The organism is Ruegeria sp. CDSC068 (assembly GCF_059610545.1).
In genome coordinates this window covers 1-43,316 of the sequence record NZ_JBXWNV010000017.1, presented here as the reverse complement: position 1 = coordinate 43,316, position 43,316 = coordinate 1, and the positions used below count along the sequence as shown (strand labels likewise).

Annotated in this window: 39 protein-coding genes and 2 pseudogenes; 12 read left to right on the top strand and 29 right to left on the bottom strand. The window is 51.7% G+C overall.

Annotated elements, in window-relative coordinates; genetic code table 11:
- The 3 genes and pseudogenes from AC2FID_RS21910 to AC2FID_RS21900 all read right to left on the bottom strand — a co-directional run.
- A pseudogene (locus AC2FID_RS21910) lies at window positions 1–182 on the bottom strand (IS6 family transposase); the annotation flags it as partial.
- 131 nt (window positions 183–313) lie between these two features.
- Window positions 314–1,768: a SpoIIE family protein phosphatase gene (locus AC2FID_RS21905; RefSeq protein WP_496838696.1), complete on the bottom strand. Its 1,455-nt coding sequence runs from the start codon at window positions 1,766–1,768 to the stop codon at window positions 314–316.
- A gap of 25 nt (window positions 1,769–1,793) precedes the next feature.
- Entirely contained in the window at window positions 1,794–2,171 is a 378-nt protein-coding gene (locus tag AC2FID_RS21900) for a hypothetical protein (RefSeq protein WP_496699989.1), read from the bottom strand.
- An 87-nt stretch (window positions 2,172–2,258) separates the two neighbouring features.
- Here AC2FID_RS21900 and AC2FID_RS21895 point away from each other — a divergent pair, with 87 nt between their 5' ends.
- From AC2FID_RS21895 to AC2FID_RS21885, 3 genes are read left to right on the top strand one after another with little or no spacing between them, the layout of a single operon-like run.
- A complete protein-coding gene (locus AC2FID_RS21895; RefSeq protein ID WP_496761501.1) occupies window positions 2,259–2,846 on the top strand; it encodes a SiaB family protein kinase in 588 nt (195 codons plus the stop codon).
- A 10-nt stretch (window positions 2,847–2,856) separates the two neighbouring features.
- The gene (locus tag AC2FID_RS21890) at window positions 2,857–3,246 is read left to right on the top strand and encodes a DUF1987 domain-containing protein (RefSeq protein WP_282151851.1); all 390 of its coding nucleotides are present in this window, start codon (window positions 2,857–2,859) and stop codon (window positions 3,244–3,246) included.
- Window positions 3,243–4,301, top strand: coding sequence for an adenylate/guanylate cyclase domain-containing protein (locus tag AC2FID_RS21885; RefSeq protein WP_496754868.1), 1,059 nt, complete (start codon window positions 3,243–3,245; stop codon window positions 4,299–4,301). Before AC2FID_RS21890 ends, AC2FID_RS21885 begins: the two co-directional genes overlap by 4 nt.
- Window positions 4,302–4,409: 108 nt before the next feature.
- On the opposite strand, the gene AC2FID_RS21880 is transcribed toward AC2FID_RS21885, so the two are convergent.
- The gene (locus tag AC2FID_RS21880) at window positions 4,410–5,117 is read right to left on the bottom strand and encodes an IS6 family transposase (RefSeq protein ID WP_496838694.1); all 708 of its coding nucleotides are present in this window, start codon (window positions 5,115–5,117) and stop codon (window positions 4,410–4,412) included.
- A gap of 776 nt (window positions 5,118–5,893) precedes the next feature.
- On the opposite strand from AC2FID_RS21880, the gene AC2FID_RS21875 reads away from it, so the two are divergent.
- The gene (locus AC2FID_RS21875; RefSeq protein WP_496760770.1) at window positions 5,894–6,253 is read left to right on the top strand and encodes a hypothetical protein; all 360 of its coding nucleotides are present in this window, start codon (window positions 5,894–5,896) and stop codon (window positions 6,251–6,253) included.
- 173 nt (window positions 6,254–6,426) lie between these two features.
- On the opposite strand, the gene AC2FID_RS21870 is transcribed toward AC2FID_RS21875, so the two are convergent.
- The 3 genes from AC2FID_RS21870 to cls all read right to left on the bottom strand — a co-directional run bounded on the left by AC2FID_RS21870 (window position 6,427) and on the right by cls (window position 9,908).
- A complete protein-coding gene (locus AC2FID_RS21870) occupies window positions 6,427–7,506 on the bottom strand; it encodes a DUF2652 domain-containing protein (protein WP_496760771.1) in 1,080 nt (359 codons plus the stop codon).
- Window positions 7,507–7,846: 340 nt separating this feature from the next.
- Entirely contained in the window at window positions 7,847–8,554 is a 708-nt protein-coding gene (locus AC2FID_RS21865; RefSeq protein ID WP_496838692.1) for an IS6 family transposase, read from the bottom strand.
- Window positions 8,555–8,585: 31 nt separating this feature from the next.
- A complete protein-coding gene (cls, locus tag AC2FID_RS21860) occupies window positions 8,586–9,908 on the bottom strand; it encodes a cardiolipin synthase (protein ID WP_496838688.1) in 1,323 nt (440 codons plus the stop codon).
- A 542-nt stretch (window positions 9,909–10,450) separates the two neighbouring features.
- On the opposite strand from cls, the gene AC2FID_RS21855 reads away from it, so the two are divergent.
- A complete protein-coding gene (locus AC2FID_RS21855) occupies window positions 10,451–11,338 on the top strand; it encodes a mechanosensitive ion channel family protein (protein ID WP_496780440.1) in 888 nt (295 codons plus the stop codon).
- Window positions 11,339–11,373: 35 nt separating this feature from the next.
- On the opposite strand, the gene AC2FID_RS21850 is transcribed toward AC2FID_RS21855, so the two are convergent.
- From AC2FID_RS21850 to AC2FID_RS21810, 9 genes are all read right to left on the bottom strand, one after another.
- Window positions 11,374–12,591, bottom strand: coding sequence for an AI-2E family transporter (locus tag AC2FID_RS21850; protein ID WP_496838687.1), 1,218 nt, complete (start codon window positions 12,589–12,591; stop codon window positions 11,374–11,376).
- 22 nt (window positions 12,592–12,613) lie between these two features.
- The gene (locus AC2FID_RS21845) at window positions 12,614–12,853 is read right to left on the bottom strand and encodes a hypothetical protein (protein ID WP_271946087.1); all 240 of its coding nucleotides are present in this window, start codon (window positions 12,851–12,853) and stop codon (window positions 12,614–12,616) included.
- A 110-nt stretch (window positions 12,854–12,963) separates the two neighbouring features.
- Window positions 12,964–13,821: a DUF1269 domain-containing protein gene (locus AC2FID_RS21840; protein ID WP_271946085.1), complete on the bottom strand. Its 858-nt coding sequence runs from the start codon at window positions 13,819–13,821 to the stop codon at window positions 12,964–12,966.
- A 72-nt stretch (window positions 13,822–13,893) separates the two neighbouring features.
- Window positions 13,894–14,679, bottom strand: a complete 786-nt coding sequence (locus AC2FID_RS21835; protein ID WP_496838686.1) for a transporter family protein — start codon at window positions 14,677–14,679, stop codon at window positions 13,894–13,896.
- Entirely contained in the window at window positions 14,676–16,394 is a 1,719-nt protein-coding gene (locus AC2FID_RS21830) for an alkaline phosphatase family protein (RefSeq protein ID WP_481668664.1), read from the bottom strand. The genes AC2FID_RS21835 and AC2FID_RS21830 overlap by 4 nt, the downstream gene beginning before the upstream one ends.
- Window positions 16,395–16,465: 71 nt before the next feature.
- On the bottom strand, window positions 16,466–17,062 hold the full coding sequence (locus tag AC2FID_RS21825; protein ID WP_496780435.1) for an HdeD family acid-resistance protein: 597 nt from the start codon (window positions 17,060–17,062) through the stop codon (window positions 16,466–16,468).
- 65 nt (window positions 17,063–17,127) lie between these two features.
- Window positions 17,128–17,481 (bottom strand): PRC-barrel domain-containing protein, encoded by a 354-nt coding sequence (locus tag AC2FID_RS21820; RefSeq protein ID WP_496699999.1) that lies wholly within the window; start codon window positions 17,479–17,481, stop codon window positions 17,128–17,130.
- A gap of 138 nt (window positions 17,482–17,619) precedes the next feature.
- Window positions 17,620–18,129, bottom strand: coding sequence for a DUF1269 domain-containing protein (locus tag AC2FID_RS21815; protein WP_271946075.1), 510 nt, complete (start codon window positions 18,127–18,129; stop codon window positions 17,620–17,622).
- A gap of 155 nt (window positions 18,130–18,284) precedes the next feature.
- A complete protein-coding gene (locus tag AC2FID_RS21810) occupies window positions 18,285–19,862 on the bottom strand; it encodes an arylsulfatase (protein ID WP_496838698.1) in 1,578 nt (525 codons plus the stop codon).
- Window positions 19,863–20,135: 273 nt separating this feature from the next.
- Between AC2FID_RS21810 and AC2FID_RS21805 the strand changes: the two genes are divergently transcribed.
- The gene (locus AC2FID_RS21805; protein ID WP_496838683.1) at window positions 20,136–21,131 is read left to right on the top strand and encodes an AraC family transcriptional regulator; all 996 of its coding nucleotides are present in this window, start codon (window positions 20,136–20,138) and stop codon (window positions 21,129–21,131) included.
- A gap of 37 nt (window positions 21,132–21,168) precedes the next feature.
- On the opposite strand, the gene AC2FID_RS21800 is transcribed toward AC2FID_RS21805, so the two are convergent.
- Window positions 21,169–21,876: an IS6 family transposase gene (locus tag AC2FID_RS21800; protein WP_496780433.1), complete on the bottom strand. Its 708-nt coding sequence runs from the start codon at window positions 21,874–21,876 to the stop codon at window positions 21,169–21,171.
- On the opposite strand from AC2FID_RS21800, the gene AC2FID_RS21795 reads away from it, so the two are divergent.
- Together AC2FID_RS21795 and AC2FID_RS21790 are read left to right on the top strand one after the other, a co-directional pair.
- Complete coding sequence (locus AC2FID_RS21795; RefSeq protein ID WP_496838681.1) at window positions 21,875–22,378, top strand: hypothetical protein; 504 nt, start codon at window positions 21,875–21,877, stop codon at window positions 22,376–22,378. The genes AC2FID_RS21800 and AC2FID_RS21795 overlap by 2 nt on opposite strands.
- Window positions 22,318–22,462 (top strand): annotated as a pseudogene (locus AC2FID_RS21790) (hypothetical protein); the annotation flags it as partial. The gene AC2FID_RS21795 and the pseudogene AC2FID_RS21790, both read left to right, overlap by 61 nt.
- 532 nt (window positions 22,463–22,994) lie before the next feature.
- Here the strand turns inward: AC2FID_RS21790 and AC2FID_RS21785 are convergent.
- From AC2FID_RS21785 to AC2FID_RS21760, 6 genes are all read right to left on the bottom strand, one after another.
- A complete protein-coding gene (locus AC2FID_RS21785; protein WP_282154323.1) occupies window positions 22,995–23,276 on the bottom strand; it encodes a hypothetical protein in 282 nt (93 codons plus the stop codon).
- A gap of 119 nt (window positions 23,277–23,395) precedes the next feature.
- On the bottom strand, window positions 23,396–23,608 hold the full coding sequence (locus tag AC2FID_RS21780) for a hypothetical protein (protein WP_496838679.1): 213 nt from the start codon (window positions 23,606–23,608) through the stop codon (window positions 23,396–23,398).
- 49 nt (window positions 23,609–23,657) lie between these two features.
- On the bottom strand, window positions 23,658–24,779 hold the full coding sequence (locus AC2FID_RS21775) for an alanine/ornithine racemase family PLP-dependent enzyme (protein WP_496838678.1): 1,122 nt from the start codon (window positions 24,777–24,779) through the stop codon (window positions 23,658–23,660).
- Window positions 24,776–25,975, bottom strand: coding sequence for an N-acetyltransferase DgcN family protein (locus AC2FID_RS21770; RefSeq protein ID WP_496838677.1), 1,200 nt, complete (start codon window positions 25,973–25,975; stop codon window positions 24,776–24,778). The genes AC2FID_RS21775 and AC2FID_RS21770 overlap by 4 nt, the downstream gene beginning before the upstream one ends.
- 912 nt (window positions 25,976–26,887) lie before the next feature.
- A complete protein-coding gene (locus AC2FID_RS21765) occupies window positions 26,888–27,241 on the bottom strand; it encodes a hypothetical protein (protein WP_299669742.1) in 354 nt (117 codons plus the stop codon).
- Between the two features lie 706 nt (window positions 27,242–27,947).
- Complete coding sequence (locus AC2FID_RS21760) at window positions 27,948–28,262, bottom strand: hypothetical protein (protein ID WP_170383373.1); 315 nt, start codon at window positions 28,260–28,262, stop codon at window positions 27,948–27,950.
- Window positions 28,263–28,669: 407 nt separating this feature from the next.
- Here AC2FID_RS21760 and AC2FID_RS21755 point away from each other — a divergent pair, with 407 nt between their 5' ends.
- Window positions 28,670–29,641, top strand: a complete 972-nt coding sequence (locus AC2FID_RS21755) for an adenylate/guanylate cyclase domain-containing protein (protein ID WP_496838675.1) — start codon at window positions 28,670–28,672, stop codon at window positions 29,639–29,641.
- Between the two features lie 1,009 nt (window positions 29,642–30,650).
- On the opposite strand, the gene AC2FID_RS21750 is transcribed toward AC2FID_RS21755, so the two are convergent.
- Window positions 30,651–31,358, bottom strand: coding sequence for an IS6 family transposase (locus AC2FID_RS21750; RefSeq protein ID WP_496838674.1), 708 nt, complete (start codon window positions 31,356–31,358; stop codon window positions 30,651–30,653).
- A 429-nt stretch (window positions 31,359–31,787) separates the two neighbouring features.
- On the opposite strand from AC2FID_RS21750, the gene AC2FID_RS21745 reads away from it, so the two are divergent.
- The 3 genes from AC2FID_RS21745 (at window position 31,788) to AC2FID_RS21735 (ending at window position 37,081) form a co-directional block, all read left to right on the top strand.
- Window positions 31,788–33,125 (top strand): metal-dependent hydrolase family protein, encoded by a 1,338-nt coding sequence (locus AC2FID_RS21745; RefSeq protein ID WP_282168736.1) that lies wholly within the window; start codon window positions 31,788–31,790, stop codon window positions 33,123–33,125.
- Window positions 33,126–33,451: 326 nt separating this feature from the next.
- Window positions 33,452–35,188 carry an adenylate/guanylate cyclase domain-containing protein gene (locus AC2FID_RS21740; protein WP_282168737.1) on the top strand — a complete coding sequence of 579 codons (1,737 nt, stop codon included), beginning with the start codon at window positions 33,452–33,454 and terminating at the stop codon, window positions 35,186–35,188.
- A gap of 246 nt (window positions 35,189–35,434) precedes the next feature.
- Window positions 35,435–37,081, top strand: coding sequence for an adenylate/guanylate cyclase domain-containing protein (locus AC2FID_RS21735; protein ID WP_496838672.1), 1,647 nt, complete (start codon window positions 35,435–35,437; stop codon window positions 37,079–37,081).
- A 295-nt stretch (window positions 37,082–37,376) separates the two neighbouring features.
- Here the strand turns inward: AC2FID_RS21735 and AC2FID_RS21730 are convergent, their stop codons facing one another.
- From AC2FID_RS21730 to AC2FID_RS21710, 5 genes are all read right to left on the bottom strand, one after another.
- Window positions 37,377–38,534 carry a HupE/UreJ family protein gene (locus AC2FID_RS21730; protein WP_271952342.1) on the bottom strand — a complete coding sequence of 386 codons (1,158 nt, stop codon included), beginning with the start codon at window positions 38,532–38,534 and terminating at the stop codon, window positions 37,377–37,379.
- Between the two features lie 19 nt (window positions 38,535–38,553).
- Entirely contained in the window at window positions 38,554–39,792 is a 1,239-nt protein-coding gene (locus AC2FID_RS21725; protein ID WP_496838697.1) for a dipeptidase, read from the bottom strand.
- 59 nt (window positions 39,793–39,851) lie between these two features.
- Window positions 39,852–40,250, bottom strand: coding sequence for a GYD domain-containing protein (locus tag AC2FID_RS21720; RefSeq protein ID WP_282121511.1), 399 nt, complete (start codon window positions 40,248–40,250; stop codon window positions 39,852–39,854).
- 58 nt (window positions 40,251–40,308) lie between these two features.
- Window positions 40,309–41,661 carry a metal-dependent hydrolase family protein gene (locus AC2FID_RS21715; RefSeq protein ID WP_271952338.1) on the bottom strand — a complete coding sequence of 451 codons (1,353 nt, stop codon included), beginning with the start codon at window positions 41,659–41,661 and terminating at the stop codon, window positions 40,309–40,311.
- A gap of 68 nt (window positions 41,662–41,729) precedes the next feature.
- Window positions 41,730–43,085 (bottom strand): metal-dependent hydrolase family protein, encoded by a 1,356-nt coding sequence (locus tag AC2FID_RS21710; protein ID WP_496758713.1) that lies wholly within the window; start codon window positions 43,083–43,085, stop codon window positions 41,730–41,732.
- Between the last annotated feature and the right edge of the window lie 231 nt (window positions 43,086–43,316).

Below are 43,316 nucleotides of genomic sequence, written 5' to 3'. Positions count from 1 at the left end.
AACATCGGGCCGAACCTATTCCACCAGTATCGGACAGTTTCGTGGCTCACGTCGATGCCTCGCTCGTGCAGTAAATCTTCGACATTCCGAAGCGAGAGTGCAAACCGAATATACGGCATCACCGCAAGGCGGATAATCTCAGGGCTGGTTTTGAAGTATTTGAATGAGGCAGGTCTGGTCATGAACAAAAGCTACGCAACCGCCCTACCGCTCTCAAGCAAAGTTCTTCTGACAAGACCGTACTGGAGTAGATTTCAACGTTTTGGGATTAGCAGAGTGCGTCGCACCTCTTAAACACACCTCAATCTGCATTTCAGGCAGTGCGAAAAGCAATCATTGTCAAGTCATCCAAGCGTTCTTCCTTCGTACTATAGTCTTGAAAAGCGCTGTGAATAGCCGACAATAGCTCTTCCGAACACGACCACTCTTCCTGTTCAAATACAGATACAACTCTCTGAAAACCAAAAGCTAAACGTTTTTCTCCACCTAATTGGTCAATCAAGCCGTCAGTTGAAACAAAAAAATCTGTGATTTGATCCAATTGAACTTCGTGTTCGAAAAATTTTGGGCCAATTGGAGTATCCACATACCCAATGCTCAGCTTGTCACCTCGGATTCGGTCAATGCCGGTATTGGATTTGACCAAAAGAGACATATGCGCACCTGCAAACGTCGCTATCCCTTTTGCTGAATCGATCTGGCATATCGCAGCGTCCATGCCGTCGTTGGAAGCCCCGTTTGCAGTATCCTGATTTAGAAGTGCACGCGTCAAATCGCTCAACTTGGACAGTGCCAGCGACGGGCTAAGCATTTCATTTTCGAAGTAGAGCCGCTCAAGAGAAGCGATTGCTAACATAGTCATGAAACCCCCAGGAACGCCATGACCTGTACAATCAATTACGGCGAGCGTCGAAATTGGGCCATCCGACTTAATCCAGTAGATATCTCCTCCAACCAAATCGCGAGGTTCCCATTTAACAGCAAAATCGGCAAATGCGGCATCACACTGACTTGTCGTGGGTAACAAACCCTGTTGAATTCGCGTGGCATAATTTACGCTTGCGACGATCTGATGGTGCGCCTCTCGGATTTCGTTGACTCGTTCAACCTCTCGATCCAGCATTGAATTATAGCTTTGAACTACTTTGCCAATCTCATCTTCCGACTCGTATGGGACAATCTGAGGGTCATCGTATCGCTCAAATCTTTCGATGGCTTTCAACATTTGGCCGAGAGGTCTGTTGATGAGCCATAAAAATGCAGCAGCGCCTGCTAAGATCAGTGCAAATCCGCCGAGAATTCCAAGAAGGACCACAACGCCTACTTCTGTCCTTAGCTCATTGTTCAAGATCTCCTGATCAATTCGGGCCAACATCGTGGTCGGCCCTGCTGCCGTGGGAACAGTAACGACGATGTCTAAGCCAGGTTTTTTTATTTTGTCGCATCCTATAGCAGGCCAGGAAACCAGAGTTTCTGAGCTTTGTTCTAAACTCTGTTCAGCGCAGATAACGTAAGGAAAACCCGAATAGACCGCCAGCAGGCTCGTTGCTTGCGCAAGATTTCCTGCTTCAACCAATTCAGCCAACGGGCGCGCGATACGATTGGAAATCGTTGCAACTTCCGCGGCAACCTGATCTGTTTGAGCTTGCCTTTTGAATTCATAGTAAAAGAGAAGCACAATGGCGTTTAGCACACCTCCGAGCAGGAGGGTCGCCAGAATATGCTTCAGGAATATTCGGCGCTTCAAGAATGTCCAGAGTTTATGCACTAAATGCCTCTATAGTGTCCGGCATTTAGTTCCCGATGTTCTTCATCGCGGCCTGAAGAGCGTCACGATTATTGACGATCATCTGTACAACTTTGTAGTCCCCGGAAACTTCCCGAACTAGAAAGTCTGCGGTCACGGTGTCGCCACCTTCGGTTATCATTTCAGAGCAGACGAAATAGTCACTTCCCGCAAGAATAACCATTGGATGAACATTTGCAGGATAAACGGTTTCAAACGCGTTGGTGGTCGTGTCCAGATAAGTGTAAGAACCGTCGACCATCACTCCATCAACATGTGAAATCATGGCGGATTGGAGCTTTGCCTTGACTTCAGTTGGAATGTCGGCCGCTGCTGCCGGGTTGGACGATATTACTACGGCGACCATACACAATAGCCTAATCATGCTAACCTCCCCACTAATAACACTGCACAATTGATACACTAAAAATGCATAAATGTGTATCTTATGATATTAAGGCCTGAATTGAACTTGGTTCCACCCAAGCATGACCAAGGGGAACAAATGCTTGCAAGCGAAGTCTACGAACTGCGCGCGAACCTGCGCCGACAAGGCGTTGTCTTTGCATACAGTGGTTATGTAACTGAAGGTATCCTCAGCGGTGTTGGCGATGCGTTAAAGCAGAAATTAGTGTCTGAAGACGCTGACACCAAAACTCTCCGAAGTGTTTTCGCTGTTTTTGTCGAGCAAATGCAGAACATCATCAGATATTCTGTTGAACGACTACCGACCGACGGTGAGACTGAGGTGCTGGACATAAGTTACGGCATTGTGACCATCGGAAACGAGGCCGGCGGGTATGTCGTTCATGCGGGCAATCTGATCCTTTTAAGTGACGTAGACAACATGCGAAGACGGCTTTCAGAACTACGCGCCATGAATCGTGAGGAACTTAGGGCCGCATACAAAGACCAACTCCGGTCAGAAACTGACGCTGTCGGCAATAGTGCAGGTATCGGGTTAATTGAAATTGCGCGTCGAGCGTCAAAGCCAATCGAATTTGATTTTATGCGGATTGACGATCAGCACGCATTCTTCGCACTCAAAGCGACGGTTTAAGAGGGTACGGATGCAAAATATTGATATCCCGGCAACAAACCGCACTCCGGCCGTCGCGTTCGATTTTGACGTTGGCCACCTCAAACTGATTGGGGAGTCCTACCCTGAGGATGTTACGACCTTCTACAACCCGTTGTTTGATGCTTTGAAAAGTTGGTTGTCGGATGGCTCAATATCCAAATGTCGATTTGAATTTGAACTCATCTATTTCAATTCGTCCAGCGCCAAGGCCATCATGATGATCATGGAGCTTTTGGATTCCGCTGCTGAGGCGGGAAAAAGCGTTGACGTCTATTGGTTTCACGACCCCGAAGACGAGACCATGGAAGAACTTGGGGAGGAGTTTGGGGAGGACCTGAAACATGCCAAATTCACACTGGAAAAGTTGTTGGATCGATGACTATCGACGATCTCTTTGTTCGCGAGAATGAGGCTTTGGAAGTCGCGGAAGCAGCTTTAAACAGTGGACAATTTCCGAATGATGAAACGCGCAAGTCAATTGAAAACCTTGTCGGAGAATACAGAAAGCTGCTCAGAACCACGCGGCGCATGATGCGATTGAGTGATCGCAACGAGCGGGAATTGAATGCATTAGCCGAAAAACAGCGCATCGCCGCCGAAGAGGTTACCCAGAAAAACCAAGAGCTTGAGGCATTGTCAGGAAAGCTTGCCAAATACTTATCGCCTCAAGTCTACAACTCGATCTTTTCCGGTCGCCAAGAAGTTAAACTCGCGAGTAAGCGAAAAAAGCTGACAGTGTTTTTCTCGGACGTCGCCGGCTTCACAGAGCTTACGGATCAGATGGAGTCGGAAGATTTAACAGAACTCCTGAACAGCTACCTGACTGAAATGGCGGAAGTCGCTCTGAAACACGGTGCGACGATAGATAAGTTTATCGGCGACGCAATCCTTGTCTTCTTTGGAGACCCGGAGACTAAAGGTGTGCGGGAAGATGCTTTGGCATGCGTGAGAATGGCAATTGCAATGCGAGACAAGTTGGCAGAGTTGCAGGCAAAATGGAGGCGTCAAGGAATTAGACAACAGTTACAATGCCGTATTGGTATCAATACCGGCTTTTGTACTGTCGGAAACTTTGGGAGTGACGACCGTATGGACTACACCATTATTGGTGGGGCTGTGAACGTAGCTTCTAGGTTGGAGCATCAAGCCGACGAGGGTGCGATTTATATCTCGTACGAAACTTGGGCGCACGTAAACCACGAAGTAGAAACAGAAAAAGTCGGCGCCATCCAGGTAAAGGGTGTGGCTCAACCTGTCATGACCTACCGTGTCTTAGGTCAAAAGAATTCGAGACCGCGCGTAGAAAAAGTTGTATACGAAAACCCGAATTTTCGAATGGTGTTAGACCCGAGCTCAATGACATCAGAAGAACGCGCCGCGAGCTTAGAAATACTCAAGTTGGCGCTTGCTACACTCCGCAAAAACGAACACTGAAGTCGGGCAGCCAGTGTTTGAAAGTGTTTGAAGTGTTTTGGCAACATCTCTGGAAGGTGCTGTCAGACGAATTCTAACCAGTCTCAGTTTGCCGCGGAAACTGCGAACCTATCCGGAACAGAGTTGACGCCACTCGCTAAGAGCGGCGGCGCGGGTCAGCTTGAAGGTGTCCCGGCTGGTGAGCGATCTTTCCTGGTTGAAGTGGTTGTAGACAGAGGAATGGACGGAGGCGAATTTCTGTAAACTTCGCATGCGCCTGAAACGCTGCATCGCGCGTTCTCTTCGTCGGAAAGGCAGGTGCGAGTTCTCGACGCGGTTGTTGAGCCACCTGCCCGTCCTTTGTTTTTCGAGTGCACCCAGTTCGTGGAGCGCGGCTCTGTATGAGGCGAAGCGATCCGTCACGACGGTTTCCGCTTTGCCGTGTCGCTTCATTAACTTCTTGAGGAATTTCAGTGCTGCAGCCTTGTTTCGGCGTTTGGTGACAACGGCTTCCAGCACCTCGCCTTCATGATCAACAGCCCGCCAAAGATAGTGCCGCTTGCCATTCACCTTCACGAAAACCTCGTCCACGTGCCACTTCCATTTGGAGAATGCGCGCAGCTGCTGAACACGCTTCCGTCTGATCTCAGCAGCAAACATCGGGCCAAACCTGTTCCACCAATATCGGATAGTTTCGTGGCTCACGTCGATGCCTCTCTCCTGCAGCAGATCTTCGACATTCCGAAGCGAGAGCGGGAAACGGATGTACAGCATCACCGCAAGGCGGATGATCTCGGGACTGGTTTTAAAGTATTTGAATGAGGCAGGTCTGGTCATGGGCAAAAGCTACGCAACTGCCCTGCCCCGCTCAAGCAAAGTTCTTCTGACAAGACCCTCATAACAATCAAGAAACAACGCGACCAGAGGGAGTAGGCAATTTACGAAATCGTCGAACTTAGATGAAGTATTTACCATAGGCCGTTTAACAACCAATTGGCCTTGTGTTCGTCTACAATGTGCGTTTTTCCGTTGTGACTGTAGACCTATTTTGTCGAATTTGGAGCAAAATCTCTGAAAATTGCGAAAACTTTACGGGTCTGAGACCATGAATGTTAGTTTTCAACCGTTGTTTTTTAACGAGTTGAATATGTTAAGACTAGGTGAATGGAAGCTATTGCCTGCAAAAAGTAGGCTCTCCCAGTATTTCTCCCTTGGGAATAGCTCCCAATCATCTTTCAAAGCGTTTTTGGAAATAGCCGGCCCAATATGCGTTCTTGCAGTTTTGCTTGCCTATAGCCTTCATAAGGCTTCTGCCGCGAGCTACGCATCGATCCTCATGTGAAACAATTTAGCTTCGGCCGAGATGCCAGGTTCTTTGCTTAAAGATGTTGCAACAACTACTGGTCTTAAAGCGGGCATTCGCTTCAATTGCCACAAAGTCTGACCGCTAAAAACACAATTCATGACCAGACTGCTCCAGAGGCCTTCAAATTCAGACCGACGTGAACACAGGCTAGGGCATGATTGTTCGTTGGTTCATTAAATGAAGTCTCCAAAGAAAATGTAACAAATGCAACAACAGTATGAGTTCAGTGAAATTGAAGGAACACCGCGTGAAGATCTATTCTGTATTCGTTTGGATGCTGGCCCTGACCTTGATGGTTGGCGTCATCGATGTGGCTTCCGCCAAAGAAAAAGGCGGGAAGTCAAAAGACAAGAAAGTTCAGTTGGATGGCAAGCCGGATAAGGGTCAGAAAGCTGTGCCGCCAGGGCAAATAAAGCGCTATTCAAGAGGAGCCAAACTTCCCGCCGACTTGGATTACTCGGACATCGGCGACCTTTCCAACTGGAAATTGAAACCTCCAGGAAAAGGAAATCGTTACATACGCGTCAACGATGAAATTTTGGAAGTTTCTGATGATCTTTCGACTGTAGTCGACGCCGTTGGCATCGTTGGTGACCTTGCTAAGTAAAACGGCTGAATCATAACACTTGGACTCAACGCGGTCAGCTGATTGATTTGGTCAGATGTCGGCTTTTGGACGGATAGCAGACCCAACGTTGCAAAGCGCCAACGTCCGCCTTGCGGACAAAGCAGACCTTACATTATTCAGTGTCGGGCGTCCGTCATTTGGTTAGGACGGTGCTATTTGGATTGGCTGAGTTGCTCATTCATGTCCGCAAAAGACACGGCCCAGAATTCCGCCAAAAACGCTGAACATTCTTGTTCGGAGATTTCCGAACGCGTTCCATCGGCATCGGTTGCTATACCCATTGTGTAGCGAAGCTCGGTGCCCGTCTTAGTTTCTGTCAGATGGTAGGTCTCAGGGAAGCTGACGTTTGGGCGCGCAGGGTCCAGAATGCGCGTTGAAAAATAATCAAAGGGTTCCCAATCTGTAACACGATAAAAAAAATGGGCCATTTCGTGTGCGCAATGATAGCCCGACCCTGGACCAAGGCGTCCAAGGGGGTTCTCCATCTTGATATCGCCGACGCGATTCATCCACTTCAGTTTATGTTCGGGAGCAACGAGAGCCTCCCAAACGACCCCAATGGGAGCGTCGAAATGATATCGCAAGGTCCATACGCCATCCTGCTCTTCCAAGAAATCGCGTTGGCGATCAGCGCGCATTTTTTTCCAAGATTTGGCCAAATCGTAGACCTTCATGCGGACTTCACCAAAATGTTCGATATCCTGCGAAAAAGGCTGCATTATTTCACTGACGTCCATGGCGGCGGCGGCGGCTTCGCTGAACAGGGCATAGCTGTGAATACTGGTGTTCTCAGATACGTCTGTTTTGGTCATCCGGTGAACAAGGATGACATCGGCTCCCGAAATGTCCTTAGTCGGGCCAAGCTGCATTTCGTCAAATTGGCCGTGGTGGGCGATGATTTTGAGGTCCAAATTGTCGACATTGGCGCAAGCTCGGCATGGGCATGTCGTGTTTGCGATTATGTCCTGCCGCCTGAGGGTAAATGCGTTGTACAGGTTTTCGCAGATGGTCAGAAACGTCTCACCCGACGGGAAATCCTGACGCGTCGAGTATGCAAGGACAGCGTCGCCCTCGGTTTTCCAAAAATGCAACGGATCGCCGACTTGCTCAATCAGTGCTGCCAACAGCGATTGCAGGATAGGATTGGCATGGTCCATTTCCGAGGATGTCAGGAATTGCGTGTACCCCGAAATATCGGCGATCAGCAGATACCCAGTGTGTGTTGCTGTCATAGTCCCCTCCCCAAAGAGCGGTCGGTACGTTTCTTGCACCAGTACCGGAAAAGTACACGCAAGCGTCTGTCATGGCCATACGGCATAGAAGGTCTCAATTTCAGATTGCTGTAGTCGACCGCTTCAGGCTCAAAGTAGACATTCAGAGGAGTCCGCCCAATGTCTGCTGTGCGGGACGAAGCCGTCATCCGATTTCGACCCTTCGCCGACGCAGCATAGGTTTGCATCTGCAGCGACCCCAGCTCCGTTTCGCAGCCCATGTCGCCAAACCGGTCATTCGCCGGCGGGGTGCTGTCAGACCAATTCGAACCAGTCTCTGTTTACCCCTAAATGCCAGAACTTATGCTGAACAAAGTTGGCGCCACTCGGAGAGAGCAGCGGCGCGGTTGAGCTTGAAATTGTCTCTGCTGTAGAGGGCGCGTTCCTGATTGAAATGGTTGTGGACGGAAGAATGAACTGCGGCGAACTTCTGCAAACACCGCATTTGCCTGAAGCGGAGCATCGCACGTTCTCGTCGTCGAAATGGCAGATGGGAATTCTCGGCCCGATTGTTCAGCCAGCGGCCGGTCTCTTGCCGACTACCGTTCCCGACAACTCTCATCGCCGCGCCATAAGACCGCAGTTTGTCTGTCACGATGGATTCAGGTTGACCGTAGCGTTTCATTGATTTTTTGAGGAATTTCAACGCAGCTTTGCGGTCACGGCGCTTGGTCACATAACTTTCCAGCACCTCGCCTTCGTGATCCACAGCCCGCCATAGGTAGTGCGTCTCGCCATTGATCTTCACGAATACCTCGTCCAGATGCCACTGCCAGTTCGAATAACATCGCATCCGATTGACCCTGTTTCTGCGGATCTCTGCCGCGAATATCGGGCCAAATCTGTTCCACCAATAACGCACAGTTTCGTGGCTGATCTCGATGCCGCGCTCGTGCAAAAGATCTTCAACATTGCGAAGCGAAAGCGGAAACCGAACATACATCATGACGGCCAGACGGATGATCTCGGGGCTCGTCTTGAAGTAGCGAAAAGGGCTGCGTTTTGTCATCCTGCGACGCTAAGTGCTCGCACTGCCCGCCTCAATAAGTTTCTTCTGACAGTGCCATCGCGGCTGTAGCCCCGGCGGCGCGTGTATCGAAGAAAACGGCCATTGCTTCAAAATTCAGCCGGAATGAGCGGTTATCCATGTTCGTTGTCCCTATCGCGGCCAAAGTATCATCAACAACCAATACTTTTTGATGCATGAAACCGGAACTATATCTCAAGACCTGTACTCCGGCCTCGCGGATTTCATCAAAAAAGGCAAAAGCGGCAAGCCAAGGAATCTTATGGTCAATGACGTCCGGAACCAGGATGCGGACATCCACTCCTTGCAAAGCAGCGTGTTTTAAAGCTGTGAGCACATCGGTATCGGGTACGAAGTACGGCGAAGCGATCCAAATCCGACGTTTGGCATTCGCGATTGCCGTGAAAAAGAACAAGGCACCGGTTTCCATTTCGTCCCCGGGACCGGTTGGGACGATTAATCCGGACATGTTCTCTTCCATGTGACCAGCCTCCCAGTTCATCTCCGAAATCAGGACTTCTTCAGTTGCCCAATGCCAATCCTCTACAAACACCAGTTGCAACTGCGAGGCGATCGGGCCACGGATTTCGACATGTGTGTCGCGCCAATCACCGAATTTTGGGTCGCGCCCCATATATTCGTCTCCAACATTCAATCCGCCGGTAAAGCCGACCGTTCCGTCGACGATCACCGTCTTGCGGTGATTGCGTAAATTGAGTTGAAATCGGTTTTTAGCTCCGCGCATCTGCGCGGGTTCAACTACTTGCACACCGGCTGAACGGAGATCATTAAGATAAGAGTTTGGAAGTTTAACGCTCCCAACTGGATCGCACATGAACCGAACTGCAATTGCACGTTTTGCTGCGGTGATCAGATGGTCCCGCAGTTTCCGACCCAGATCATCATCATGAACAATATAAAACTGCACCAGAATGTAATCTTGGGCTGCGTCAATAGCGGCAAAGATTGCATCGAACGTTTCTTGCCCGTTTAATAGGATTCGCATGTTGTTGCCCCGGACCACGGGGAGTTCAGATATCCTTTCCAACGCTTCGGACGGAAACTCTGTAGGCACGTCGGGCGCATTGACCTCGCGAAACGTCTTGATTCCGTCAATTACCTCCTCGCTATCGCGGCGCGCAGTTAAGTATCGGTCGAACTTGTGATGTCCCAAAAAAAGGTAAAGCGGAACGCCAAGATACGGGGCAGTAATCAGAAAAACGACCCAACCCACTGCACCCTGAGAGGTTCGCGCCGATGAGATCGCCCTCCATGCAAACCAAATGGCAGTGGCTTCGAGGGCTATCAGGAGCAAGACCAGAATTGTGGACACCATGTGGGCCTCTTTGGTTCACAGTTGCGGAAAGGGCGTTCCAACACCCGGTGGAGATCCACCAGATTAACCAATACTCGCAGGAAAGGATCGCCTAGGGCAAGCGCGTTGAAACGCAGTTCTTGGTGAGTTCGGGTGGCAATTCGATAGAGAATTCTCATTCGTGTGCCGCTTTGACAAATTGGGAGCAATTTATCCCGATACTCCAGAAAAAGCTGGAAGATTCTCCCAGAGTTTCCGATGCTGTCCTCCTGCAAACTTCGGGGGTCGTTTGAGAAGTTTACGACCTACATGATCCAAAAGAGAGGCCAGTTCAGCAATTGGAAGAAACTCAATCTCTGTCGATGAGCGCAGTTATCGAAATGCAGGAACGTTTCAGCCACTGGCAGGCCGACCTAAATCAAAGCAGCGTAATTCTCTCTTTGTTCTTTCTCTTGGCCGTTGTCATCGGCAGGGGGCCACTTGCACGATGGCTTATGGCAATGTTTCGGGCACTTCTCAGACGTTTGTCCATTGAACTTTCGGAAAAGGTAGCTGACGAACTGATGAGGACCACATCAGTTTTGATTGTGACCTTTGCTGTTTTTGTGGTTCTGGAAACATTGAATGTTCCAAACATGCCTGGTGACATTTTTAGGCGCGTTATGGCCTCAATCGCTGTGATCGCAGTATTCTCAGGGTGGTACAACCTGAGCGGGTCTTTTGTATCCCTTCTTCAGAGCGACCGGTTTGGAGAAGTCAAGATGGAGGCCGGATGGATGGAGCGCGTTGCCCGTTTTGGCATCTTGCTGTTTGCCATTACGTCACTGCTAGAAGTTTGGAGGGTCGACATCAGCGGTGCGCTGACCGGTGTTGGAGTACTGGGCGCAGGATTGGCTATCGCGACGCAGGACCTGATCCGCAATCTTGTGGCAGGCATGAATAACATGAGTGAAAAGCGCTTCGCTATTGGGGACTCGATTCAAATCGACGGTTCGTTTGTCGGGACAGTCGAATCCATTGACCTGCGTTCCACCCTAATCCGTGGGTTCGATCAGATCCCACGGCATGTTCCGAACTCCGAGTTATCCAACGCAGTTGTCCTAAACTATTCACACCGCCGACATCGAAGGGTCATGCTTAGCATACCGTTGCTTCTAGACAGTACCGAGGCTCAGGTCCTTCAGGTGCGTGATACGTTGCGGGAACATTTGTCGGCTTGTGGAGATTTCGAATTGTCTGAGGAGGCACCGAAACATGTCTATGTCGAAGGGTTGTCAGAAAGCGCCGTAACCATCATTTTTTACGCGTGGACGACTACCCCTGAATACGACAATTTCCTCCGTGTGAATGAAAGTCTTTCGCTCAAAATCCTTGAGACGGTGCGCGCGGCAGGAACAGAACTGGCCTATCCAACACAATCGATCAATCTGCGCGGGTCAGCCATTCCGTGACCTCCTGATGATACCGATCAGTATTTCCAAAGCGTCTAGCTCCGGTTATCTAAGTTTTGCTCAAATTCCTGACGGATTGCTTCTGTTTCGGTATCTAGTTCGGATTTGGATACCGTCAGCTTAGATTTTCGACGTGCAGCTTCAGAGGCTTCGCCCTGTGCTACTTCCCTTACTGGATTGTCTTTTTGACTACCGCCGGACAAGTTACCATCGCCCGACATCAATATTGCGAGTGACTTCGTCGATGGGATGTTGGCTAACACGATCATAGTACAGACGGTAATCGGCACGCTTAGTAGAGCCCCGGGGATACCCCAGATTGCGGTCCAGAACGTCAGTGCGAGGATGACCATCAAAGGCGACAAGTTTAGTGATTTTCCGGTTAGCGACGGTTCCAGAATATTCCCGATGATGAACTGAACCGCCCCACAGCCCACCAAAATAATTAGAAAAGGCGTGTTAGTATCAAACTGCACAAGAGCAACGAGCGAGGGCAACGCTACCCCGATGATTGAACCAATCGTTGGAATGAAGTTCAGTACGAATGCCAGGATGGCCCAGGTTTCGGCAAAATCCAATCCCACGGGCTTCATGATCGCGTAGCTACCGACACCCGTTAGGAAACTAACGAGTGTTTTGATTCCTACATATCGCTGCACGCTTTCTGAAATGCGTGTCAGCACGCGGTGTAAGTTTTGTGCGGATTCCGCATCTGGAGCTGCCAGTGCGACTTTCAACCTCATGGGTCCCTGTTCCAGCATCATGAAAGGAATATAAAGAAGGATCAGAAAGAAGGCGCTCAAAAAGCTTCCGGCTGAACCGATTGCTCCGCCAGCGAAGCCGGTGAAGTCCATCTCTAAGATCGCTTGTTGCGCTGCCTGATAGTTCTTGTCTCCAACAAGAGTGACCACTCGGGCCAAGATTTCAGAGAACCTTGCTTCATATCTAGGCAACGCATCGGCAACCGCGCCCGCTTGACCGGTCAGAATTGACAGTAATCCGAGCAATCCCAACACTAAAAGAGCAGCGCTAATGACATGGGCCAACCATCTAGGGATCCGTGTCCCGAGAATTTCAACCTGACATAACCTGTCGACTGCGGAAGTCAGAAGAATGAAAACCAAGGAAGCAATCGACAATGGAACTAGAACATCAGCCGCCAGGACCAGTCCTGCGATAGTAAAAAAGGCGATCACGACAACCCGGTGCCAAAACGCCAGACTAAAAACGTGTGTTTGCTGTTGATCTGGCACCGGCTGGGCTACTTCCTGTCTATTACCCTACGGATTTCCGAACCTTGTCATATACGGCTTTCATTTTCAAACCAAGTTCCCGCGCAGCTTCGCCGACTTCATCCGCCGACTGATTAAATTGTGATGTAGACAGGAACCTATCCCACTCCGAAACAAGTGAATCCCATTCGTCTTCCGCCTCCATTGTTCCAAGGTTCAACTGAAGTTTAATTTCATCTCTCTTTTGTTGTAGCTCGGCCATCATGGCCTTCAGATCTGGCATTTCTTTCACCTTTTGTAACACGTAATTGCCGCGAGACGGTTCTCGGGTTTATCTGCACTGCCAATTTTAAACGGTGCTGGTTGGATGTTTAAACATCTTACTAAAAAGAATTAGGTCAACGCTTCTTTGGCCAGTGACATTGACGCATCTAGCTTGGCCTTTCGTTCTTTGTAGTCTGCCTGAATTTCAGCTTTACGCTTTTCAAACTTGTTCCTTGTATTTTCTTTGGCCACCGCAATTTGCTCTTCAATCGCCTCGAGCCTTGCAGCTGTTTGGCTGTTCAGTTCGGTGATACGTTGCGAGATTTTTTCTTTGGCTATACTTGCCTTTGCCTTGGTTGCGTCGATTTTGTCGTGGATTGCTTGTTTGGTTTCTTCGTTAGATTGCTTCCACTCGTCTTTTAGCTCTGCAATTTCCCGATTAAGTTCCGCCATTTCAGCAGCGTATTGTTCATCGATTGCATCGGCGCGTGGCTTGCGGAAAACCACTCCTCCAGCCTCGCTCATTTTGACATCCAATGGCGATGTCCAAACTTCGTCAACCGAGGCCACCAAGCAAGATTTACCAGGAATAAGTTCGATGCTGATTTCGTCAAGCATCGTAGAATCTATTCCCGCAACCCAAAGATCTCTGTAGACACCAAACAATCCACCTGTCATCGATCCGACAGCCATTCCTGAGGCGGCCACTGATGCTGCAGCCGCAGATCCGGCGACTGCAGCTCCGGATGCGACTGCCACCGGGCCGGCCAAAACACCAACCATTCCGCCGAGAACGAGGCCCAGTGCCGTTCCCAACGGCCCTTCATCTTCCACCTTCTTAACTTCAACTTTGCCTTCGAGATCTTTCCCGATGACTGCAGCGGCATACACCGCGAGATCTCCTTGGGAATGTAGCGCGCGCAGTGCGGTTTCACCCTTGAATGCAGCAGCATCATCCTCGAAAACGACGGCAATAAATTTTTCCATGTTGGTACTCCTGATGGTTGATTTTAGGCGGGAATTTCTTAGTGGACAGGAACTTTTCTAAACACTAAATGCTCATTGAAACTGCATGTTAAGTGCCGCGTAAATTTGCCATTTTGGCAGGCTGATTCCTTTGTCGAAAACCGAGTACTGCGGTTCGACAAAAAAGTTGTAAACGGTATTGCCGCGTTTGGTGACCTTGCCTAGGCGAATGCCCAATGGGACAGAATAGCTGTCATTAACAAAATTGTAGGTCCAGATCGGGGCGCCGCCCGTGTAATACCCATTGCCCAGTTGGTAAAAAACAAAGGGTTGAAAGGCACCCAAATTGGCACGTGGGCGCCCATTTGTATCCCCAACGCCTCCACGCCATGTCAGAAGATATCCATATTGAAAGACGGGCGAAGTTGCATTGAAGTAAACGTTGGCTAACCCAAGCTGCCATTGATCGGCTCCCAAGCGGTCGTCGGAGGCTGTTGGCACGACCACTTGCGGACCAAGCGCAAAACTAATTCCGGGGTTACCCGTATTAAACTGATAGGCCGCAAAAACATCAAAATCTCCGACGCCACTCAAAGTTTGGCCATCTGTTCCCACCGGTAACGAGTTGAATGGCAACGAGGCTCGGATCAGCCAATTTGAGCTGCCTAAAGTGACCGGCTTTGCATAGCGCAGAACAAATTGATTTCCGGTCGCATTAGCTGGTCCTGTAAAGTCACCGATATAGTAGTTTTGGATATTGAACGCTGTGATATCAGCCAGAGGATTGTTGGCTTGCGCTGCATCAGATTGCGCATAGGCCGGAGTGCTGGCGACGCACAGAATGGAAAGTTGGGCTAAGCGCTTAAAGAAGGATTTCATGGGGCTGCCTTTGTCTCGGGCATCGCTTCTGGCAAAGGTACACCCACCGCTCCGGAAGGGGGCTTAGTGCCCAGAAGAGACGCAATCGTAGGCGCGACATCCACAGTTTCGACGCGTCGTGCGACGGTTTGTGGAACAATATTTGAACCTGTAAAAATTAGGGGAACGTGTGTGTCATATGTCCAGGGAGAGCCATGAGCAGACGCAACGTGCAACCCGTCAAAATCAGCCACAAACCAATGCGGTTCGAACACCACATAGATATCTCCCGACCTATCTGGATTAAAGTTAGCCAAGACGGCATCGCTAATCTTGGTTTTTGCAAACGACCCGCGTCGCAAATCTGAACTCCCAACCGCATAGGCAATGCCGGGGAGCTTTTGAAGTTCCTCAGCAACAGCTCGCTCGACGACCAAAGGATCTAAAGAACGTTTGGAAATAAGATCTTGGTTCAAATAGACGTAGGGGTTGGAAAAGTTCTGAACCAGATCAGCGGATTCACCAAAATCCATTTGAAGACGCACAAATCCTGGTTCTGTATCGACGCGTTCAAAGCTGAACAAACCAGCTTCAATGCCTAGAGTCGCCAGAAACTCCGGGTGTTCCGGTGCGCCGTGATCTGCCGACAAAACGATCAATGTGTTTTCCAGACCAACTACGGCATCCACATGTGTTAAAAGGTCAGCGATTTGCCTGTCGAGATGCGCGAAATTGTCTTCGGCTTCTAGGCTTGAAGGGCCGAACATATGGCCGACATAGTCTGTAGATGACAAGCTGACCGACAGATAATCAGTAACGTCATCTTGCCCCAGTTGTTCTGCATCCAACAGGGCTTTGGCAAAATCTACTGTTATTTCATCCCCTGCCGGGCTGAGGGTTAAGAGCGTTGTGAAGTATTTCCCTTCTGCCGCTCCCCAGTTATGCGGAAATGTCCGGCCAAACCCCTGTATATCGGTTTCCCACGGTTGGTCGTCGCGGTCTGCAAAGGCATACTTCCCGACGTCTCCCAGAAGAGTCCAAGATCGATTGGCATATGATGCGACAAGGCCCTTTGAGTTCCAATCCTCAATCCAACCGGGGTAGGCGTCGCGATAGAACGTGCTTGTAACAAACCGACCTTCTGACTTTGAGAACCAGTAAGCGTCACCAGCGTGACCTGCCATTGCAATTGCACCGCGATCCTTGACCGACACACCAAACACTTTTGAAGTCGGCCCAAAGTGCAGGCCAATTTCATCGGAGATAGTTGAACTGATGATATTGCGGGGAGATCGACCGTCAGTTGTGGCTGCTCGTTGGGTCGGATCGATTTCGTTCTCCGCATCGACTCCGGAAGCCCCGACCAAAGGATAGTCCGGATCCTGCACGTTATAGAAAGGCTTGCCAGTTTTTCGATCAAACCACAGGTTGGCTACCATACCATGGATAGCAGGGTCCGTGCCGGTTGCGAGCGTCGTGTGCCCGACAATTGTTTCAGTGTTGGCATGGCGGTGATGAGCATTTGTAAAATTGACGCCATGATCCAACAAATAGCGAAAGCCGTCCTCTCCTATGTGGATACTGAATCTGTCGATTAGGTCTCCACGCAACTGATCAACAGTAATTTGAAGAACCAGTCGAGGCTTGCCTTGAGCGCTTGAGACAGACGGAACGACCAAGCTGACTCCAACAACCAACCATTTGATTAGCAGGGGAAGAGTTTTCGGTTCGATCACGTATTTCGTCCTTTTTTGTAACAGTAGAATTTGTGTTTACCCAACGTTTGCCGCAGTTTTGGGTCGTTTTTTCAGACCGCGACCGACACGTCGTTCCTTAGGCCATGGGCAAAGCGGATATATCCTGCGCCCTCACCGATCAGCGATACGCCTGCAACGATCCCCAACAGCATCACGCTCACTTCGGGGTACTTCACTAACAGATATCCCGATGCCAGTACGGACACACAACCAACGGAAATGACCCAGCCAGAACCTTGATCCGGTCGCGCCATTACGCCCACTGCAATCCGCACCAAGCCATTCACAAAAATTGCAACAATCAAGACCAACGTAAGCGCCATGAGCCCTTCAAGAGGGCGAAATATCAGCAACAACCCGGCAATCAGATTGAAGCCCCCCAAGATGGAATAGATGAGCCTTGCATTCCAGCCATCTTTGGTTGTGAAAACCTGCACTAGCACCACGAAGCCACCTACAGCGAAAACAAATCCCACAGCAAATTCAATGGCCAATGATACCAAAAAAGGTGCAAAAATTGCGAATACACCCCCGATAGCCAACACAATCCCGAGTCCAAGAAACCAGCCCCAGTATTTTTGCAGATCGTTGTCTGAGTGTCCCATACTCATTGTATCTTTCCCTTGGTCGATTGCATTTTCAAACACTGGCGACTGCTTTTGCGTTTAGGCGCCCTCAAGCAGGTCAAAGCCTGTCGAGTGCGACCTTCCGTTTAGTTTCGAGCGTAGTGAAAGCGCGGCAGGCTTTTCAGATTTTCCTTGGTCGCATTGGGCAAAACCAGATCGCCATCCGCGTTGATCTCGAAGGCGACCGCTGGCAGCGCGATCAACTTTTCACCGATGTTCAGGAAGCCGGCGACGTTGACGATCACAAAGGTCGTATCACCATCCGGCAAGACGAGCGCATCATGGACATATCCCACAAAGTCGCCACCATCATTGTAAACATCACCGCGTAAAAGCTCGACTACGCTCCAACCGGAAGCGACTAAGGCGACATCAAGATTGTTGTACTCGACAACAACACCGCCAGCCACATGAGGTGTGGACTGTGCGAGCGCATACATTGGGTCTCCAATTGCGAAAGCACACAAGAGAGCCGTTGTTCTCAGAACTTTTTTCATATTACTGATCCCGTCTCGACAATGTGAAAATTGAATTCAGGTCGCCGGGTGATCAAGCAGCCCGCCCCCAAAACAAACTGGTCAGTTTCCGGACAAAGCGGCACGAAGCTCTTTTTCATCACTGACAGACAATGATGTCTCGATAACCTCGCCCTTCATGCCCTCCAATTCGCCCAACAACTTCGTAGGTCGGTTTGACCACCCGATAACGGCCAGAGCCGATGAGTCAGGGCCCATCTTTGAGCCGACGCGAGCTGCCAATGCGTCCTCTTCGTCTGCTTGATCCAGCATTCCTGCAAGTGTCCCAGAGCCAGCACCAACAGCCGAACCTGCAATAAACCCGGCAGCAGGGTTACCGACCATGGCACCGATCAACGTACCGGTCAGTGCTCCAAGAGAAGTGCCTCCGACGAAACCCGTTGCTGTAAGAGTATCGGAATTCCGGGTCCGCACTACGCCGTTCTTATCGCGGGTCATTACCACGACCTCGTCGAGATCGACTTCCCAATCCAGGCTCATTTTTTGCAGACGCAAAAGTGCTTCGTCTGCTGTATGACGGCCCTCGAAGACAATAATGACCAAATCACTCATCGTATCTCTCCCTAGTTGAAAATTGTTTTTTGCAGCGCAATGACACACAAAAGAATGTACGTCCTGACGCGATACCCTGACGATGTTTCATTTTTGAACTCCATGCGCGGTTCTCTCTCAACACCGCGCATGAATTAAGTTTACCGAGCTCGAAACTACTTACTTCCGTTGTTTGCCGTCATCAGTTCCATGACCTGATCGATTGAAAAGCTGGCTGGCTTCTGACGCGGTGGGAACTCCTGGAATGTAGCCAGGAACTGGCCTACATACTTTTGTGCGGGCACCAGGAAATAGATCCGATCAATCATCCAGTCGTAGTAAGTATTGGATGTTAGATGCGCCTGTTCGAATGGATCACGCCGAAGGTTGGTGATCAAAGGGACGCGAAGTGGGGTCCAAGGTTCGATCCACGCACGCAATGTCGAAACAGCTTTTTGCTCAAGGAAAATCAGTTTCCAATCGTCATAGCGCAAGGCTGTTAATTCTCCGGTATCCGCGAAATAGAAAATCTCATGTCGCGGGCCGTCTTTTGTTTCACCAGTAAGAACGGGCAAGAAGTTGTAGCCATCCAGATGCACTTTATATTCGCGACCAATGGCTTGAACGCCACCTGCTTTCAAATCTTCCTTGATGGTCTCATTGCCCGCTGCTGCCAACAACGTCGGCAACCAATCCATGTGGTGCATGATTTCGTTTGAGACGGAGTCAGGTTCTATTTTCCCAGGCCAACGCACGAGCGAGGGCACGCGCCATCCACCTTCCCAGTTGGTGTTCTTTTCACTGTAGAACGGGTTGGTGCCAGCATCTGGCCATGTATTCTTGTGGGGGCCATTGTCAGTCGAATAATGAACAATGGTGTTGTCAGCAATGCCCAGTTCGTCAAGCACATCCAATAGCTGACCGACGTGCATGTCATGTTCCACCATGCCATCGCCATACTCATCTTGTCCCGAGATCCCGAACAATTCGTCTTTCACATGTGTACGGAAGTGCATCCGTGTGCCGTTCCACCAAACGTAGAAAGGTTTGCCTTGTTCGTGCGCATTTTTGATAAAGTCGACGGCAGCTGCAACGGTTTCATCGTCGACTGTCTCCATCCGTTTTTTGGTCAACGGTCCCGTGTCTTCAACAAGCCCATCAGCCGAAGACTTGATAACGCCACGAGGGCCAAATGCCTGGCGGAAGGTCTGGCCGTCCGCCAAAACCGCGTCGCCGGGATAGTCGCGATTTTCTGGCTCTTCTTCCGCATTCAAATGGTACAGGTTTCCGAAAAACTCATCAAAACCGTGGTTTGTGGGAAGCATGCTGTCCTGATCACCAAGGTGATTTTTCCCAAACTGACCGGTCATGTATCCTAAAGGCTTCAGAAGGCCCGCAATCGTGGGATCTTCTTCCTGCATACCCAAGTCTGCGCCCGGGAGGCCTACCTTGGACAAGCCGGTTCTATAGACAGACTGTCCCATAATGTAAGAAGCCCGACCAGCTGTACAGGACTGCTCCCCATAGTAGTCGGTGAACATCATGCCTTCATCAGCAACCCGGTCGATATTGGGCGTTTCGTAGCCCATTAATCCCCTAGTGTAAGCGGATATGTTGGATTGCCCAATATCGTCTCCCCAAATCACTAGAATGTTTGGTTTGTCTTGTGCAGAAACTGGTGTGCCAACCACGAGGACAGCGACCGACAAAGCACCCAATATCGCTGACTTTGTTATGCCCAAATTATGTTTCATGTGCTCTCCTGAAAAATTCGAAACCAACGCATCAATCGACAGACTGGTGACATCGCGATCAAAGTTCATTCCCACGATGACCCCATTGGTTAGCGGTGTTTGCCCTACAATCTGTCGGCAAATACGAATCAAGGCTGCAAAAGCAACATTCATATTCACAAAAAACGTGTGTTAGCCTGCCAACGACGGGAAGCATTCATATATAAGAAGTTATATGAAGAGATTCGCTAAACACGCCAAAGCACATAATGAATCACTGTCCGAGCACAGTGTATGAGTGAAAAGGTCAACGAATTCACGATTAGAGCGGGCTCATTCCATGGTCCAATCTCCTTGCTTACTGACAACGCTCGGATGTTTCAAAAAACGCTGCATTCTTTCAACCTGCCAACGGAGCCAGAGGAGATTGTTGACGTTTCCAACTACCTAGAGGGCATGAAGGAAATAACTCGGTTCGCTGACGATGATGATTTCTTTGCCCGAGCAGGCTATGTTCAGAAAGTGGAAGATTTGGGCGTTTTTGGTCGCGCAATCGTTTCCGCTGATACCTTGTGGGACGCTTTGCAGATCGCCAAGTCTGCGCTGTTGTACTATCAGAGCGATTCAGAGTTAGTAATCAGAACCTACAAAAAGCGTTGCCATATCTGGTATTTCAATCCTTTTGAAGCTTTTGAAGGCGCCAAAGATGTTCAATACACAATAACTCTATTGGCCAACGTTGTCTGCCTTGCAAACAATCGCACCGATCCGAACATTGATGTTTCCTACCCTAATGGCTGTTCGACGCACGTTCTGTTCAACTCCGCTATCAGTCGCGTTAGGGCTTCCACCCAAGGGTACATTTCGTTCGACGAAGAAGCACTCAAGTCGCAGATGTCCAAAATGGATGCACTGAGAGCCGAAGTGTTTTCGCGCTATTTGGCCGATGAATCCATAAAGGCTTGCGAAAAACCACTGACGAAGGACATTGTCGCAGGCCTAGTTCGTGCTTCATTCGGAGTTGCGCCATGGTCTCTAGTCAACACCTGTGGAGCACTGCAATTACACGAGCGGACGCTTCAACTTCGTTTGAAGTCTGAAGGAACTTCTTTTCGTGAAATCGTTCAGACTGAGCGGCACCTTGCATCAAAGCGCCTCCTAGTGGCTGGAAAAGACATAGTTGAAACTGCCGAAATACTTGGCTTCGAGCATCGGCAGAGTTTTTCAGAGGCATTCTCAAGGTGGGAAGGCCTTTCTCCGTCGGCCTTCACAAGGGTGCTGTCAGACTAATTCGAACCAGTCTCAGCTAGGCCAGTATAGCTGCCCTTTATGCCGAACCAAGTTCGCGCCACTCGGCGAGAGCGGCGGTGCGCGTCAGCTTGAAGGTGTCTCGGCTGGTGAGCGATCGTTCCTGGTTGAAGTGGTTGTAGACGGAAGAATGGACGGAGGCGAATTTCTGTAAACTTCGCATGCGCCGGAAACGTTGCATAGCGCGCTCTCTTCGTCGGAAAGGCAGGTGAGAATTCTCAACGCGGTTGTTGAGCCACCTGCCCGTCTGTTGTTTTTCGAGAGCACCCAAATCTCTGAGCGCTGCTTTGTAGGATGCAAAACGGTCGGTCACGACCTCCTCGGCGCAACCGTGCCGTTTCATCAATTTCTTAAGGAATTTCAGTGCTGCAGCTTTGTTTCGGCGTTTGGTGACAACGGCTTCCAGCACCTCGCCCTCGTGATCAACTGCACGCCAGAGATAGCGGCGTTTGCCATTCACCTTCACAAAGACTTCGTCCACGTGCCACTTCCATTTCGAGAACGCGCACAGCTGCTGCACCCGCTTCCGCCTGATCTCAGCAGCAAACATCGGGCCGAACCTATTCCACCAGTATCGGACAGTTTCGTGGCTCACGTCGATGCCTCGCTCGTGCAGTAAATCCTCGACATTCCGAAGCGAGAGTGGAAACCGAATATACAGCATCACCGCAAGGCGGATAATCTCAGGGCTGGTTTTGAAGTATTTGAATGAGGCAGGTCTGGTCATGAACAAAAGCTACGCAACCGCCCTACCCCTCTCAAGCAAAGTTCTTCTGACAAGACCCTCGCGCTATCTGCGGCGGCCGAAATTCACCGCCGAGCCTCAGCAATCGCGGTTAGGCGACTATACCGCCACGCCTCTGATGGTGCTTGGGGATGATATGACGACCGACCATATTTCGCCGGCGGGGTGGGTGGATCCAACCAGTTTGGCGGGCAAATGGCTGTGCGCTCGCGGCGGTGATCCCAAGGACATGAATGTCTATGCCGCCTATCGCGGCAATTGGGAGGTCATGCTACGTGGCCTCTTCACAAACAGGCTGGCGGTGAACTTCCTGCAAGAGGGGCTGGCCACTGCTGAGACAACGCTCGAGGATGGGCGCATCCTGCCCTTGCACGAAGCAGCCCAAATCTGGCGGATCAAGGGCAGCCCACTATCATTCTGGCCGGTGACCGCTATGGCATGGGCTCTAGCCGCGACTGGGCGGCCAAAGGCGTGGCACTACTGAGCATCCGCGCCGTGCTCGCCAAAAGTTTCGAGCGCATCCACCGCACCAACCTGATCGGTATGGGCGTGGTACCGGTGCAGATAATTGACGGGTTCGATCCCAAGACGGCGGGCATTCGCGCCGTGGATCGCTTCGCTGTGAACCTGCCACCCGAGACGCTGATGCCTGGTCTGGAAACTACTTTGCAGTGGCAGCGCGGCACCGAAGTGCTGGGCGATATCCGCTGCAAAGCGGCGGTGGACACATTCCAAGAGGTCGACCTGCTGCGACACGGCGGTGTCCTGTCAAAGATCTTGGGCTTCACCCTTGAAGGCCGCGAATAGAACGACCTGCTTTGAACGAATGGGGCAGAGCTGGCTGATACGGTTGTAACTGGAAATGCTAGGCAAATGCACTTTTTGAACTGCTTTCAATCTCACCAACGTCCAGTTTCGCGAATTTGAAGCCATTCGTAGGTTCTGCAGCATTTTGCACTTTGGGCTCGAAGCGGTCATTCAGTGAAATATGCTCAACGTCTGCTTTGCGGACAAAATTAGCTTTCGCTGCGCTTGCACCAATGTCCGTTTTTTCTGGTATTCATGGCCCAGTTTCTTTGCAAAACCCACGTCCAAAATATCTAAAACTCGTCAAATTCCGGGACATTGCCAAGCCTAATGAGGAAACTTGGCGACCCGACTTCGCCACTGTTCGGATCTTCACTGACCATGTAGGCATCGGCGCCAGCGCAATCGTCGGATTGCGCTTCTCTTTCTGCTCTGTTTTGTGCTTCCGCTGCCGTGGAGTATTCAAATTGCTTGCCAATTTTCAAGCTTCCTTGCCCTCCGCGTCCTGGCTTCCGTTCCACATATGTTTGGCAGATGTAGTGAACTTTTTCTGAGCTCTCATCTGAGAGTGTCATGGCAATATCCTTGAAACGAGTACGGGCGCTACTGATGCATGAGATAAACAGTGCTCGCTAGCCACTTTGTTTGTGTTTCGCTCAATCAAGTCGCGCGGAGAGGAGGGCCAACGATCCTGTCACCGCTTTTTGGCGGGCTTCGGCGGACAGGCTTCAGATGGAGTCGTCGCATCCCTTTCGAGCCGAGTTTTGCGAAGCCGGGCGTTCTTGATCTGTCTTTGCTCAGCTTCTTCGTTGACCATTTCTCTAACGACCCGCGTTGTTTTGTCCATCGGCGTTTCCGCCTTGGGAAAGTGTGCATTGAAGACAGTTGTTTTTTTCAGCTTTGCCAATGGTTATTCTCCTATCCGTTTTCAACGGCGCATTTGTCAGTTGAGTATTTCAAATTGATGCCAGGTGATTGCCTGGTCCTTGAGAGACACGCGCGTGTCGTAAAGGACTGCGATGGAGCAGCTTTGTCTGAACGTCAGGAGCGGACATAGCTTTCATCAACGCACTATAGTTCATTTGGAATCTCATTTCCGATCCTACGCTCTGTGTCGAATGGGATGTGCCGATGACAAGATGATCGCTTGTTGCACCGATGAGTCTATTCCTTGGAGGCATAGAAAGCCCGAAAACGTCTGTATCTTGCTGACCAATGGCGAGAACTACTTGTGTGCTCTGTCCACTTTTTGGGACAAGGTGAAGTCTTTTGAATACCGGGTCGCAGATGCTCTGTGGGTAAGATGAAGGTTTGGACCCTGTTTCAATGACCTCGGCGACAAGCGTAAAGGCATCCGTATACATCCCGCCTATTTGATCTCCGGAAACCGGATCAACGCCCAGCAGTATTGCTTCCCCCAGCCTTAAATCGTTGATGCGACCAGCTGGGTGTCTACTTAAGGCCCAAGGAAGGTTGGCCGAGTTACCACCAGATACCATCTGAAGGAAGGGACCACACTGTCCCTCTATGTCATTTGCCAGGCCAGACAAGGTGTCCATGTCTGCGGCAATCGGGGCAATTCCGCTCAGACATGCGAAGTTCGCTCCGATGCCCTTCAGCGCGACACCTGGCATATCCACCACTTGTTGTGCAATTGAGCCTAGGTATTTTGGCATGATCCCTTCGCGTAGATCGCCCATCTCAACCATCAAGATAATGCCGTGAATGCAGCCCTTCCGGATCGCGGCGGCGGCCAGAGCGGTAATCACGAGGATCTCTGTGTTGTAGCTTGCCTCACAGTACTGGACGACCTGATCAACCTGGCTCAGCATTGGTGTACGGATCAAGGTGATCGGGCATGTCATGCCCGCATTGCGTAACTTCCGAACGTTGCTAAGACGCGCTTCTGCAAGTCCCACAGCGCCACCGTCCAGCATAGCCCGAGCGATGGTTGGATGCCCGCACACTGCTTTGGTCACACCAGTAACGCTGATGCCGCGAGTCTTGAGGCGCCCGATCACAGTCTTTGCATTGTGGCGTATCTTGCTCAGATGCACCTCAATGCGAGGTGTACTCATATCGCAGCCACAGGTGTGGGTTGATGCAACCCAGGATAGGCGGCGACAACCATTGCAAGCAAATACGATGCTGGCCGGCTGAGTACATCCGTTACAGGCAGCCCGAGTATTTGTGACTGTGCGGCGATAGTTTCGGTAATCTCGGCCTCAGACATCCCCTCGTGATTGAGCGTGACGCCGATGACTTTTGTGTCAGCAAACGCTTCGATGAGGGCAATCTCACTTGCAGGTCTAGGCATTGGCATATTGGGAAAATCACAGCGATGTGCGCGCTTTGGAGCGTGCTGAAGGATCACGGCGTCCGGCTGGCTGCCCCGCAGGATAAAGGCGGATGTGCAGAACGCCGGATGACTTAACGCCCCTTGACCTTCGATCAATATGACATCGGGTTGTTCAACCTCGGAAGCGTCAACAATCGCACCTTCAAGCTCGCCGCAACAAAACTGCGGCGGCACGGCATCCATTGCCACTCCATAATTTGCACCCTGCATCAAACCCGTCTGGCCCGTACCAACAAGAACAGTCTTGATGCCCCTTGCGTTCAAAGCGCGGGCCAATACGGTCGCTGTTGTCCGTTTTCCAATGGCGCAATCGGTTCCAAGAACCGCTATGCGCAGTGCCTTCACTCCTGCAATACTTCCGTCGAACAGGCGCATATCCTTGCTGGGTTTAGGTTTTCGAATATCGCGTATGGTGACTTTGCGTTCGACCGCAAAAGCCGCGATTTCTAGATCATCGCTCAGATATTCATGCAATCCACTGACGATGTTCATACCTAGTGAAATCGCGTCGAGAACAACGTCGCGATCTGTCGATGAGAGTCTCCCCGTAGATGGTGCCATCCCGTAAATGAGGGTATCTGGGATGACGGTTTCATGGGCGACAGCAGCGTCCAAACTTCTAAAGACCGGAATGTGGTTTACTGCATCGTCAAGAATCTGCCCGCTGTCTTCGCCGTCGTGGTTGCTATCGATGACAGACAGGATCCTGTAGGCCTCTGAATGACGAACAAGGCCATTAGCAGTTTTGCCATCAATGTTGGCGAAGTTACCTTGGCAATAGACAATCGCAGTTGTTGGCGAGACGATCTGAGTGGTAGAGGTTGATCTTATGGGTTCATCGCTGGTCAATGGCGGCGCTTGTGCACCGCTGACGGGACGACGGATAGTGTTAGCCGCGCTAAAGTCGGTTTTCATGATGTTTCCTTTTTGTGGTCGACACCGAAGGCAACGCTGCCGTCACCATTGGGTAATGAAGTCGAGCATATCGTGCCGCACGCTCAGTTATCGAGAATGCAAAGTCCCTTAGATAACTTGAAATTCTTGTTGCAGTCCCACCGGTTTCCGGACCTGTCGAGATGGGCATTCGCAGGAAGGTCTATTACGTCACAGCTCGCACCTGAGGCAGCGTATCCCCGCTCGCACTTCCATCCCGTTCCGTAACTTGCATCGTCAAAGAAGGCATGTTCAGGGATCATAACGGGCGCGCACGACCCATCTTGTGCAAAGTACCCACGTTCGCATGTCCAGGGTCGGCCGTAACCTGATGAATTCAGATACGCGTTGGCCGGGACTTCAATAGCGACGCAAAGGTCGTCCGATGCTTCGAACCCCCGTTTGCATTTCCACGCTGGCCCATAGGTAGTAGCTGCCAGGTAAGCGTTTGCGGGTACGACAATTTCTTGGCACATGTCGTCGATTTTGAGAAAACCGCGAGAGCAATGCCAGCGCTCACCTGATGGATCAAGAAACCCGCCATCAGGTACAATCACCGCAACACAGGCCGTGTCATCCTTCTTGCGAAAACCATGAAGACATTCCCAACCAGAGCCATAGGTGCGGTTGGTCGGATACGCATTTGCTGGCACTATGACAACGGCGCAGACATCGCCACTCAGCCTATACCCGGCGTTACATTTCCAGCCGTCACCGTAGCTCTTTGCAGTGGCATTTTCAGGCACAGGTTGCGATGTGGATTGAGCATATGCAGGCGTTGAAAACAGAAGCAGAGCACAGATTGGGAGCACAATCAGAGCCGCAATCATCTGAATGCCTGGTGACGGATGCGCTCCCCAGATCGCCTGACAGAGTTGCGGCATTGCCTTTGAGTTATGATCCATCCAGCTCAAGCCCCGCGATACAGGCATCTGCAAGGTCGCGGCTTGGCGTTTCCGATCCCGGCAGCGTAGCCCAACCCGTATCCATCATAGCCTTGCGGCGACTGAAGCCAGAGGCCTCTTGGAGGGTTACGATTATTTCTTCGCGCCTAGGGTCAGCGGCTGACCTGTTCAGGCAAACCGGCACCATCGCGAGCGTCACTTCCTCGCTTGCATGGTCCTTCGCCAATTCTTGAGCGCCACCGCTGGTTGTCCACCCGCCCCAGGTAAAGCCAAGGATTGAGACCGCAATCGCACCACACAAAGCACCGTAGATGCCTGGTTTCGTCCATTCTGGAAATGTCATTTTAGATCCTCTGGCGGAGAAAGCGCCGCCGCGCTGTTTTGTGTCTTTTTGCGCATTCTTATTCTCGCGCTAGGGCCATTCCCAAGCCGCGATGACCGATAGGCGCAGTTCGGGCCTACCGGAAGCTCGTTTGATCAACGGTTGCGTTGTGGTTCTTTGGCAAACCAACGGTGCGTCTGATCACCAAAACGGATCAACAAACGTCACAAGCGATGTGGTTGTGCGCGAAAACATCGGCAACCTTCCCAAACATCAGATCCAAGTAGAGGACGTGACAGCTGAATTTTCATGATGGAAGAACTTAGTTTACTCTGGCAGGCGATACGCCTAGGCCGCAGAAAACCAGAACTTTAGTGGGTCTTATATAGCCACTTGGCGACGGTATTACAACGTTCATGGGCCTAACGCTTATTTCAAGACCCGATACTGATGAAAGCACTAGGCTCAACCCGGTATTCGCCTTGTGTATCGGCAAATCCGTGACCACTTATGGAGCTTCATTAGCATGCCACTCTGAAGCCGACATTCGCTGCATCACAGAAAACATGTAGTTTGGGCTCAACGCGGACATCGTAGTCATTTGGTCAGATATCCGCTTATGGACGGATGGCAGACCTAAACTTAAGAAACGTGAATGTCTGCTATGCGAACTATAGGGGCGCTCAAAGAGGTCGCTGAGCAGCAAGATCGTTGTGAAATCGAAGGGCTAAGTCCAGGCGACAGCTGTTCCAACAAGAACTAGTGCCATCCCGGCAGCTTCTTTGACTGAGTACACCTCTTCGAAGAAAAAATGTGAGACTACACCCAAAATTATGACTTCAGCTCCCATTACAGCCACGTAAATCAGCCCCAGTTTTTCATGCCCCAGAGCAGCAACTTCGAATGCGCCGGCTGTCAGTAAGGCAACAGCGATTATGGTTGCCACGCCCAGGCTGGGTAGTGTCCACCATGACTTCATGGCGACCATAGCAATACAATAAAAAAGAGCAGATAGCAGTGCGAGTGCAGCAACCATGTTCATGATTAAATCTCCCTCGATACCAACAAAATATCAGAATGAAACTCATTGAGATGTGACCTAATTCACAAAGCAAATTTCAAATTTGCAGGAGTCAAAACTACAGATATTGTCAGCGGCCTAATAGGACGTTTCGTGCTCGGTTTGGTCATTCGCCGAAACTTCGCTAGCGACCGCGAGGCGGACAAAGCTGAAACTCGAAGCAAGCCCTAAGTGCGCTGGCGAGACGGAGCTTCAACAACTCTGTCTCAGGTCTGCATGGTCCAAGGTGTGCTTGGCGCCTCTACCATCTTCTTCCTTGATTACATGCTTGTGCGTGGGCAGCATAAAGGTGGTAGAGTTCAGTACGGCTAATTCCAGATCGACGAATTTACTTTGCGCTTGTTTCGCCTGTGTTGGGAGTAACAGTTGTGGTCAAGGCTTCTCCTGAGATACTTGCTGTTACAGAACGCTGGTTTGAGGCGATCAGGACCCTAAATACGCACGTTTTGAAGGACTACCTTTCCGACTCGGTCGATCTGCGCTTCATTGGAACTGGCGAGAATGAGTTTTGGAAAGGTCAGGTTGTCCGCGATGGAGTCGGCGAATTCATCGGCGAAATGCCAGAGCCGGATGTGTGGGAAGTTCTCGAAGCCGAAGCCTTCGAGAACGGAGAGACGGGCTGGTCTGCTTTTCTACATCGGGTTGGGTTTCCCGGGCTTCGAGATGATTACATCGTCCGCACGGTGCTGGTATTCGTCTTAGAGGGTGCGTCATGGAAGATCATTAATCGTCACGCCTCTCTTCCCTACCCAAATATAGATTTTGTAGGTAGCGAACAGTTAGCCATTCAAACTCTTGTGAAAGCTGCGCTCGAAGATGGTCCGGAATTGCTTCAGGCAGAAGGTTTGGCCTCGGTGCTGTTTACTGATGTCGAAGGCAGTACGATGCTCGCGGCGGCCATGGGAGATCAGGGTTGGTCGGCGTTGATAGATCAGCATTTTCAGACTGTTGAGAGTATTGTCGCAACACATCGGGGGCAATTCGTGAAGTCGCTGGGAGACGGGACATTGTCCAGTTTCCAATCAGCGACTGAAGCGCTTCTGGCGGCGATCAAAATACAGGAAGCCGTGGCTTTGAGCGATGTGGAACCGCGCTTGGGCCTACGAGTTGGCATTCATACCGGCGACGTTGTTTTGGCGCGTGGCGACTTCTTCGGAACCGTGGTCAACAAAGCGGCTCGCATAACTTCATCGGCCAATCCGGGTGAAATTCTAGTGTCGGATGTGACGAGAGCCATAGTTGGGGGAAATCACGAGTTCAAATTTGCGGCCGCACGATCTTTGGTCCTCAAAGGACTTCCAGATGATCACACAGTCTACCGTTTGGAATGGAGGCGATAGCTGCTCGCTGGGTATGACCTCGAAGATCAGCCCCGCCCCCGGGGGATAATTCAATCAAATTGCCCTTTTCGCGGAATGCCCTTGCAAAGTGAACACACCCACTCCGCAGTTCCATCAATTGGCCTGCCCTTGCTCTTTAAATCACGGTGGGAAACAACCTGCTGATCGCGGCAAAATGGACAGGTAGCAAGGGCAAAGAAATCCGGAATATGGGTGACTTTCTTAGGTACGGGGTTGCAAACCATTTGGCACTCAGCAGTGAATTATTCCCTGTTGGCTATCACATATCGCCGTTTTTCTCCACGTCTGCTTTGGGCTCGTTGCGGTCATCCGACGGTTTTACTCAGATGACCGGTTGATCACGTAAAGCAGACATTGCGAGGCGTGGTTCAAAAATCCGAACTTGAATGGCTGCTTTTACCGGTACCGGACATTCGCTGCACCTTGCAGGAGTGTCTGAGTTGCGGGACAAAGCGGACGATGTCCGCACACAAGATTTGCATCAATAACATGGCCAATTGACTTCAGAAGACAGGTTTTAGCCTGTCTAACATCCAGCGCATGTCAGGTGGCAAGACCGGTGGTTTTGTCGTCATCATTGGGGCTTGTGATAGCTGCTGGGCCGCTTGCAAGCATGCCTGGGCTTGTTCATGAAGTTGCATCTCAGTCAGCGCCATCGCGCGGAGTTTTAGGTGGCCAGCTTCATTTGGGCGCATGTCATAGGCGGCAGAGGCATCCTCAACACTGCCTTCGAAATTTCCGCCGCAATACCTTGCAATGCCACGCATGAACAGCCGATATGGTTGCAGTGGATCCTGCTCGCCACGCTCTACGAGACGCGAAAATGCAGCATCAGCCCCCGCAAATTCAGACCTACGAAGCAAAATCTGACCTTCAAGTTCATGGTTTTCCAAATACGCGGGATTAAGTTGCCGTCCTCGTTTAAGATCAGCGAGGGTGCTGTCAGACCAATTCGAACCAGTCTCTGTTTACCCCTAAATGCCGGAACTTATGCTGAACAAAGTTGGCGCCACTCGGAGAGAGCAGCGGCGCGGTTGAGCTTGAAATTGTCTCTGTTGTAGAGGGCGCGTTCCTGATTGAAATGGTTGTGGACGGATGAATGAACTGCGGCGAACTTCTGCAAACATCGCATTTGCCTGAAGCGGAGCATCGCACGTTCTCTTCGTCGAAATGGCAGATGGGAATTCTCGGCCCGATTGTTCAGCCAGCGGCAGGTCTCTTGCCGACTACCGTTCCCGACAATTCTCATCGCCGCGCCATAAGACCGCAGTTTGTCCGTCACGATGGATTCAGGTTGACCGTAGCGTTTCATTGATTTTCTGAGGAATTTCAACGCAGCTTTGCGGTCACGGCGCTTGGTCACATAACTTTCCAGCACCTCGCCTTCGTGATCCACAGCCCGCCATAGGTAGTGCGTCTCGCCATTGATCTTCACGAAGACCTCGTCCAGATGCCACTGCCAGTTCGAATAACATCGCATCCGATTGACCCTGTTTCTGCGGATCTCTGCCGCGAATATCGGGCCAAATCTGTTCCACCAATAACGCACAGTTTCGTGGCTGATCTCGATGCCGCGCTCGTGCAAAAGATCTTCAACATTGCGAAGCGAAAGCGGAAACCGAACATACATCATGACGGCCAGACGGATGATCTCGGGGCTCGTCTTGAAGTAGCGAAAAGGGCTGCGTCTTGTCATCCTGCGACGCTAAGTGCTCGCCCTACCCGCCTCAATAAGTTTCTTCTGACAGTGCCGGAAAGTGCGTTGTTTGATGCGGTACAGGTTTGTGGTGTGTTCAACTTGGTGAACCGCCTCGTTGAGGGGACAGGTATTAGCAAAGTTGCTCGGGACCCTGAAACGATTGATGTGGAAACCGTCGCAAAGTTGACCAGTACGTCATTCTATACTGACTTTGGCAGGGCCAATGGGCTCGATGTGTGACCAAATGGGTCGGCTTAGGGCTCAAACCGGTCATCTGACGGTTTCAATAGGTCATCGGGTCGGGTCAGACGGCATCAAGGTCAGCAACGCGGACAAAGCCGACCTTGCAGAAAAGTGAGGGAATCCTTGAAAAAGCTTCCTTCCGCTGGAATGGTTTCTCCGACAGAATTTTCTGAGGAATTTAGAATGCCTTTTCCCAAACTTGCGGCGGTTTCGTCGATTTTTCTCACTATAGCCAGTTCGCAAGCGCTCTCCCAGGATGGGGGACCAATACTGTTCACAAACGTCAACGTGTTTGATGGTGTGAATGAGGAAATGATTACAAATGCCAATGTCATTGTAACCGACAATCTGATCACAGATGTGTCCTCAGAACCCCTCGCCGTCGCCAATGGTATCGTCATCGATGGCGGCGGGCGCACGTTGATGCCGGGCCTGATCGACGTACACTGGCACACGCTTTATTGTTGCAATCCGCAGAGTGTGGTTGTGACCGGCGATATTCTTGAGGTCGCGGTGCGGGGTGCCATCGGGTCCGAAGGCACGTTAATGCGCGGCTTTACAACGGTGCGCGACGTTGGCGGCAATTCATTTGCCATAAAACGGATGATTGACGCAGGCGAGATCGAAGGCCCCCGTATCCTGCCGTCCGGCCCACCCGTGACACAAACCGGCGGCCACTTTGACTATCGCCCCTACCAAGCGGTTCCGACGAACGGCGCGGATTCGCAATGGTACTGGTACAGCGTTGGTTTGATGGCGCAGGCTGATGGTGTTCCGGAAGTGGTCAAACGCGCGCGTGAGATCATGCGCATGGGCGCGACCCAGCTTAAGATTTCCACCGGCGGCGGGGTGTCATCTACCTATGACCCTCTGGATGTACGCCAATACACCAAGGCCGAAATCGAGGCATTCGTAGAGGTGGCTGACACCTACAACACCTATGTTGCATCTCATGTCTTCACGGACGAGGCAGTGGAGATAGCCGTTGCCGCTGGCGTTAAGTCCATCGAGCATGGCTTCTTGATGAGCCGCGAAACGATGGAACTGATGCGCGACAACGACGTGTGGTTGTCAGTGCAGCCTCTTCTGGATGACGAGGATGGCTTTTCTTTCGACGACCCTGTTAGCCAGCAGAAATGGATCGACGTCACCAACGGTACAGATTTCACCTACAAAACGGCGAAAGAAGTTGGCGTGAAAGTCGCTTTCGGCACCGACATCCTGTTCGATCCCAAACTGGCCGAACGTCAAGGCGCGTTCCTTGCCAAATTGCAGCGCTGGTACACGCCATACGAGGTGCTGAAAATGGCGACTTCAACCAATGCTGAACTGCTCAAACTCTCAGGCCCGCGCCACCCCTATCAACAAGGTGATTTGGGTGTAATCGCAAAGGGCGCTTATGCCGACTTAATCCTTGTGGACGGCAATCCGCTGCAAGATATCGATCTGATCGCAGACCCGCATGAGAATTTCGATCTGATCATGAAAGACGGCAAAGTCTACAAGAACACGCTGGACTGAGTTCCAGATGAAGTCCTTTGCTCAAAGCCAATTTTGTAACGACTGCTTTGGGCTCGTAGCTGACATCCGATCCTGTCACTCAGGCAGTTGCCGGGCAACTTGGCGGCCAATGTCGGCAAATGTGCTGCAACCAGCCTTGTGCACTCGCAGCTACCAGATTACTGGGCTATGTCCGGTCAGGGCTCTGACCGCCAGTTGGTGCGAGCCGCAGAGGACGGCGGGACAGAGCCCAAAGTCGACACTTTTCATGAGGCTCGAACCGACTCTTCTTGGAGAAACAACGCGTTTGCACTACCCTCGGTGTTGCCCAGGAGAGGAGCATAACGTTGGACCGAAAATTGGCAACGATCATGGTTGGCGATTATGTCGGCTCGACTAGCGCAATGGAACGAAACGAGGAAAGCGCCCTCTCCCAAGTTCTGAGCGGACTAGACCTCGTTACACGTTGTGTGAGCAAGCATCACGGAAGAGTTTTCAATACAGCTGGCGATGCCTTGCTTGCTGAATTTGAAAGCCCCGTCAATGGCCTCAAAGCCGCGATAGAAGCTCGTTCAGAGCTTGCAACAGCACCAGGTCTTACACCGCAGTCTATGCGCTTTGGCTTGCATTTGGCAGATGTCGTTCGGGTAGGGGAAGATTTGCGAGGTGATGGTGTCAACATCGCCGCTCGATTGCAGCAATTGGCCGAACCCGGTGAAATCGACGTATCGGAAGCCTTATTCGACCATGTCCGTAGAGTGTCGCCCTGTGCATTTGAAGACCGGGGGGAACATCGGCTCAAAGGGCTGGACGAAGCCATGCGCATCATGCGCGTCGGTGCCTCTTCGGATCGCCATGTTTTCCAACTTGCTCCGACCGTTGAAGCACCAAAATCCGCCATCAAGCCGAATTCAATCGCCGTTTTGCCATTCCTGACGAGAACTGGAGCAGACGAGGATCAAGATTTTCTCGCCGAAGGATTAACGGAGGAATTGATCCACGATCTGAGCCTCATCCGTTCACTTTTTGTGAGTTCTCGAACAGCTTCCGTGGCGTTGCAAACAGATGATCCCAAACTAATCGGGGATACGCTTGGTGTGCGGTACGTATTGGCTGGAAAGGTTCGTAAGATGGGCTCACGTGTGAGTCTGAGCGTGACCCTAACTAGAACCAGCGACGGAGGGCTTGTCTGGTCAGATCGCATTCAGCGGCCTTTCGACGAAGTAATCGACGCGATGGAGGAGATAGTTGCGCGCGTGGCGGCCACGGTATCAGGCCGGATTGATCACGAAGCGATTAGCGCGGTCCGTATGAAACGGCCCGAGAATATGACCGCTTATGAATATTATCTGCGGGGTCTGGAACAACACCGTATGGGCACTGTGGCAGACTCGTTCTACCGCGAAGCACGAGAATGGTTTCGAAAGTCGCAGGAAGCCGATCCCAACTTTGCGCGCCCCATTGCAATGGACGTGTGTTCCTGGAGCGGTATGGCAGATTTCGATCTGGCATCTGCAGAAGAAAAACTCAACCGCGCGATGCAACTGGATTCTTCGGATCCCGAACTGCACCGCATTCTGGGTACTTTACAGATTAAGCTGAACAATGACTATGACGCCAGTCGTCGCCACCACGAGCGAGCGATGCAACTTGCTCCGAACGATGCCTACATTCTTGGGCGCTGCGCCGCTTTCTACACTTTCGATGGGCAGCCAGAGCGGGCCCTGGAGTTACTGGAGCACGCGGCGACACTTGACCCGTTTTTGCCGGTTTGGATTGTCGAGGAGCAGGTGGCGGCACTATACGCATTGGGGCGCTTCACAGAATCCAACGAAGAGGCCAGGAGCCTCAATTTCCAGACTCGTCGATCCCGGCTCTACAGAGCAGCAAGCCGAGTAGCTCGAGGCGACGTTGAGCGCGCACGTGAAATCGTGGCCGAAGCGTTGGCCGACGACCCCACTCTCAGTCTGGAATATGTGAAGTCACAGGAATTGCTACGCGACACAGAAAAGTTAAACGCCCTTTTTAACAATTTGCGCAAAGCAGGGTTGCCTGACCACCCTATCGCCAGTGCGAATTCGTAAAGTTTTTGCACTGCAGAGGTGACACTGAGCAATTGTTTTTGTCCAACAGCGCTGAAAGGACCGCTTTGTCCGCAGGGCCGCCGTTCGTTCCTCATTGTGAACTTTCGAATGTCTGTTGTGAGCCCAAACTTTTACGTGGTTACGGCTTCGCAAAACCACTGTCCAAATGCGTGTCCGACTGCGATCAGAAGCAAACTGCTTGTTGGTTCGAGGCGTTTCACTATGTTTGGTGGCCGGAGGGCTCCGGTGCGTTCGCGAATTACAACTCTAATGGTCGTCGATATGGTCGGTTACTCATCTATGATGAACGCCAATCAGGATGCCGCAATCGAAGCAGTACGAGAGCTCAAGCGCGACCAATTGGAGCCAGTGCTCGCCGACTTCGGTGGCGAGGTCCTAAAACGCATGGGTGACGGCTGGATCGTTGCCTTTGCCTCAATCGGTGCAGCTTTGGACAGCGCCATTCAGGTGCAAAGCAATCTTTATGACCACCCGACCATAAAGCTAAGGATCGGTTGCCATCTGGGAGAAATAGTCGAAGACGATGATGATTTTTACGGCACTGGTGTGAACATCACTCAACGCATTCAAACTGAAGCACCGCCCGGTGGCGTGATGGTGTCGGAAGACTTTTACCGTCAGCTGTCAACCGAACAATCAGCAGTGCTTAGCGACGCTGGCACATTCAGCCTGAAAAATATCTCGCAGCCGGTCCGGCTATATCAATGGCGACTTGCGCCCGGTTCAACAGGCAAGTCGGGTGATGTACCATCAATTGCATTCCAGTCCTTTGATTACGCGCCGGTTGATCCAGAGACCAAAGCGCTCGCTGGTGACCTCCGTGATCAACTTATCGTAAGAGTATCGCGAAGAAAGGGCGTTTCCGTTTTCGATGCATCTGCCAAGTCTGTAGAAGCCGCGACCTATGATTTGCGCGGGCGCGTTCGGATCGCTGGGAGGCGCGGAAGGTTCACCATTACGTTGGTCTCACGTGCCAACGCGAGGCCTGTATGGTCACAGACATACGAAGCTCAGACTGAAGATGTATTCGATTTCTGCGACACTGTCCTGGAGCAGGCAGAGGGGGATTTACGTCTCCAAACCAATGCGTTCGATGGGGATAGACTTGCTGGGCTCCCAGTTGACGACTTGAGTGTATCTGAGCTCCGTGCACGTGCCGCCAATGAATTTTACAAGGTTACGATGGAAAGCTGGGAAGAGGCACTTTCACTTATAGAACGTGCCATCTCGCTCAATCCGCTGGACGGGATGTCGCTTTGCATGCGCGTGGAAGCACAACTCATGCTCCACGGTGCACGCTACAAGATTATGTCTGCCGAAATTAAGAAAAGATGTGAGGAAGTCCTAAACACCGCGGTGATGCAAGAGCCCAAGAGCGACTATGTCATTTGGGTCCGAGCGAATTTCCGGCTTGCAGTGCAAGACGATATTTCAGGAGCGCTCGCTGATCTTAAACGAGGACGGCAACTTAATCCCGCGTATTTGGAAAACCATGAACTTGAAGGTCAGATTTTGCTTCGTAGGTCTGAATTTGCGGGCGCTGATGCTGCATTTTCGCGTCTCGTAGAGCGTGGCGAGCAGGATCCACTGCAACCATATCGGCTGTTCATGCGTGGCATTGCAAGGTATTGTGGCGGAAATTTCGAAGGCAGTGTTGAGGATGCCTCTGCCGCCTATGACATGCGCCCAAATGAAGCTGGCCACCTAAAACTCCGCGCGATGGCGCTGACTGAGATGCAACTTCATGAACAAGCCCAGGCATGCTTGCAAGCGGCCCGGCAGCTATCACAAGCCCCAATGATGACGACAAAACCACCGGTCTTGCCACCTGACATGCGCTGGATGTTAGACAGGCTAAAACCTGTCTTCTGAAGTCAATTGGCCATGTTATTGATGCAAATCTTGTGTGCGGACATCGTCCGCTTTGTCCGCGTCACCGCCATCTGCGTACCACTCAGAGAATGTCCGGTTTAAGTAGTTCTCGACCTGCCGCATGAGCGAAAGACCGAGGTGTGATCAAGGTCCGGTAAGGGCTCAAAGTGGACCTTCGCTGTATCTGCGATGAATGTCTGCCATGCGGACAATGCAGCCTTTGGTTCGCATTGGCTCGGAGACGGCTTCTGATAAATAGCGGACAATCAAAAACCATAGACTTGATGCTCACGTATTATGTCAACGCTGCAAGAGCCCGCTCGACAGTCCAGAGGGCGCCCACCAAAGCGATGACAAAACTCACGGGTACCACGATGAGCGATCTGTACCACGGTTCCTTGCGCCAAAGTCCAACAGCCAGAAAGGCCGCCGCTATGACAACCAACTGGCCAATCTCAACGCCTACATTGAATCCAATTAGCCGGGTCAACCAATGGCCGCCTGATGGGCTAATCTCCTCTAGAACTGACGCAAAACCGAACCCATGGAGCAAACCAAAGAAGAAAATTAGAGTGAAGCGGGCACCGCCTGGTTTGTTGCGCAATATGTTTTCAACAGCGGCATATACAATGGACAAGGCAATCAAAGGTTCAAAGAGCCCTGTTGGCAAATCAACGAAGCCTAGCCAGCCGAGGGTCAGTGTCACCGAGTGCGCGACGGTAAAAGCTGTGACCAGCCAGATCAGGTCGCGGACCGTTTGCGCAAATAGGAACAGGCAGAGTACGAACAAGATGTGATCCAGCCCATATGGGACGATGTGAATGATCCCCTGCCACGTGAAATACAAGAAGTCGGCCACTGCTGAGCTCAGTGTTGTTTCTTGGGTCTCAACAAGGTTCAGTGTCTGGCTGGTTCGTCCAGCCTGCAGCAGCGTGACACTTGGGACCGTCACTTCAAGCCGCATATCCCCAAGTAAAGGCGACAGTTTGATACTTACTGCGCTGGCACCTGGCGTAGCGTCACCATAACCGACGAAAACTAAGCGGTATTCGGTGCTTTCCGGCGGTCTGTCGAGAATAGCCCGGATATCGCGCGGAGATGGAAAGGACATTGCCCGCAAATCTGCCGTTTCACCGTCGAACCGTAAGAGCGTCTCTTCGGAGATTGCCGCGCGTATTTCTGACAGCGCGCTTTCGATTGTGCCGAGATCCAGCTCACGCACCTGCTCAACAAGAAATTGGTCTGATCCGTTTAAGGCTAAGTGGCGCTCAAAAACCTCGATCAAGTCCGCGCTGACCGCGATCCGAAAGCTGTCGCCCTCGATGGTCAACTGCGCATCGCCCAATTCGAACGTGTGTGCCAGAGCAGACTGTGTCAAAAGCACAAGCCAAAACGCGAAGGCCAGTCGGGTGAATACTACCCCGACCGGCCTTAACAAACGAGGGAAGGTCATTTCTCGCTTTGCCTATCGATTATCCCCAAACTTGCTCGAATATGCGCGTGAAGTTGCCTCCCATCACCTTCCTGACGTCCTCGTCAGAATATCCTCGCAACCACATTTCATCGATAATGGCTGCATAGATTTTCGCGGCTTCCCCGATGCCAGTTGTAGCCAATTTGTTTACAGCCGCACTAAGTCCGCCATCGTCGAATTGTTCCGGATTTGATTTGCCAAACTCATAAATCTTAGACCAGTCAAAGCCGTCGTCGGAACTTAGTCCAACGTTGTCGATGCTGGTCAAATCCCGCATGTAGTCGATTCGATCGACAACGTCTTGAGGACGGGTAAGTTCTGTCTGCGGGCTGATCATGATGAAGGGCAACATGCAAAGACTAACCACACCACCGGTATCGGCAACCGCTTGAATCCGCTCATCGGAACTGGTCCGCAGGCGAATTTCTCCTTCAGGGTATCCGGAGTAAAGCGCGTGCACAGAAGAGTGCGTTTCAATCACGGGCAAATCAGGGCGCATTTTTTTCGCATATTCGATGGTACTCAGCGCGGTGGGTTCGCTAGCATGGGACGTGTCAACGAGTACTCTATACTTTTGCATCGCATCAACGACTGTCATGCCATAGGCCGAGATCGGTCCGGGGTTCAGGACAAAATTCCCATCTCCTGCACGCTGACGCTCGTTGTAGGCCAAGCCCATTGTGCCGAGGCCCATCGACTTTGCCAACGGCATGTAGACGTCCGGCTGATTGTTAAGAATTTCCGCTGACTGCGAGTTCCAGAAAAAGCCATACTTTCCCGCGTCCTGGGCTCGCTGGATGTCGCCTGCTGTACGCACTACCATGAATCGATCATCCGCAGCGATTTTGCGTAGATTGTAGCTTGTTTCACGCGCAAAAGTGTCAAAGTCGTTGATGCCTTGCGCGGTTGTAACACCCGTTGCCGTTATGCCTGCGTCGAGTGCTCTGGTGTAATATTCGTCCCACATTTCTGGGCGTGTGGCGGTTTGCTCAAAGTTCGCGTTCAGCGAGTCGATGGCAACAATGTCCCTTAGGAATTGGGCTGCCTTGTCACTGGACTCCCAAACTGGACTAAATTCACTGGCCCATGTCATTTTTCCGCAGGTAGCTGACAGGGCAGCTGCTGCGCCAGCAGTTTTCAAAAATGCGCGTCTGTTTTGCATGGTGAAGTTCTCCCAGTTTCGATTGTTTCGATTTTCTAAAGACTTACCTTGTGGCGAGGTGTATTCCCGCCGCACGACACTCAATCGAGCTTGTTCCTATCGATCACGCCGTCTTTCATGATCAGAGGCCAACATTACTCCGCCGGTGTCGTAAACTCCGGCACCCGTTTCAGCGCCTCAACCATGTCGGCGCTCGTCATCAATTCAATGAAGGTGTAGTTCTTCAGAACGCCCTGGCTGAGGCGGGCCGCGTACATTGCCTGCACCATACTAGGATCGTCCGGCACCCGCACGGTGACGTAGTTCCGGCCGTCGGCCATGCCCCAGAAATAGCTGATCATCTCACCGCCCATTGCCTCGAGCGCGGCCCCCATGCCCTCGCCCCGGTCGGTGGGGTTTTCGATCATGATCTGCCAAGCTTCGGGAGACGGCTCTCCGATCCCCAGATAGTATCGGCTGCGAGTTTCTTCGGCGCTCACAGCGGTCGCGACTACCAGCGCACTTGCAAATGCGGACAATAGAAGTCGTTTCATAGGCTCATCCTTTTCGCTCAACAGCCGACAAAGGGAGGCACCTCCGCCGGTCCAAGAGTCATTCCAGCGTGTTCTTGTAGATCACGCCGTCTTTCATGATCAGATCGAAGTTGTTCTCGTAGTCGGTCATGATCATCGCGTCCTCGACCGGGTTGCCATCGACCAGTAGAATGTCGGCATACGCACCTTCTGCAATCACACCGAGCTGGCCTTCGGGATAGGGGTTGAGTTTGCCTGACAGAGCCAACAACTCACCGGCTTTAGAGGTTGCTTGCATTAGAACTTCGTAGGATGACCATTGTTCGAGACGGTACTTGAACTCATCGTTCTGTTTGGTGAGAGCGACAGGATCCCCAATAATGTCGGTTGAAAAGGCGACTTTTTCGATCCCGAATTCTTTCAGCAACCGCATCTGGTTTCTCGCCCCGCCCTGAACCTCGAGGAACTTGGGCGCAGCCAATGGACCAAGCGCTTTGGTGACTGTTTCGGCATCCAGCCCCAGCAGCGAGAAGAATGGCACAACCCAAACATCCGCGTCCTTGATCGCCTGCGCCGACACCTCGGTCATCAATTGTGCATGATCGATGCTCTGCACACCTGCCTCGATGGACCGCAGAATGCCCTCGTCATTGTAGACGTGCACAAGAACGTAAGTATCCCAATCTGCCGCAGCCTTGACTGCAGCTTCCAGTTCTTCCGGTAAGAATTGAACGGTGTGCAATGGGTCTACGCTGGAAGACACACCTCCGCCGGCCATGACCTTGATTTGCGATGCGCCCAGACGCAGCGCTTCCCGCGTCGCCCGCAGAACTTCTGGAACACCGTCAGCAAGAAACTCGACGTGCTGGTTGAAGAATGAGGGCGAGGCACCTTCGAAGTTTGGGTGCGGTTCCGTGTAGTGCCGATGCTCGCCATGCCCTGAGGTTTGTGAGATCACAGGGCCGGACGGATAGATTCGCGGGCCGACAGCCTTGCCCCGGTCGATGGCTTTCTGAAGCCCAATCGCCGGTCCACCCGCATCGCGCACGGACGTGAAGCCGCGCAACAGCATCTTTTCCGCCTCGATCGTGGAAACGGCGCCCCAGTACATCCAATCAAAATTGTCCCTGAGGTCCGCAACCGGCTCCGTGATCGCCATGTGCACATGCGCATCAATCAAACCCGGCATTAGGGTGCGACCCCCACCGTCGATGACCTCGGCATTTGCAACCGAAAGAGGTTCGGGTGAGACTTTTGCGATCAGGTTATCGACAACCAGAACATTGGCGTTTTCTATTCGGGCCTCATTTATTCCGTCAAAGACATGCACGTTGGTGAACAGGGTTTGAACAGGTCCATCCTGCGCAAATGAGGCGGACGCCGAGAAGGCAACCACACTTGCGGCCGCCAATAACCGTTTTGATGCAATCATGTTCCTCTCTCCCTTAGACAAATTAGTTTGTGCGCGGGGTGCCGAGGTTCCTTCACCCCACGCGACACTCAGTCGAGTGTGTTCTTGTAGATCACGCCGTCTTTCATGATCAGATCGATGTTATTTGTGTAGTCGACCAGTAGTCCGGCATCTTCCACCGGATTGCCTTCAACCAGAAGTAAGTCTGCATAAGCACCGGCTTCGATCACGCCCAGCGGTCCGTCCGTGTAAGGATTTCGAGGACCTGACATTGCCACCAGTTTCGCGGTGTTTGACGTGGCCTGGACCAGGATCTCATGCGACGTGAACCATTGCTTTCTGAGTTCAAATTCTTCGTTCTGCCGGGCCAAGGCCTCGGGCGAGCCGAAGACGTCCGTTCCGAAGGTGATCGTCACGCCGCTTTCTTTTGCCAGACGCATTGACCTGTCGAGCCCTTCGACGACCGGGCGTGATTTTTCAACGGTTTCGGGCGGGAGCGACGCCACGCTCTCGGGAGTTGGCGTAAAGGCCACGGCCTGAGGGTTGTAGATCACACCCGCGTCCCGCATCGCGATCATGGTGTCCAGTTCCGAGATCAACGTCCCATGGTCGATACTGCGAACGCCGGCCTCCACAGCGCGCAGAACGGAGCGGTCCGTATAGGCATGCGCCAAGACGTAGGTGTTCCAGTCCTCGGCCGCATCGACGGCGGCTCTGATTTCATCGAAGGTGAATTGCGCCGTGTCCAGAGGATCAAAGGCGGAGGCGACCCCGCCACCTACGCTGATCTTGATCTGCGTCGCCCCCCGGCGCAACGTTTCTCGGGTGTATGCGAGAACTTCGCTCCGGCCGTCTGCCATGAAACCAAACTCACTTTCAAAGGCATTGCGGCTGCTTCTGTCACGCGTATGGCTTTCGTTGAACGACCGGAAATCCGTGTGGCCGGATGTCTGACTGATGAAGTGACCGCTGGGATAGATCCGCGGGCCCGGAAGAATACCCTCGTCAACTGCTCTGGCGATGCCGTAGGCTGGGCCCCCTGTATCTCGCAGCGTGGTAAAACCGCGCAGGAGCATTTTCTCCGCCTCGCGGCCCACGACAGCACTGAGATATCCCCAGTGCCAGCCGTTCACCGCCTGATTGGGGGCCGCTGGCATCATGATATGGTTGTGGCCATCGATCAGTCCGGGCATCAGCGTGCGCCCACCGCCGTCGATGATTTGCGCATTGGCGACGGCAAGCGGCTTAGTCGAGACCTCGGCGATCAGGTTATCGACGACCAAAACATTTGCGTTCTCGATCCGCGCCTCGTTCACCCCGTCAAAGACATGAACATTTGTGAAAAGGATCGGGAAACTTTCTTCCTGTGAAGCGGCATGAGTTGGAAACAGATGGCTCGCAGCCAGTACTGCGGGCACAAGTATGTGCATCAGACATCCGTTCATTAGGGCTCCTATCATCAAGAATCGCAAAAGGCACAATTAGGAGTCATTATAGAATTCGAATAACTTGATGCCTGACAGATTGCCGGTTCGAGAAAATTAGTTTTGGGAAACTGCAAGATTTCATAATTTTATTGTGGGAATTTCCTACACTCGAGAATATTGCGAATTTCTGGAGAAGAGATGACAAGAAGACTTGGTAATAACACGGATCAGTCGCTGCCACTCGTCAGG

Excerpts from the sequence above, each read along its gene's own strand:
- AC2FID_RS21900 (WP_496699989.1), bottom strand. The coding sequence starts at position 2,171 with ATGATTAGGCTATTGTGTATGGTCGCCGTAGTAATATCGTCCAACCCG.
- AC2FID_RS21890 (WP_282151851.1), top strand. The coding sequence starts at position 2,857 with ATGCAAAATATTGATATCCCGGCAACAAACCGCACTCCGGCCGTCGCG.
- AC2FID_RS21885 (WP_496754868.1), top strand. The coding sequence starts at position 3,243 with ATGACTATCGACGATCTCTTTGTTCGCGAGAATGAGGCTTTGGAAGTC.
- AC2FID_RS21880 (WP_496838694.1), bottom strand. The coding sequence starts at position 5,117 with ATGACCAGACCTGCCTCATTCAAATACTTTAAAACCAGTCCCGAGATC.
- AC2FID_RS21870 (WP_496760771.1), bottom strand. The coding sequence starts at position 7,506 with ATGACAGCAACACACACTGGGTATCTGCTGATCGCCGATATTTCGGGG.
- AC2FID_RS21865 (WP_496838692.1), bottom strand. The coding sequence starts at position 8,554 with ATGACAAAACGCAGCCCTTTTCGCTACTTCAAGACGAGCCCCGAGATC.
- cls (WP_496838688.1), bottom strand. The coding sequence starts at position 9,908 with ATGGTGTCCACAATTCTGGTCTTGCTCCTGATAGCCCTCGAAGCCACT.
- AC2FID_RS21855 (WP_496780440.1), top strand. The coding sequence starts at position 10,451 with ATGAGGACCACATCAGTTTTGATTGTGACCTTTGCTGTTTTTGTGGTT.
- AC2FID_RS21845 (WP_271946087.1), bottom strand. The coding sequence starts at position 12,853 with ATGCCAGATCTGAAGGCCATGATGGCCGAGCTACAACAAAAGAGAGAT.
- AC2FID_RS21840 (WP_271946085.1), bottom strand. The coding sequence starts at position 13,821 with ATGGAAAAATTTATTGCCGTCGTTTTCGAGGATGATGCTGCTGCATTC.
- AC2FID_RS21835 (WP_496838686.1), bottom strand. The coding sequence starts at position 14,679 with ATGAAATCCTTCTTTAAGCGCTTAGCCCAACTTTCCATTCTGTGCGTC.
- AC2FID_RS21820 (WP_496699999.1), bottom strand. The coding sequence starts at position 17,481 with ATGTATGCGCTCGCACAGTCCACACCTCATGTGGCTGGCGGTGTTGTT.
- AC2FID_RS21815 (WP_271946075.1), bottom strand. The coding sequence starts at position 18,129 with ATGAGTGATTTGGTCATTATTGTCTTCGAGGGCCGTCATACAGCAGAC.
- AC2FID_RS21810 (WP_496838698.1), bottom strand. The coding sequence starts at position 19,862 with ATGAAACATAATTTGGGCATAACAAAGTCAGCGATATTGGGTGCTTTG.
- AC2FID_RS21805 (WP_496838683.1), top strand. The coding sequence starts at position 20,136 with ATGAGTGAAAAGGTCAACGAATTCACGATTAGAGCGGGCTCATTCCAT.
- AC2FID_RS21795 (WP_496838681.1), top strand. The coding sequence starts at position 21,875 with ATGAACAAAAGCTACGCAACCGCCCTACCCCTCTCAAGCAAAGTTCTT.
- AC2FID_RS21800 (WP_496780433.1), bottom strand. The coding sequence starts at position 21,876 with ATGACCAGACCTGCCTCATTCAAATACTTCAAAACCAGCCCTGAGATT.
- AC2FID_RS21785 (WP_282154323.1), bottom strand. The coding sequence starts at position 23,276 with ATGACACTCTCAGATGAGAGCTCAGAAAAAGTTCACTACATCTGCCAA.
- AC2FID_RS21775 (WP_496838678.1), bottom strand. The coding sequence starts at position 24,779 with ATGAGTACACCTCGCATTGAGGTGCATCTGAGCAAGATACGCCACAAT.
- AC2FID_RS21770 (WP_496838677.1), bottom strand. The coding sequence starts at position 25,975 with ATGAAAACCGACTTTAGCGCGGCTAACACTATCCGTCGTCCCGTCAGC.
- AC2FID_RS21765 (WP_299669742.1), bottom strand. The coding sequence starts at position 27,241 with ATGACATTTCCAGAATGGACGAAACCAGGCATCTACGGTGCTTTGTGT.
- AC2FID_RS21760 (WP_170383373.1), bottom strand. The coding sequence starts at position 28,262 with ATGAACATGGTTGCTGCACTCGCACTGCTATCTGCTCTTTTTTATTGT.
- AC2FID_RS21750 (WP_496838674.1), bottom strand. The coding sequence starts at position 31,358 with ATGACAAGACGCAGCCCTTTTCGCTACTTCAAGACGAGCCCCGAGATC.
- AC2FID_RS21745 (WP_282168736.1), top strand. The coding sequence starts at position 31,788 with ATGCCTTTTCCCAAACTTGCGGCGGTTTCGTCGATTTTTCTCACTATA.
- AC2FID_RS21730 (WP_271952342.1), bottom strand. The coding sequence starts at position 38,534 with ATGACCTTCCCTCGTTTGTTAAGGCCGGTCGGGGTAGTATTCACCCGA.
- AC2FID_RS21720 (WP_282121511.1), bottom strand. The coding sequence starts at position 40,250 with ATGAAACGACTTCTATTGTCCGCATTTGCAAGTGCGCTGGTAGTCGCG.
- AC2FID_RS21715 (WP_271952338.1), bottom strand. The coding sequence starts at position 41,661 with ATGATTGCATCAAAACGGTTATTGGCGGCCGCAAGTGTGGTTGCCTTC.
- AC2FID_RS21710 (WP_496758713.1), bottom strand. The coding sequence starts at position 43,085 with ATGAACGGATGTCTGATGCACATACTTGTGCCCGCAGTACTGGCTGCG.